Origin of the sequence: Neobacillus sp. PS2-9, from assembly GCF_030915525.1 — a bacterium.
GTDB lineage: Bacteria > Bacillota > Bacilli > Bacillales > Cytobacillaceae > Neobacillus.
Genome location: NZ_CP133269.1, coordinates 3,819,803 through 3,877,473, shown reverse-complemented (window position 1 = coordinate 3,877,473; position 57,671 = coordinate 3,819,803). Strand labels below are relative to the sequence as shown.

General features: G+C 38.1%; 57 protein-coding genes (2 of these 57 running past the window's edge). 43 read left to right on the top strand and 14 right to left on the bottom strand.

Annotation, left to right across the window (positions count from 1 at the left end; genetic code table 11):
- Positions 1-681 carry the 3' portion of a serine hydrolase domain-containing protein gene (locus RCG25_RS19470; RefSeq protein WP_308080472.1) on the top strand. 411 nt of this gene lie to the left of the window's left edge, so 681 of the gene's 1,092 nt are visible here — the last part of the coding sequence; the start codon falls outside the window, past its left edge; it ends in the stop codon at positions 679-681.
- Between the two features lie 102 nt (positions 682-783).
- Complete coding sequence (gene pyk / locus RCG25_RS19465; RefSeq protein ID WP_308080471.1) at positions 784-1,848, top strand: pyruvate kinase; 1,065 nt, start codon at positions 784-786, stop codon at positions 1,846-1,848.
- Between the two features lie 65 nt (positions 1,849-1,913).
- On the opposite strand, the gene RCG25_RS19460 is transcribed toward pyk, so the two are convergent.
- A complete protein-coding gene (locus RCG25_RS19460; protein ID WP_308080470.1) occupies positions 1,914-3,578 on the bottom strand; it encodes a M1 family metallopeptidase in 1,665 nt (554 codons plus the stop codon).
- A 171-nt stretch (positions 3,579-3,749) separates the two neighbouring features.
- Between RCG25_RS19460 and RCG25_RS19455 the strand changes: the two genes are divergently transcribed.
- The 4 genes from RCG25_RS19455 to arsC all read left to right on the top strand — a co-directional run bounded on the left by RCG25_RS19455 (position 3,750) and on the right by arsC (position 6,322).
- Positions 3,750-4,244: an arsinothricin resistance N-acetyltransferase ArsN1 family A gene (locus RCG25_RS19455; protein ID WP_308084226.1), complete on the top strand. Its 495-nt coding sequence runs from the start codon at positions 3,750-3,752 to the stop codon at positions 4,242-4,244.
- 207 nt (positions 4,245-4,451) lie between these two features.
- A complete protein-coding gene (locus tag RCG25_RS19450; protein ID WP_308080469.1) occupies positions 4,452-4,799 on the top strand; it encodes an ArsR/SmtB family transcription factor in 348 nt (115 codons plus the stop codon).
- An 18-nt stretch (positions 4,800-4,817) separates the two neighbouring features.
- Entirely contained in the window at positions 4,818-5,873 is a 1,056-nt protein-coding gene (gene arsB / locus RCG25_RS19445) for an ACR3 family arsenite efflux transporter (protein WP_308080468.1), read from the top strand.
- A gap of 26 nt (positions 5,874-5,899) precedes the next feature.
- The gene (gene arsC, locus RCG25_RS19440; RefSeq protein WP_308080467.1) at positions 5,900-6,322 is read left to right on the top strand and encodes an arsenate reductase (thioredoxin); all 423 of its coding nucleotides are present in this window, start codon (positions 5,900-5,902) and stop codon (positions 6,320-6,322) included.
- A 789-nt stretch (positions 6,323-7,111) separates the two neighbouring features.
- On the opposite strand, the gene RCG25_RS19435 is transcribed toward arsC, so the two are convergent.
- From RCG25_RS19435 to RCG25_RS19420, 4 genes are all read right to left on the bottom strand, one after another.
- A complete protein-coding gene (locus RCG25_RS19435) occupies positions 7,112-7,978 on the bottom strand; it encodes a permease (RefSeq protein WP_308080466.1) in 867 nt (288 codons plus the stop codon).
- Between the two features lie 12 nt (positions 7,979-7,990).
- Positions 7,991-8,182 carry a hypothetical protein gene (locus RCG25_RS19430; RefSeq protein ID WP_308080465.1) on the bottom strand — a complete coding sequence of 64 codons (192 nt, stop codon included), beginning with the start codon at positions 8,180-8,182 and terminating at the stop codon, positions 7,991-7,993.
- Between the two features lie 69 nt (positions 8,183-8,251).
- Complete coding sequence (locus RCG25_RS19425; protein WP_308080464.1) at positions 8,252-8,428, bottom strand: hypothetical protein; 177 nt, start codon at positions 8,426-8,428, stop codon at positions 8,252-8,254.
- A gap of 75 nt (positions 8,429-8,503) precedes the next feature.
- Positions 8,504-8,827 carry an ArsR/SmtB family transcription factor gene (locus RCG25_RS19420; RefSeq protein ID WP_308080463.1) on the bottom strand — a complete coding sequence of 108 codons (324 nt, stop codon included), beginning with the start codon at positions 8,825-8,827 and terminating at the stop codon, positions 8,504-8,506.
- Between the two features lie 419 nt (positions 8,828-9,246).
- Here RCG25_RS19420 and RCG25_RS19415 point away from each other — a divergent pair, with 419 nt between their 5' ends.
- The 7 genes from RCG25_RS19415 (at position 9,247) to RCG25_RS19385 (ending at position 16,473) form a co-directional block, all read left to right on the top strand.
- Complete coding sequence (locus tag RCG25_RS19415) at positions 9,247-9,414, top strand: hypothetical protein (protein ID WP_308080462.1); 168 nt, start codon at positions 9,247-9,249, stop codon at positions 9,412-9,414.
- Positions 9,415-9,452: 38 nt separating this feature from the next.
- A complete protein-coding gene (locus tag RCG25_RS19410) occupies positions 9,453-9,872 on the top strand; it encodes an ArsI/CadI family heavy metal resistance metalloenzyme (protein WP_308084225.1) in 420 nt (139 codons plus the stop codon).
- A gap of 220 nt (positions 9,873-10,092) precedes the next feature.
- Complete coding sequence (locus RCG25_RS19405) at positions 10,093-12,162, top strand: bifunctional aldolase/short-chain dehydrogenase (RefSeq protein ID WP_308080461.1); 2,070 nt, start codon at positions 10,093-10,095, stop codon at positions 12,160-12,162.
- Positions 12,163-12,204: 42 nt separating this feature from the next.
- Positions 12,205-12,531, top strand: a complete 327-nt coding sequence (locus RCG25_RS19400) for an L-rhamnose mutarotase (protein WP_308080460.1) — start codon at positions 12,205-12,207, stop codon at positions 12,529-12,531.
- Between the two features lie 333 nt (positions 12,532-12,864).
- Complete coding sequence (rhaB, locus tag RCG25_RS19395; protein ID WP_308080459.1) at positions 12,865-14,283, top strand: rhamnulokinase; 1,419 nt, start codon at positions 12,865-12,867, stop codon at positions 14,281-14,283.
- Positions 14,284-14,304: 21 nt separating this feature from the next.
- Positions 14,305-15,558: an L-rhamnose isomerase gene (rhaA, locus tag RCG25_RS19390; protein ID WP_308080458.1), complete on the top strand. Its 1,254-nt coding sequence runs from the start codon at positions 14,305-14,307 to the stop codon at positions 15,556-15,558.
- Positions 15,559-15,711: 153 nt separating this feature from the next.
- The gene (locus RCG25_RS19385; RefSeq protein WP_308080457.1) at positions 15,712-16,473 is read left to right on the top strand and encodes a DeoR/GlpR family DNA-binding transcription regulator; all 762 of its coding nucleotides are present in this window, start codon (positions 15,712-15,714) and stop codon (positions 16,471-16,473) included.
- A gap of 121 nt (positions 16,474-16,594) precedes the next feature.
- On the opposite strand, the gene RCG25_RS19380 is transcribed toward RCG25_RS19385, so the two are convergent.
- On the bottom strand, positions 16,595-17,479 hold the full coding sequence (locus RCG25_RS19380; RefSeq protein ID WP_308080456.1) for a LysR family transcriptional regulator: 885 nt from the start codon (positions 17,477-17,479) through the stop codon (positions 16,595-16,597).
- 170 nt (positions 17,480-17,649) lie between these two features.
- On the opposite strand from RCG25_RS19380, the gene RCG25_RS19375 reads away from it, so the two are divergent.
- The 12 genes from RCG25_RS19375 to RCG25_RS19320 all read left to right on the top strand — a co-directional run bounded on the left by RCG25_RS19375 (position 17,650) and on the right by RCG25_RS19320 (position 33,616).
- Entirely contained in the window at positions 17,650-20,544 is a 2,895-nt protein-coding gene (locus tag RCG25_RS19375) for a 2-oxoglutarate dehydrogenase E1 component (protein ID WP_308080455.1), read from the top strand.
- Between the two features lie 86 nt (positions 20,545-20,630).
- Positions 20,631-21,887 (top strand): 2-oxoglutarate dehydrogenase complex dihydrolipoyllysine-residue succinyltransferase, encoded by a 1,257-nt coding sequence (gene odhB / locus RCG25_RS19370; protein ID WP_308080454.1) that lies wholly within the window; start codon positions 20,631-20,633, stop codon positions 21,885-21,887.
- Between the two features lie 157 nt (positions 21,888-22,044).
- On the top strand, positions 22,045-22,965 hold the full coding sequence (locus tag RCG25_RS19365; protein ID WP_308080453.1) for an aldo/keto reductase: 921 nt from the start codon (positions 22,045-22,047) through the stop codon (positions 22,963-22,965).
- Positions 22,966-23,317: 352 nt separating this feature from the next.
- The gene (locus tag RCG25_RS19360; protein ID WP_308080452.1) at positions 23,318-23,989 is read left to right on the top strand and encodes a YknW family membrane protein; all 672 of its coding nucleotides are present in this window, start codon (positions 23,318-23,320) and stop codon (positions 23,987-23,989) included.
- 86 nt (positions 23,990-24,075) lie between these two features.
- Positions 24,076-25,203: an efflux RND transporter periplasmic adaptor subunit gene (locus RCG25_RS19355; protein ID WP_308080451.1), complete on the top strand. Its 1,128-nt coding sequence runs from the start codon at positions 24,076-24,078 to the stop codon at positions 25,201-25,203.
- Positions 25,200-25,892: an ABC transporter ATP-binding protein gene (locus RCG25_RS19350; RefSeq protein ID WP_308080450.1), complete on the top strand. Its 693-nt coding sequence runs from the start codon at positions 25,200-25,202 to the stop codon at positions 25,890-25,892. Before RCG25_RS19355 ends, RCG25_RS19350 begins: the two co-directional genes overlap by 4 nt.
- A complete protein-coding gene (locus RCG25_RS19345) occupies positions 25,889-27,082 on the top strand; it encodes an ABC transporter permease (RefSeq protein ID WP_308080449.1) in 1,194 nt (397 codons plus the stop codon). Before RCG25_RS19350 ends, RCG25_RS19345 begins: the two co-directional genes overlap by 4 nt.
- 164 nt (positions 27,083-27,246) lie before the next feature.
- Positions 27,247-28,416 (top strand): tryptophan synthase subunit beta, encoded by a 1,170-nt coding sequence (gene trpB / locus RCG25_RS19340; protein ID WP_308080448.1) that lies wholly within the window; start codon positions 27,247-27,249, stop codon positions 28,414-28,416.
- 53 nt (positions 28,417-28,469) lie between these two features.
- A complete protein-coding gene (locus RCG25_RS19335) occupies positions 28,470-29,348 on the top strand; it encodes a GNAT family N-acetyltransferase (RefSeq protein WP_308080447.1) in 879 nt (292 codons plus the stop codon).
- Positions 29,311-30,279 carry an oxidoreductase gene (locus tag RCG25_RS19330; protein ID WP_374121087.1) on the top strand — a complete coding sequence of 323 codons (969 nt, stop codon included), beginning with the start codon at positions 29,311-29,313 and terminating at the stop codon, positions 30,277-30,279. The genes RCG25_RS19335 and RCG25_RS19330 overlap by 38 nt, the downstream gene beginning before the upstream one ends.
- 559 nt (positions 30,280-30,838) lie before the next feature.
- On the top strand, positions 30,839-31,459 hold the full coding sequence (locus RCG25_RS19325; protein ID WP_308080445.1) for a YitT family protein: 621 nt from the start codon (positions 30,839-30,841) through the stop codon (positions 31,457-31,459).
- Between the two features lie 516 nt (positions 31,460-31,975).
- Entirely contained in the window at positions 31,976-33,616 is a 1,641-nt protein-coding gene (locus RCG25_RS19320; protein WP_308080444.1) for a long-chain-fatty-acid--CoA ligase, read from the top strand.
- Between the two features lie 241 nt (positions 33,617-33,857).
- On the opposite strand, the gene RCG25_RS19315 is transcribed toward RCG25_RS19320, so the two are convergent.
- Both RCG25_RS19315 and RCG25_RS19310 read right to left on the bottom strand, forming a co-directional pair.
- Positions 33,858-34,661: an alpha/beta fold hydrolase gene (locus tag RCG25_RS19315; RefSeq protein WP_308080443.1), complete on the bottom strand. Its 804-nt coding sequence runs from the start codon at positions 34,659-34,661 to the stop codon at positions 33,858-33,860.
- A 93-nt stretch (positions 34,662-34,754) separates the two neighbouring features.
- Positions 34,755-35,534 carry an alpha/beta fold hydrolase gene (locus RCG25_RS19310; RefSeq protein ID WP_308080442.1) on the bottom strand — a complete coding sequence of 260 codons (780 nt, stop codon included), beginning with the start codon at positions 35,532-35,534 and terminating at the stop codon, positions 34,755-34,757.
- Between the two features lie 538 nt (positions 35,535-36,072).
- On the opposite strand from RCG25_RS19310, the gene RCG25_RS19305 reads away from it, so the two are divergent.
- From RCG25_RS19305 to RCG25_RS19280, 6 genes are all read left to right on the top strand, one after another.
- Positions 36,073-37,707 carry a long-chain-fatty-acid--CoA ligase gene (locus RCG25_RS19305; RefSeq protein ID WP_308080441.1) on the top strand — a complete coding sequence of 545 codons (1,635 nt, stop codon included), beginning with the start codon at positions 36,073-36,075 and terminating at the stop codon, positions 37,705-37,707.
- 17 nt (positions 37,708-37,724) lie between these two features.
- On the top strand, positions 37,725-38,504 hold the full coding sequence (locus tag RCG25_RS19300; RefSeq protein ID WP_308080440.1) for an SDR family oxidoreductase: 780 nt from the start codon (positions 37,725-37,727) through the stop codon (positions 38,502-38,504).
- A 135-nt stretch (positions 38,505-38,639) separates the two neighbouring features.
- Positions 38,640-39,110, top strand: coding sequence for a hypothetical protein (locus tag RCG25_RS19295; RefSeq protein WP_308080439.1), 471 nt, complete (start codon positions 38,640-38,642; stop codon positions 39,108-39,110).
- Positions 39,103-39,720, top strand: a complete 618-nt coding sequence (locus RCG25_RS19290; protein ID WP_308080438.1) for a hypothetical protein — start codon at positions 39,103-39,105, stop codon at positions 39,718-39,720. The genes RCG25_RS19295 and RCG25_RS19290 overlap by 8 nt, the downstream gene beginning before the upstream one ends.
- Positions 39,721-39,734: 14 nt before the next feature.
- Positions 39,735-40,301, top strand: a complete 567-nt coding sequence (locus RCG25_RS19285) for a polyhydroxyalkanoate biosynthesis repressor PhaR (protein ID WP_308080437.1) — start codon at positions 39,735-39,737, stop codon at positions 40,299-40,301.
- Positions 40,302-40,320: 19 nt separating this feature from the next.
- Positions 40,321-41,388: an alpha/beta fold hydrolase gene (locus RCG25_RS19280; protein WP_308080436.1), complete on the top strand. Its 1,068-nt coding sequence runs from the start codon at positions 40,321-40,323 to the stop codon at positions 41,386-41,388.
- 82 nt (positions 41,389-41,470) lie between these two features.
- Here the strand turns inward: RCG25_RS19280 and RCG25_RS19275 are convergent, their stop codons facing one another.
- Entirely contained in the window at positions 41,471-42,250 is a 780-nt protein-coding gene (locus RCG25_RS19275) for an alpha/beta fold hydrolase (RefSeq protein WP_308080435.1), read from the bottom strand.
- 208 nt (positions 42,251-42,458) lie between these two features.
- On the opposite strand from RCG25_RS19275, the gene RCG25_RS19270 reads away from it, so the two are divergent.
- Together RCG25_RS19270 and RCG25_RS19265 are read left to right on the top strand one after the other, a co-directional pair.
- Positions 42,459-43,598, top strand: a complete 1,140-nt coding sequence (locus RCG25_RS19270; protein WP_308080434.1) for a sensor histidine kinase — start codon at positions 42,459-42,461, stop codon at positions 43,596-43,598.
- Positions 43,595-44,194: a response regulator gene (locus RCG25_RS19265; protein ID WP_308080433.1), complete on the top strand. Its 600-nt coding sequence runs from the start codon at positions 43,595-43,597 to the stop codon at positions 44,192-44,194. The genes RCG25_RS19270 and RCG25_RS19265 overlap by 4 nt, the downstream gene beginning before the upstream one ends.
- A 50-nt stretch (positions 44,195-44,244) precedes the next feature.
- On the opposite strand, the gene RCG25_RS19260 is transcribed toward RCG25_RS19265, so the two are convergent.
- On the bottom strand, positions 44,245-45,093 hold the full coding sequence (locus RCG25_RS19260) for an alpha/beta fold hydrolase (RefSeq protein ID WP_308080432.1): 849 nt from the start codon (positions 45,091-45,093) through the stop codon (positions 44,245-44,247).
- Between the two features lie 208 nt (positions 45,094-45,301).
- Here RCG25_RS19260 and RCG25_RS19255 point away from each other — a divergent pair, with 208 nt between their 5' ends.
- A complete protein-coding gene (locus RCG25_RS19255) occupies positions 45,302-45,496 on the top strand; it encodes an IDEAL domain-containing protein (protein WP_308080431.1) in 195 nt (64 codons plus the stop codon).
- Between the two features lie 107 nt (positions 45,497-45,603).
- Here the strand turns inward: RCG25_RS19255 and RCG25_RS19250 are convergent, their stop codons facing one another.
- The 4 genes from RCG25_RS19250 to RCG25_RS19235 all read right to left on the bottom strand — a co-directional run bounded on the left by RCG25_RS19250 (position 45,604) and on the right by RCG25_RS19235 (position 48,816).
- Entirely contained in the window at positions 45,604-45,987 is a 384-nt protein-coding gene (locus RCG25_RS19250) for a hypothetical protein (protein ID WP_308080430.1), read from the bottom strand.
- 124 nt (positions 45,988-46,111) lie between these two features.
- A complete protein-coding gene (locus RCG25_RS19245; RefSeq protein ID WP_308080429.1) occupies positions 46,112-46,687 on the bottom strand; it encodes a PepSY domain-containing protein in 576 nt (191 codons plus the stop codon).
- A 72-nt stretch (positions 46,688-46,759) separates the two neighbouring features.
- On the bottom strand, positions 46,760-48,121 hold the full coding sequence (locus tag RCG25_RS19240; RefSeq protein WP_308080428.1) for a sensor histidine kinase: 1,362 nt from the start codon (positions 48,119-48,121) through the stop codon (positions 46,760-46,762).
- Positions 48,118-48,816: a response regulator transcription factor gene (locus RCG25_RS19235; protein WP_308080427.1), complete on the bottom strand. Its 699-nt coding sequence runs from the start codon at positions 48,814-48,816 to the stop codon at positions 48,118-48,120. The genes RCG25_RS19240 and RCG25_RS19235 overlap by 4 nt, the downstream gene beginning before the upstream one ends.
- A 272-nt stretch (positions 48,817-49,088) precedes the next feature.
- Here RCG25_RS19235 and pabB point away from each other — a divergent pair, with 272 nt between their 5' ends.
- The 9 genes from pabB to RCG25_RS19190 form a co-directional block, all read left to right on the top strand.
- A complete protein-coding gene (gene pabB / locus RCG25_RS19230; RefSeq protein ID WP_308080426.1) occupies positions 49,089-50,480 on the top strand; it encodes an aminodeoxychorismate synthase, component I in 1,392 nt (463 codons plus the stop codon).
- A 6-nt stretch (positions 50,481-50,486) separates the two neighbouring features.
- Positions 50,487-51,080 (top strand): aminodeoxychorismate/anthranilate synthase component II, encoded by a 594-nt coding sequence (gene pabA / locus RCG25_RS19225; protein ID WP_308080425.1) that lies wholly within the window; start codon positions 50,487-50,489, stop codon positions 51,078-51,080.
- Position 51,081: 1 nt separating this feature from the next.
- Positions 51,082-51,948 carry an aminodeoxychorismate lyase gene (gene pabC / locus RCG25_RS19220; RefSeq protein ID WP_308080424.1) on the top strand — a complete coding sequence of 289 codons (867 nt, stop codon included), beginning with the start codon at positions 51,082-51,084 and terminating at the stop codon, positions 51,946-51,948.
- A gap of 1 nt (position 51,949) precedes the next feature.
- Positions 51,950-52,720, top strand: coding sequence for a nucleotidyltransferase domain-containing protein (locus RCG25_RS19215; protein ID WP_308080423.1), 771 nt, complete (start codon positions 51,950-51,952; stop codon positions 52,718-52,720).
- 276 nt (positions 52,721-52,996) lie between these two features.
- Entirely contained in the window at positions 52,997-53,851 is an 855-nt protein-coding gene (locus RCG25_RS19210) for a carbohydrate ABC transporter permease (RefSeq protein WP_374121086.1), read from the top strand.
- 19 nt (positions 53,852-53,870) lie between these two features.
- The gene (locus RCG25_RS19205) at positions 53,871-54,701 is read left to right on the top strand and encodes a carbohydrate ABC transporter permease (RefSeq protein ID WP_308080422.1); all 831 of its coding nucleotides are present in this window, start codon (positions 53,871-53,873) and stop codon (positions 54,699-54,701) included.
- Positions 54,702-54,716: 15 nt separating this feature from the next.
- On the top strand, positions 54,717-56,018 hold the full coding sequence (locus RCG25_RS19200; protein WP_308080421.1) for an ABC transporter substrate-binding protein: 1,302 nt from the start codon (positions 54,717-54,719) through the stop codon (positions 56,016-56,018).
- Between the two features lie 15 nt (positions 56,019-56,033).
- Complete coding sequence (locus RCG25_RS19195) at positions 56,034-57,503, top strand: CehA/McbA family metallohydrolase (protein ID WP_308080420.1); 1,470 nt, start codon at positions 56,034-56,036, stop codon at positions 57,501-57,503.
- Between the two features lie 137 nt (positions 57,504-57,640).
- A protein-coding gene (locus RCG25_RS19190; protein WP_308080419.1) for an MFS transporter crosses the window boundary here: on the top strand, positions 57,641-57,671 show its 5' end (the start). 1,154 nt of this gene lie beyond the right edge of the window; the window shows 31 of its 1,185 coding nt (coding positions 1-31); it begins with the start codon at positions 57,641-57,643; the stop codon falls past the right edge of the window.

Below are 57,671 nucleotides of genomic sequence, written 5' to 3'. Positions count from 1 at the left end.
CTTCCGGAAAATATAAAAATCGTCCATTTGTTAAATCATACTTCGGGAATCCGTCCACCGATTGGGCACGTAGGGGAGAAGGAGCCTAAGGATCTTATCAAGCTGGCTGGAAATAGAGGAAGTAAATTCCCTGCAGGTACAAAATGGGATTATAACGATATTAATTACATCGTCCTTGGCCATATCGTGGAACAAGTGTCAGGGCTACCTTTGCATGAATATATCAAGAAAAATATTTTTAATAAGGCATCCATGGTCAACGCAGGTTTTATTACCTTCGAAAAACCTGCTCCATTTTCCTCTAAAGGATATATCAAAATTGCAGGACGGTTTATCCATTCAAGTAAACTGAATACGCATTTACTTTTTGGATGTGGAGATATTTACGCTACCGCACTTGATTTAAGTCTGTTTGATGAAGCTTTAATGAACGGTAAGCTCATTTCAAACAAAAGTATAAAGGAAATGGTGGCACCAGGGCCAAAATCGAGTTATGGCTTAGGCCTTTATCATGCAGATGACAGAGTTTACAGCAGAGGGGTTGTTGGAGGCTGGGAGTCGCTCCATGTGTATTATGATGATAAAACTTCAATCGTGGTCCTTCTGAATGTGAGAGATATACAGTGTGATATCAAAAAAGTTGCAGCCGGCATTTATAGCATTATGAAAGAACAGGTTTAAAAGATCCATTCATCCAGCTGATACCAAAAGAGATCAATAACAGTTTTGTAACTTTGATCTATCTGGACATACTATAACTGGTTTTTGAAAAGGAGGTTGAATATGATAGATCGTATATGTACTATTGGACCAGCTAGTAATAGTCGAGAGGTCATTTCTGAACTCATCGATCATGGCATGACAATGATCCGTTTAAACCTTTCTCATGGAAATCACCAAAGCCACGATGATGTAATCCAACTCGTACGTTCAATAAGTGAAGAAAAAGGCAAGGAAATAAAAATTCTAGGTGATCTTCAAGGTCCTAAAATTAGGTTAGGTCAGTTTTCTGATGACAGCATCCACCTTCAAGAAGGTGATCAATTTATATTAACAAAAGATGAGGTAGTTGGTAATAATAAAGTAGGGAGTATTGACTACAAGGGACTAGTTCATGACGTTAAAAAAGGGAGTAAAATTCTAATCAATGATGGTGAGGTTGAATTAACGGTATCTGAGATCGGTGCAGATTCTATTAAGTGTGTCGTAAAAGTAGGAGGAACGATTTCATCTAGAAAAGGAATTAATGTTCCCGGCACAGCTCTATCATTGCCGGCCATTACAGAAAAGGACAAGCAAGATATACAATTTCTTATTAATAATCAAGTAGACTTTATTGCTTGTTCCTTTATTAGGAAACCTACACATATTGAAAATATTCGCGAGTTTTTGAAACAGAGAACACCGAATCCTCCTAAAGTTATGGCGAAGATTGAAACCCTTGAAGCCTTACAAAACTTTAAAGAAATAAGTGGAAAAGCAGATGCCATAATGATTGCACGAGGTGACTTAGGAGTCGAATTGCCTTTTCAATGGATTCCTCTAATTCAAAAAGCAATATTAGATGAATGTAACAAAGTAGGGAAGTATGTGGTTACTGCAACCCAAATGTTGCAATCCATGACTGAAAATGCTGTTCCAACTAGAGCAGAGGTAACCGATATCTTTCAAGCTGTGTTAGATGGAACAAATGCTGTGATGCTTTCCGCAGAAAGTGCAGCTGGTTCTCACCCTATTGAAAGTATTGATACATTAAAAAGGGTATCTCATTTTTCTGAGATCGTTAAAAAGTATAATCCTTATGATATTAATGACCTGTTAAAGCTAATCAATAACGAGCTAATATAATATAATAAAATATTAAAAGGTCATTGAGAATTTCTAAACTCAATAACCTTTTTCCTTGTTTGTAGTTAAGAGCTAACCTCCACAACCTCTTGGTCTGCAGGGAAAATTCGGTGGGCTTCGAAAAATTTAGTTAAATCACGTTTACTTGTTTCCTGCATAATTCGAATAAAATCAGCCGTAGTAGAAACACCAAACTTCATTGCTTTGAAATAGGCTTTTATTGAAGCATAGAATTGATCGTCCCCTAGCTCCTTTCGAAGGTCATCCACCGTCTGGGCTCCGTACGAATATATCGTGTAATAATAGTTTCGGTTACTTTCTGTTCCATTTTCATAGAATTGATCAATGGAATGAGTTAGGTGAGCGTCTGCTAATCGCGCTTCTTCCACTGGCATACTAGAATCTAAAGATTTGTCGAATAAAGCTGCAGCATAACTTGCAAAGGATTCATCTAACCATGGTTCATCAAATTCATTATTCCCGATTATTCCATAAAACCATTGATGACCAATCTCATGTGCGGTTGTAGAATCAATTCTAGCCGCTTTCCCGTCGGAGGGTATAGATATCATGACAAGCTGTGGATACTCCATCCCACCAAACCAGCCTTCCATTGCACAAATATCCAGATCAGGCCATGGATAGACTCCAAACTTTTCACTGAATAATTCAAGACTCTTACTGCCGTATTCCATTAAATCTACATATTCCGCATGTTCATCTTTATAGTAAACATTCACATTTACATTTCCGACCTTCGTTTGTTTTATCTTATAGGTAGGATCCATTTCCATTGCAAAATCCCGGACATTTTCAGCCTTATATTGATGAGTAGCTAATGCTCCGTTAATCTTCGGAGCTCCGACCTCGGTTCCTGTAGTAGCAATGATTTGCTCTTTTTCAGTAGTCAAGGTTACATCAAATTGTCCTGTTAATGAATAAAAAGATTCTCCGCCGTTGAAATAAGGGTCTGCGTTCCACCCCTCATTATCATAAACGGCAAGAATAGGAAACCAGTTCCCTAACGAGGTGGTCGTTTTATTCCAGCCAAAGCGGTCCAATGCTTCTGGAACAGTCACTGAAAAAGTCATTTCAACCTTAGCTTTTTCTTTCTTTTTCACACTCATTTTAGATATATGTAGAGTGGTGCCTTCAAGGGAATAGGTTGCGGGCTGTCCATTTACCTTTATTTGGTCAAATGTCACATTAGCATCTTTTTTAGTCTTTAATAAATAGGTGTTAGCATTTGCCCATACGTTGAAATACAAGCTTGTTAAATCTACATCTAAGTTATTAAGAAAATCGACACTCAAGCTGCCCTTTATTACATGATTACTAGAATCATATGTGACATCCATTAAATAGTGTGGATTGGCAGGGCCTCTTACTTTACTTCCTGGCCCCTGATCAATGGCAACACGCTTATCAACAGGTTCTTCTTTGGGCTGCTCCTCTGTAGGCTTTTGTTCATTTGCTTTGTTTTGTTCTTCAGCTTTAGGCTTTTCTTCAGACGTTGTTTTGGCCACTGTCGTTACCACTTTGGGTGGTTTTACTTCTTTAGTTGAGTCATTTTGATAAGAGAAAAGTGCCCCAAAGGTTAAGAGAAGAAAGGCACCAGTACCAATCATTTGAACTTTCGTTTTACCTGTTTTTTTCTTTGATGCAACAATGGTCCAACCAAGAAAGATAAGAAAACCCACATATGATAAAATGACTAATATCAATTTCATTAAAATCCCCCTTTTTCTACTTTTGTTAATAATAATTCTGAAAATTCTAACATCCATATTGTTAGACGTCACTTTTACAAGAAAGTTACCTATAAGGAATTGAAATAAATTTTTCATTGTACTAGTGTATTAGTAAATAGAATGTGATTTTTATTAAAGGAGATGTGAATGATGGCAGAAGTAGTTATACGAATAGCAGAAGAATTGGATCTTCCGTCCATACAATCTATTTACAATCAAGGTATCGAAGATAGAGTTGCCACGCTTGAAACGGAAACAAAAGATATCTCCTATATGAAGGAGTGGTTTGAGAAGCATCAGGGTCGATATAAGGTGATTGTAGCAGTATATGAAGATCAAATTGTTGGCTGGGCTTCTTTGAATCAATACAATAACCGATGTGCTTATGACGGGGTTGCCGATCTTTCTGCTTATATTTCCAGAGAATTTAGAGGTAAGGGAATTGGCAAAAAGCTTTTAGCTGAACTTGAATTCCTTGCTAAAGAAAATGGCTTTCATAAAATAGTTTTGTTTACTTTTCCATTTAATCAATTAGGACAGGGATTATATACAAAAATGGGTTTTAGGGAAGTAGGAGTATTTAAAAACCAAGGAATTCTTGATGGTAAATTTGTTGATGTCATGGAGATGGAGAAAATATTGTAGTCTAATTTCAATCTGTTTTTTTACGAAAACTTTACATTTAAGTTCTTGAATTCATTTGTTCGTTGTTTTAATATATAAGCAAATAGTTATATGTTAATTTCTATATAAAATGTATAAGTTGCTAAAGTCTAACAGAAATTTTAAAGCATATTTTACTATTATATAAGTAAATTATTATTTGCTTATGTAACGGAGGAGGGGTTATTGATGCTGAAATCAAAGGTTGATTTGGATCGTGCGGCGAACGTCTTGAAATTATTAGGTGATAAAACACGTTTATCTATTATTGCCATCTTAAAACAACGTGAGTGCTGCGTCTGTGAATTCCTTGAAGTATTTGAGATGAGCCAGCCATCCATCAGTCAGCATCTTCGTAAATTAAAGGATGCGGGAATGGTTAAGGAAGAACGAAGAGGTCAGTGGATTTATTATTCACTGAACCAGCAAACTGACCTTTATGGAATGATTGAAGATATCTTGGAACACGTACCAGACCAGATTGATAAAATTAAACAGATTGAAAAAAACAATCCTACGCTTCGGTGTGGTTGTTAACAAAAGGGAGTGAAAAAATTGAGTAATTTAGAGAAAAAACGCTTATCTTTTCTTGATAGGTACCTTACACTATGGATTTTTCTAGCTATGGCTATAGGGATTGGATTAGGATTTGTCTTTCCAGGCTTTGTAGATAACATGAATAGTTTACAGGTAGGAACTACATCCATTCCACTTGCTATTGGTTTAATTTTAATGATGTACCCTCCGTTAGCAAAAGTTCGTTATGAGGAAATTGGGCGTGTTTTTAAAGATGTTAAGGTCCTCACTTTGTCCCTGGTACAAAACTGGATCATTGGGCCAATCCTTATGTTTTTATTAGCTATTATCTTTCTTCCAGATAAACCAGAGTACATGGTTGGCCTTATTATGATTGGTTTAGCCCGTTGTATTGCTATGGTTATTGTTTGGAATGACCTAGCAAAAGGAGATACCGAGTATGCAGCTGGATTAGTCGCATTCAATTCAATCTTCCAAATGCTTTTCTTTTCCGTGTATGCTTATGTGTTTGTGACTATTATCCCAGAATGGATCGGAATTCAAGGGGCAGTTGTCAATATTACAATGCTTGAAGTAGCGAAATCAGTATTCATTTATTTAGGAATTCCTTTTCTCGCTGGAATGATTACACGCTTTACAATGGTAAAAGCAAAAGGCAGACAGTGGTACGAGAAGGTATTTATTCCAAAAATTAGTCCTATAACTTTGATTGCTTTGCTATTTACAATCATCCTTATGTTCTCATTAAAAGGGGACGCAATCGTTAGCTTGCCATTAGATGTTGTCCGTATCGCTATTCCGTTATTAATTTACTTTGTAATCATGTTCTTTGTTTCCTTTTTTATGGGGAAGAAAATCGGAGCAAACTACCCTGTAACAACAACCCTTGCATTTACTGCTGGTAGTAATAACTTTGAGTTAGCAATAGCTGTTGCTGTTGGTGTATTTGGAATTCATTCGGGTGCGGCCTTTGCAGCTGTAATTGGACCACTAGTAGAAGTACCTGTCATGATTGCGTTAGTCAACGTGGCTTTATGGTTTAAACGAAAATATTTCAAAGAAAATGCAGCCTAAAACTAATAATAAAGGTGGAGTACAACATGGAAAACAAAAAAACAATTTATTTCTTATGTACAGGAAATTCTTGCCGTAGCCAAATGGCAGAGGGGTGGGCTAAGAAACATTTGAGCAGTGAGTGGGAGGTTAAAAGTGCTGGTCTTGAGGCACATGGCTTAAACCCTAACGCAGTTAAAGCAATGAAGGAAGCTGGCATTGACATCTCTAAACAAACATCTGATGTAATTGATCCTACTATATTGAATAACGCTGACTTAGTTGTTACATTGTGCGGGCATGCTGCAGATCACTGTCCTGTCACTCCTCCACATGTAAAACGGGTTCACTGGGGCTTTGATGATCCAGCAAAAGCAGAAGGAACAGAGGAAGAAAAATGGGCATTCTTTCAACGTGTCCGTGATGAAATTGGTGATCGAATTAAGCGTTTTGCTGAAACAGGAGAATAAAAGCATTACGCGTATTTCATATATAAAAGAAAACTAGTAAAATAAGAAAGTGAATTTTTTGAAAGGTGAGGAAAATATGATTATCACAGATCAAGCTCGTGATATATTGAAGCAACTGTTCGAAGATCACGATGCCGATAACATCCGTGTCTATTTTGCAGGCTTTGGCTGAGGCGGACCACAAGTAGGACTGGCTCTGGATGAGCCGGAAAAAAATGATACAATCGTAACTATAAATGAAATTGCAGTAGCTATCGAACCTGAGATTGAGCCCTATACAGGTGACCTAAAGCTTGATTTTAGCCAAGAAGCGAATGCTATTGTTCTGTTAGGAAATGAAAGTGATTGTTAAATGGGGAATTTAAAGGGTTCCGTTTAGAGGTGCTAGATGTCTTGTACTTAATAGAGTAAGCAGCAAAAGTAAATAAAATAAGGGGAGATTTTCCTGTTAAATATAGAATGGAGCTAATTTCGGGGAAAATAAGGGGAGATTTTCCGGTTATGCAAAGAAAAAGCCCCCATTTTCGCATTTTTTGAATCAATAGGCGGAATTTCTCCCTCTATTTCAGCTCTTTTTATTAATAATTTTTAAATAAGCGGAATTTCTCCGTCTATTATCAGCTCGGCTGCTTAGCCTAATTCCCCAACCAATAAGTGTGGACTCTTTTGATCATAAGATGCGGGAATCGGCAGCTTTTTATCGACCAGCTTATAAAGGTCAATAAAATTGGTGCTCAAAACAGCACTGCAAATGACAGAAGCTTTGACATCCTTTTTTAAAGAGCATATTTAGATTAGGTAGAAAATAAAACCTGAAATAGTGGACATGACCACCACTGATAAAACAAATGTAACGACTAATTGCTTTTTAAAGATTGATTTTAAAAGAATCACTTCTGGCAAACTAGCACCTGCTGAACTGATAATCATGGCCATCACTGGTCCTAACGCCATTCCTTTTGCAATAAGCATTTGTGAAATTGGAATCATACTGGAAAGACGAATATATAAAGGAATTCCTATAATGGCTGCGATAGGTATTAGCCACCAATGGTCTCGGCCAAACACACTTGAAATCCATTCTGTTGGAACTAACCCGTGGATCACAGCTCCAATTGCAGCACCGATTAATAAATAGGGATAAACACTTTTCATTAAATTAAGGGTTTCCAATAAAGCCAATTTAACATTAAATTTTTGATGCTGTTCTTGATAACCGGTCATTACAACATTTTTTACTGACTTTTCGAATCCTAATTTCTCAAGAGTAAAGCCAATGATGATTGAAAAAACTGTGGTTAAAAGCGTATAGATAGCTGTCACCTTCCATCCAAGAGCTACACCCATAATGGTCAAAATTGTAGGGTCAAGGACAGGGGAGGCAAATAGAAAAATCATTACTATCCCAAATGGCATTTTCTTTTTTAACATATTTACAACGACTGGAATTGTGGAACAGGAACAAAAGGGTGTTATAAAGGCAAAGATAATGGCAGCAAAGGCGGCGATCAGTTTGTTTTTTCCAGCTAACTTCTTTTCAATCTTCTCGTAAGGGATATATCCTTGAAGAAGACTAATGAAAAATGATATAACAATAAACAGGACCGTTAACTCAAGTGCAATAGATAGAAAACTTTTAAGCGTGTCTAACCACATGATCAATTCCCCCTAGCATTCGCTGCAAACACAATAGTTTTTAGTGGTTTGTTCTGTTTTGTTATTTTTGGTAAAAAATTTACTAGCTATCTTTTGAAAAAAGGATTCATGTTTAATGCCAACAAACTTCCAAGCTCCCATTGATTTCTTTTCCAATTCTATTTGTTTTTCCTTAATTAATACTCCGTAGTTATAATGATACATAATTAATTCCTCCTAAAACAAATTGTTAATCAAATAAATTTGATGTTATGTCCGAACAAATCCTATTTTTTAAGCACAGGCACACGGGCAGCACTGGTTAACCGATGGTTTAACTAGAAAGGTTCCTTCTTTAGCATTGTTCTCCCCTTCCATTTCAACATATTTGTTCCATGTATCTCTTGCATTTCTTTCTGTTTCTTCCTGGCGTAATTTCATCATTTTAAATACTGTATACTCATTAAACATGTGAGTTCCTCCTATTAATCAAATTATATTGATATATTAATCAAAAAAAATTGATGAATAATTTAAAAAAATTTATCAGCAGGTTGGTTTGAATAGACAACAAAGTTCATGGGATAACAAATGATTGAGTTCTTCTTGGTTCAGTTCGTAGTAGCTCCATGTACCGCGTGTTTCTTTTGTTATAATATTGGCATCTAATAAAATCTTTAAATGATAAGACAATTTAGATTGAGCCATATCAATCAATGGAGCTAAATCGCAAACACACATAGCGCCTTTTTGAGTTAAAATATTCATGATCTGAAGTCTCTTTTTATCAGCAATCGCTTTAAATTTTAACTCATATTCTTCAAATACTCTTTCCAATGAAATGTCTTGTAATTGAAATTCTTCTGCCATTGTTTTCTCACCTACTCCTTAAATCAAATATTCTTGATGTCATTATATTATATCCAATATTTTCTTGTGTCAACAAATTTATCAAAAAAAATTGATTTATTTAATGATTAAATTAACTGAAAGAATATGATGTAATAAATCAACCTACAGGAATAGAATTCTCACAAGCCCCACGTACATAATATATAGATGGAACCAGTTGAAAGGACATATTGAATTGTTGTTGATTTAATCAATCACATCGTTAAAAATCCAAAATTATTTACTTGAATAAAATATCAATTTTTTTTGATAAAGGGGTTGCAATTAGCAAAAATTACTAATATACTGAGGTTATAAAATCAAAAAAAGTTGATTTATAGTTATTTAATCAAAAAAAATTGATGTAGTTGAAATTAAACATTAAGGAGATGAGTAAAATGAATTTTATTAAAAAGCTAACTGGTAAAGCTTCTAAGTCATCAGACTGTTGTGGTGTAGAAATTAAAGAGGTGGAGGACACTCAAGAGGAATCATGTTGCGGGATTTCTGAGGCTAGCATAACTTGCTGTGGAACAACCGATGAACAACAATCTTCTTGCTGCTAAATGATAAATAAAAATAACTGGAATCAAATGGAGGGCTACTGATGAAAATGCATGTTGGAATAAACGTAACGGATCTAAATAGTTCGATTGAATTTTATATTAAAGTGTTTAATGCAGAGCCATTGAAAGTAAAGCCAGACTATGCAAAGTTTTTACTTGAAGATCCAGGCCTCAATTTCACACTAAATTTAAAAGACGAAGTCTCAGGAAATCAGGTGGGACACTTCGGTTTTCAAGTGGAAAATAAAGAAGAAGTCATGAAACACAAAGAACGTTTAGAAGGATTAGGATTTTTTGCAAGGGAAGAGATGGATGTTACATGTTGTTACGCCACTCAAGACAAATTTTGGGTTACAGACCCAGACGGAAACGAATGGGAGTTCTTCTATACAAAAGGTGATGTCGAATCAATGTCCACTTCATCCGCGTGTTGTTCAGTTCAACCGGTTTCTAAATAGTCGGTGTACATGGCACTGTGAAAGCTGCATAAATTGTTATAGATGATTTATAAAATAAAGGTCTGCCTTATTGGTAGGCCTTTATTTTTATGGAAATTTAAAAAAACCACAAAAACAAACATAAAACAAAGTTAATTGTTTATATATTCAAATATAAACAAATATATAATATAATAAAACGGAAGATAACAAACACAAAGAACGGAGAGGATCGGATCTGATGGTACAGAATTTATGGAATCAAGAGAAAGCTTCAAAGGTAACAAAAGGAGTAAACGAATTAGTTTATCGTTCTAATTTAATTGGTTCAGATCGTGCCGTATGTAACTGGTGTGGCGGCAATACATCGATGAAGACAATTGAAAAGGATTTCCGTGGCCGTGAAATTGAGGTGATGTGGGTAAAAGGCAGTGGATCGGATCTAGCGACAATGAAGGCACATAATTTTACAGCTCTTAATTTAGAAGATATTCGTCCATTATTCGAACGGGAAGAAATGTCTGATGAAGATATGGTTGCCTATCTTTCACATTGTATGATTGACAGCACGCATCCAAGAGCATCAATCGAAACCTTATTACATGCGTTCTTACCATTTAAACATGTGGACCATACTCATCCAGATGCCATAATCAGCCTTTGCTGTGCAGATAATGGCAAAGATCTTGCTGAAGAGATTTTTGGAAGTCGTTTTGTTTGGGTTCCATATGTACGCCCAGGTTTTACCCTTTCTAAAATGATTGCCCAGGGAGTAGTAAGTAACCCAAATGCTGAGCTAGTATTAATGGAAAAACACGGTCTAGTCACATGGGGAGAAACGTCTGAAGATTCGTATGCTAAAACAATTGAGATTATTAATGAAGCTGAACAATATATAAAAACTAGAATTGATACAGATAATGTATTTGGCGGAGAAAAATATGAATCTCTTTCTAATGAATATGCCACAAGTATACTAGCAAAAGTAATGCCTGTAATTCGCGGAGCCGTAAGCGGTGAAAAGAAAATGCTGCTAACCTATGACCGAGGGGAAGACGTTCTTCAATTTGTTAACAGCTATCAAGCACCTGAGCTTTCCCAAATCGGTGCTGCCTGCCCTGATCATCTAGTTCATACAAAAATGGTCCCACTTTATATTAATTGGAATCCACAAACAAAGGATGTAGATTCCTTAATAGCTAGTGTTAAAGAAGGAATTTCTAGCTTCAAAGCAGCGTACAAAGAATACTTCGAACGCAACAAAAATGAAGGCGATAAAATGATTGAACCAGCTCCACGTGTTATTCTCATTCCTGGCGTTGGGATGGTGAACTCAGGTAAGGATGTCAACAATTCAAGAGTGAGCGGTGCCTTATACCATCGTGCGATTGCAGTTATGAAAGGTTCTACTGCACTAGGAAACTTTGTTTCTTTAAGTGAAAATGAATCTTATAACGTAGAATATTGGCCGTTAGAATTATATAAATTGACACTCACCCCGGCTGAAGCAGAATTCTCAAGAAAAGTAGCATTTGTCACTGGTGGTGCGGGTGGAATTGGAAGCGAAACATGCCGTCGCTTTGTTTCTGAAGGGGCACATTTAGTGGTAGCAGATTTAAATCTTGAAGGGGCAGAAAAAGTTGCCGCTGAAATTAATGAAAAATACGGTGCTAACCGTGCCCTTGCAGTGAAGATGGATGTAACCAAAGAAGAGCAGGTTCAAGCAGCATTTGACCAAACGGCCCTCACATTTGGGGGAGTAGACATTATCGTAAACAACGCTGGTCTTGCAACATCAAGTCCAATCGATGAAACGACTTTACAAGAGTGGAATTTAAATATGAATGTATTAGGAACGGGTTACTTCTTAGTTGCGCGTGAAGCATTCAAGCAAATGAAGCAACAAGATATTGGTGGAAACATGGTGTTTATCGGCTCGAAAAACTCCTTGTATGCAGGAAAAAATGCAGCCGCCTACAGTTCTGTTAAAGCACTTGAAACCCATTTGGCAAGATGTATTGCATCGGAAGGCGGCGAGTATGGAATTCGTGTAAACTCCGTCCTTCCTGATGCAGTGCTTCAAGGCTCTGCTATTTGGGGATCAAGATGGCGGGAGGAGCGTGCCGAAGCTTACGGAATTCACCCCGATCAATTAGAAGAGCACTATCGTAAACGGACTACTTTACTAGTGAACATCTATCCAAAGGATATTGCAGAGTCGATTGCCTTCTTCGCATCATCAAAATCTGATAGAACGACTGGATGTATGTTGACGGTTGACGGCGGTGTACCAGCTGCGTTTACGAGATAAACTGTAAAACGGTTACTTTATAACATAAGGAGGAAAAGAAAAATGGAAAAAAGTAATAAATACGCTTGGACCTGGGAGATAAAAGAAGAGTTTTTAGAGGAATATATTGACCTGCATCTGAATCCATGGGCGGAAATCCTTGAAGAACATAGCAAAGCAGGGATAAAAAATTACTCTATCTTTCAAAATGGCAATCAGTTTTTCTATTGTTTTGAATGTGATGATGTGGAAGCCGCCTTCGACTACATTGCTAAAAGTGAAGCCTGCAGCCGTTGGAATGCCATTACTTCAAAGATGGTTAAAGGTTCCTTTGATTTTAATGAACCAGATCCAATTAAACCACTAGAGGAAGTTTTTTACCTCAAATAATTTCAACTCGGATTAATAAAGACATCAGCTGATGGCGTCTTTTAACTGTGTATCTATTAATTGTGAAACAAACCTATGTTATGATAGGAAACACGATGTTTTCTGAATTTTCAAATATAAGTGCATCATTTACTCTAGATTTTGTTTTAAAAATAGAAGTAATTATTAAAGAACATTGGCGGAAACAGAAGATGCTTAGAACCAGCTATATATTCATTTCATTATTTATTTTTGCAAGCGTTTTCGATAAACAGATCAATATGAGGGTTATCTATTCAAAGGGAAAAGTATCATAGAAATTAGAGTATGGGCTTATAACTGAAAGGTGATGTTATGACAAAATATTGTATAGCTGTTGATATTGGTGCCTCAAGCGGCAGACTGATTCAAGGGTACCTTGAAGCAGGATTATTAAAATTATACGGAATTCATCGTTTTGAAAACAAAATAGTTCAAAATGGAGATTCCTTCTGCTGGGAAGTGAATAACCTTTTTCAAGAAATTAAAAAGGGCCTAAAAAAATGCAAGGAAATGGGGATTAAGCCAGACAGTATTGGAATTGATACGTGGGCAGTTGACTTTGTTCTATTGGATGTGAACGACCAACTGCTTACCGAGGCCGTTTCCTACCGTGACCCAAGAACAGATGGAATGATGGAAAAGGTTTTTGAAAAAGTCATGAAGGAACGTCTTTATCTTGAAACAGGGATCCAATTCCAGAAGTTTAATACGATCTATCAATTGTATGCTATTAAACAAAAAACACCGGATATTTTAGAAAAAGCAAAATCGTTTTTAATGATTCCTGACTACTACAATTACCTGTTAACAGGTAAAAAAGTAAACGAATACACCAATGCTACCTCCACACAGTTGTTGAATGCTTTTACAAAAAAGTGGGATCAAGAGCTACTAGATGTATTAGGTATTAATAAAGAAATGTTCCAAGAAATTAAGGCACCGAAAACTATCCTAGGAAGCCTAAAGGAAGAACTAGTTTCAGAGTTTGGATTCGATTTGCAGGTCATTCTTCCGGCCACACACGATACAGGTTCTGCGGTGATCGCTGTTCCAGAGCAGGATGATACCATCTATATAAGTTCAGGTACCTGGTCATTAATAGGAACAGAAAATTACTTCCCAATTTGTGTGACAAAGGCAATGGACTGCAATTTTACGAATGAAGGCGGTATCGATTATCAATTCCGTTTCTTGAAAAATATTATGGGCCTTTGGATGATTCAAGAGGTAAAACAAAACTACGTCGATGAATATACCTTTGCCGAGCTTGTCAATTTAGCTAGAGATGTAAAGGATTTTAAGGCAATTGTGAATGTAAATGACGACCGCTTCTTAAAACCGGATAACATGGTGCAGGAAATCATGAATTATTGTGTGGAAACTGCTCAAGACATTCCTGCTACGCCTGGTGAAGTTGCCAAATGTGTATTTGACAGTTTAGCAGTAAGTTATCAGGAAGCTGTTAGCGAGATTGAGGAAATTCTTGAAAAGCGATTTGAAAAAATTAATGTCATCGGTGGGGGCTGTCAAAATGAAATGCTGAATCAACTTATTGCCAATGTAACCAACAAAGTGGTATATGCAGGACCTGTAGAAGCAACTGCAATTGGTAATATTGCTGCCCAGTTAATGGCCCTTGGAGAGATTGAAGATATTAAGGACGTTAGAGCAATTATCAAAAACTCCTTTGAAGTAAAAAAATATGTACCTAGCCAGCAGGTCGTAAGCTGAAAATAGGAAGGAAGATTGAACATGACTGTTAAAGAAAACTTTGAACTTGCCAAAAAATCTTATGCAAAATGGGGAGTAAGGGTCGATGATGTAATCGAAACCTTAAAAAATGTACCTATTTCCATTCATTGCTGGCAAGGTGACGATGTAGGCGGATTTGAAGTAAACAAACAAGAATTATCAGGCGGTATTGATGTAACAGGAAACTATCCTGGTAAAGCAACAACTCCAGAAGAATTAAGAAGTGACTTAGAAAAGGCACTATCCCTTATTCCTGGTAAGCACCGTGTGAACTTACATGCGATTTATGCTGAAACCAATGGAGAAGTAGTAGAAAGGGATCAATTGGAGCCAAAGCACTTTGAAAACTGGGTAAAATGGGCAAAGGAAAACGGACTTGGTTTAGACTACAATCCTACTCTTTTCTCTCATCCAAAAGCAGCGGATGGGCTGACACTCTCACATCCAAACGAAGAAATTCGAGAATTTTGGATTAATCATTGTATTGGCAGCAGGAAAATCTCGGAGTACTTTGGGAAAGTACTTGGTACTCCAGCCTTAACAAACATTTGGATTCCAGATGGATATAAGGATACTCCAAGTGACCGGCTGACTCCGAGAAAAAGATTAAAAGAATCATTGGATAAGATTTTTGCAGTAAAAACAGACGAGAAGTATAACATGGATGCGGTTGAAAGCAAGTTGTTTGGTATCGGTTCTGAAGCGTATGTGGTTGGGTCACACGAATTCTATTTAAACTATGCGATGAAAAATAACAAATTGTGCTTACTAGATACAGGTCACTATCATCCAACCGAAACGGTCTCAAATAAGATTTCTTCTATGCTTCTATTCAGTGAGAAGGTTGCATTACATGTATCAAGACCTGTTCGTTGGGACAGTGACCATGTCGTTATCCTTGATGATGAATTAAAAGAAATCGCATTAGAAATTGTACGTAATGATGCCTTAAATCGGGTCATCATCGGACTTGATTTTTTCGATGCGAGTATCAACCGTGTTGCAGCGTGGACAATAGGAACACGCAATATGATTAAAGCGTTACTTTATGCAATGCTTGTTCCTAATGAATATTTGAAACAACTGCAGGAAGGTGGAAACTTTACAGAGAGATTAGCATTAATGGAAGAATTCAAAACCTATCCATTTGGTGCCGTGTGGGATTACTACTGTGAGAAAATGGGTGTACCAGTAAGAGAATCCTGGTTAGAAGAAGTAATAGCGTATGAGCATGAGGTTTTATTAAAGAGATAAGAACAAAAGGCTCAATAAGGTTTAATGCCTTATTGAGTCTTTTGTTTGAAGTTGGGATGTTTGTTTTCAAAAAATATGTTATATTATTTAGAAAATACATAAGTAAACAAATATAAACAAACATAAAACAAAAAACAGGAAGAGGTATTATTTGTGCTTGTAGCAGAAAGACAAAAAAAGATTGTGGAATTAGTCAATGAGCGATTGAGTATACGAGTTACCGAACTTAGCAAGATTTTTTCAGTAACAGAGGAAACCATTCGGCGTGACCTAGAAAAGCTTGAAAAAGAGAATCTATTAATGAGAAGCCATGGCGGTGCGGTAAGTATAGAAAAAGATCAATCGGAAACCTCCTACTTAGAAAGAGAAATTACTAACGCAACAGAGAAGAAGGCGATTGCTGAAGCAGCGGTTCGTATTATTGAATCTGGAGACCAAATTGTTCTAGATGCCAGTACAACTGCTTGGTATGTAGCAAAGGAATTACCTGATATGCCTTTAACGGTACTTACAAACTCTATAAAAGTAGCCATCGAACTTAGTAAAAAAGAACAAATTAAAGTGATATCCACTGGAGGCACTTTATTATCACAATCCCTTTCCTTTGTTGGACCGCTTGCAGAACGTTCACTTGGCATGTATCACGTCCATAAGGCATTTCTATCCTGTAAAGGCGTTCATTTGGAAAAAGGACTAAGTGACTTTAATGAATCGCAGGCATTGTTAAAGAAGCAAATGATGGAAATAGCAGATGAAAAAATCCTAATGGTTGATTCCAGTAAGTTTGGAACACGGGCCTTCTCTCAAATTGGACCACTGTCCACTATCGATTGTATGATTGTCGATTCAAAAATTAACGAACAAGTAAAACAACAATTAGAAGAAAAAAATATTAGAGTGACGATTGTAGACTAGAATATTAAAACTAGCAGTCCATTAATTACGTAGAAGGAACCAATGTAACCGCAAATCAGCCTAGGCAGAGAAATGGGTCACGTAGAAGTAGTCTGCGTGACCCGATCAATTTCAGTTCCATTCAATTATCTTTCCAATCAAAATTCTTAATAAAATGAACGAACGCCTTCACCACATTCCATTCCAGCGATTCTTCATGGTAATACATCCACGTTCTTCGCAAAATTGGATTTCCTTCTTGATCTGTTAAGTGGATTTTGAATAAGTCTTCTTTTCCAGTAAGTACTCTACTGGACAAAATGCCGTAGCCTAAACCATTGATAACCATTTCCTTACATGGATCTACTTGGTCCACTTCTATACTGATAAAGGGGGCTTGCGCAAAATTTTCTGCCCACCAATGGTCAATGACTGATCTTAATAAGTAATCACCTTTATATTCGATTCTAGGAAGACGAGGGAGGTCCTCCATTTCAAACTCTTTTTTTGAAGCAATGCAGATGGTTTCCTCAAATAATTGATGTTTCGATAAACCACGCCAGCCATAATCTCCACGGACAAAGCTGATATGTACATCCTTATTATGTATAAGTTGTGTTACGTCTCTGCTCCATCCCGTTGTTACTTTAAATTCCACATGAGGATATTGCTTTTTAAATAGTTTCAAAACATATGGAAGTTCATAATTTGCGAAAAAATTAGATACCCCCAATTTCAACGTACCTACTACTTCATCACTTTCATTGTTACTCATATTTTGGACATTTTCTTTTATCTTTTCGTAATGAGCAAGAGCCTCTTCCGCACAATGGACAAGATATTCTCCTTGTGGGGTAAAATGTACTCCCCTGCTTTCACGGGTTACGATTTTAACACCTAATTCTTCCTGCATATGCTTTAAGCGAGTTGTTAATGCAGGCTGAGTAAGAAATAAAAGGCGGGCTGTTTTTGTAAGATTTTTTTGTTGATATAGTACCTTTAGTATTTCCCAGTCACGGTAATCCATTGTTCCACCTAACTATCTGATATAAAAATTTTTTATAGATTAATATAATAATTTAGCATTTTATTTATTTCAATTATTACATTATCCTTAACCATAAGCAATTAATTATAAGTTCACTAAATAATCCGAAACGAGACATATAAAGCAACACAACAATGGGGGAATTGTGAATGGAAGTACAAAAGAATCAACAAAATCCGTGGAGAAAATTCAATGGCCCAAACCTTGGCTATGTAATCGAACAATATGAACGATATACGAACGGAGAAGACTCCATTGATCCAAAATTAAAAGAACTATTTATTAAATGTGGTTCACCTTTGTCTTTTGAGTTACGAGACAACGAAGAGCCCCTTAATAAAGAATCTATCGAATCTAATCAATCCGTAAATATACAAAAAATACTAAAAGTGGTAAAACTCCTTGATGAAATACGTTTCAATGGTCATTTAGCTGCAAACCTGAATCCATTAGAGGTAAATCTACAAAATCAAGAGTTGTTTAAACCAGCAAAACATGGGGTAAGTGAAAATGATTTGAAAGCGATACCAGCTAAGCTAGTTTGGGAAGAGGCACCGGAAGGCATTCAAACCGCATGGGATGCTATGAACCATCTAAAAAGTGTTTATACTTCCACACTAGCTTATGAATTTAATCATGTTCAACTGATGGATGAACGAGTATGGCTCAATCAAATGGTAGAGACTGGTTCATTGCATCGCTCCTTATCTAAAGAAGAACAAACGAATTTGTTGCAGTCTTTAACAGAGGTTGAAGGATTCGAACAATTTTTGCATAAAACCTTCGTGGGTCAAAAGCGATTTTCCATTGAAGGTGTTGACATGCTTGTTCCAATGTTGAATGAAGCGGTACACGAAGGTGTCGGGAATGGGGCACGGAATGTCGTAATTGGAATGGCGCATCGCGGCCGTTTAAGTGTCCTTGCACATGTATTGAACAAACCATACAGCAAGATGTTCTCTGAATTTCAACATTCATCAGCCAAACAACAGGGACCGTCAGAAGATTTAGTTGACATTAGTGAGGGCTGGACTGGAGATGTGAAATACCATTTAGGACGCAATCGATTCATGGATGGCTCCGGTAAGATGCGCACACGAATTACCTTAGCCAATAATCCGAGTCATCTGGAATTTGTCGATCCAGTCGTCGAAGGGTTTGCAAGAGCCGCCCAAGAAGAACGAAAGAATGCTGGTTACCCTAAGCAGGATGTAAATAGGGCGTTTGCGATTTTAGTTCATGGCGATGCAGCCTTTCCAGGTCAGGGAATTGTAGCGGAGACCTTAAATTTAAGTGGGTTAAAAGGATATCGAACAGGCGGAACGATTCATATCATTGCCAACAATATGGTCGGCTTTACGACCGATAGCCACGATTCTCGTTCGACGAGATATTCAAGTGACTTGGCGAAAGGATTTGAGATTCCGATTATTCATGTTAATGCGGACGATCCTGAAGCCTGTCTAGCAGCAGTTCGACTTGCCTATCAATATCGGAATAGGTTCCAAAAAGACTTCTTGATTGATTTAGTTGGATACCGTCGATTTGGCCACAATGAAATGGACGATCCAGCGGTCACCCAGCCGCAGGTATACAGAAAAATTGTGAAGCATCCAACTGTAAGAGCCTTGTATTCTAATCAATTACAAAATAAAGGCATTATTAATCAAGAAGAAGTGGAGGAAATCAATCGCCGCGTTCAAGAAAAGTTGCAGGCTGAGTATGAAAACGTGGAAGAGAAGAAGCAGAGTGAACCCTTTGTAGAAATAGAGGTTCCGAGGGTAATTTCCAAAGGAATTCCACCGCTTGGAACAAGCGTGCCACTTGATACGCTTCGTAAATTAAACCAGGATTTACTCAAATGGCCGGATGGTTTTCATGTTTATCCAAAATTAAAGCGAATCCTTGAGCGCCGTGATAACGCACTAGAAGAGAACGGAAAGGTAGAATGGGCAGTAGCGGAAGTGCTGGCATTTGCTTCGATGTTAAAAGACGGTACGCCAATTCGTCTCACTGGTCAAGATTCTGAGCGCGGAACCTTTGCCCAACGTCACATAGTGCTCCACGATTCAGAAACAAATGAAACCTACTCACCACTGCATCATCTTCCCGATGCTCGAGCATCGTTTGCGGTTCATAATAGCCCGCTTTCGGAAGCGGCTGTTGTAGGTTTTGAATATGGATACAATGTATTTGCTCCTGAAACCCTTGTCATGTGGGAAGCACAATATGGAGACTTCGCCAACACAGCACAGCCTCTCTATGATCAATTTATTTCATCTGCAAGAGCAAAATGGGGGCAAAAATCAGGGATGATACTCCTGTTGCCTCACGGCTATGAAGGGCAAGGTCCGGAGCATTCCAGTGCCCGACCTGAACGTTTTTTACAGTTAGCAGCTGAAAATAACTGGACGGTTGCCAATCTGACAAGTGCGGCGCAATATTTTCATATTTTACGTCGTCAAGCATCCATCTTAGGAACAGAGTTTGTTCGTCCATTGGTGATTATGACGCCAAAGAGTCTTCTGCGTCATCCGTTAGTCGCTTCTTCTGGGACTGATCTAAGCGAAGGCCATTTTCAAACAGTAGTGGAACAGTCGAAGCTTGGAAAAGAGATTGATAAGGTAAAGCGTTTAGTGTTAACAACCGGTAAGATGGCGATTGATTTAGCTGTGGAAATCGACTCAAGGAAACAAAATCAAAGCTTAGAAGAGATACACATCGTTCGAATCGAACAATTGTATCCATTTCCAATAGAAAAAGTAGAAGCGATCATTAAGCGTTACCCGAACCTGAAGGAAATCATGTGGGTACAGGAAGAACCGAAAAATATGGGCGTGTGGCATTATATTGCCCCAACTCTTTTTGAACTTGCATCTTCTGACAGCCTGACAGTTGGTTACATCGGTCGTCAAAAACGTTCAAGTACAGCAGGCGGCGATTCAACCGTTCATAAGCAGGAACAAGAACGTATTATTCAACAGGCTTTGAATTTCAGAAGTCTAGTAGATAGTAAAGAAACAAACATACGATTTAATTTTTAATGATCCATCATCAACCCGCAAAATACTAGAGTTGAATAGACTAACATAATCGAAGATTTAACATCATTTCTAGGAGGATACGACACATGATTGAAATCAAAGTACCAGAACTGGCAGAATCCATTACAGAAGGAACAATTGCACAATGGCTCATTAATATTGGTGATAAAGTAACTAAAGGTGATAGTGTTGTTGAGCTAGAAACTGACAAAGTTAATATTGAAATAAATGCCGAATACTCAGGTGTAGTCACAAAGGTTCTAAAAGAACCTGGCGATATTGTTGAGGTAGGGGATGTAATTGCTATTATCGAAGAGAATACTAGTGCAGGAGCAACTCCATCTGCTCCAACCTCTACACCGGAAAAAACGGCAGAAGTAGAAACCTTTAATCAACAGGGTGTACAACCTGAGCCTGAACTTCCGAAAGCCGCAAGTCCAATTGCTTCACCAGCGGCAAGAAAATTGGCAAGAGAAATGGGGATCGATTTATCCCAAGTATGCAGCCGTGATCCACTTGGCAGAATTAGACCTGAAGATGTAAAAGCACATACCTCGGCACCTCCTGTTGTAAAAGAAGAAACAAAAGTGGAAAAATCAAGCCCAAAGCCGGCAGTACAACAAATAGATGAAGAGTTTGACAAACCAGTGGAACGAGTGAAAATGTCCCGCCGTCGCCAAACTATCGCTAAACGCTTAGTAGAAGTTCAACACACAGCGGCGATGTTGACCACATTTAACGAAGTCGATATGTCGGCTATTATGGACCTACGCAATCAACGAAAAGATGCTTTTTATGAAAAACATGGTGTTCGTCTTGGGTTCATGTCGTTCTTTACTAAAGCAGTTGTTTCAGCTTTAAAGCAATTTCCTTTGTTAAATGCGGAAATTCAAGGCGATGAATTGATTATTAAGAAATTTTATGACATCGGAATTGCTGTTGCAGCACCTGAAGGGTTGGTCGTACCTGTTGTACGCGGTGCAAACCAGAAGAATTTTGCGGAAATCGAACAAGATATCAGTAATCTTGGTAAAAAAGCTCGTGATAATGCCCTTACTCTTAATGATTTGCAAGGCGGAACATTTACAATTACTAACGGCGGGGTTTTTGGATCGTTGATGTCAACCCCGATTTTGAATAGTCCTCAAGTAGGGATTCTTGGTATGCATAAAATCCAAACAAGACCAATTGCGATTGATCGTGAACGAATGGAAAACCGTCCAATGATGTATATTGCACTTTCATATGATCATCGTATTGTGGACGGAAAAGAGGCAGTTAGCTTCCTGGCGACTGTAAAAGAATTGTTAGAAGATCCACACTCATTATTATTAGAAGGATAAGAGGTTCATAGAATTTCAATAAACTTCACTAATCAAACAGACCCTTTAGGTCTGTTTGATTTTTTCGCTTCCTTTTTTGTTTATTGATCCTCGCTTTTGGGATTATGGAGAAAGTTAGAGTATAATGTGAATGATTAGGAAAAAGGAGGGCTTTTACATGAAATACATAAACATTGCCAATACAGATTTAAAAGCATCCAATATCATAATGGGAAATATGCGCTTGCCTCAACTTTCCTTGGTTGAAGCAGAAGAGCTGATACGTACGGCCATGGACGAAGGGATTAATTTCTTTGACCATGCAGATATTTATGGCAAAGGAAAAAGCGAAGAGATCTTTTCAGAAGCTATTCAGATGAATGCAAGCATCCGTGAAAAAATGATTATCCAAAGTAAATGCGGGATTCGTTCCGGTTTTTTTGATTTCTCAAAAGAGTATATTATTTCATCCGTTGACGGGATTTTAAAAAGGTTAAACACCGAATACCTCGATATTTTACTACTTCATCGTCCAGATCCATTAATGGATCCTGCTGAGGTTGCGGAGGCCTTTGAAGAACTTTATACGAATGGAAAAGTAAAGTACTTTGGTGTATCGAACCATAATCCAGCCCAAATAGAACTGTTGCAGAAGTATATCCCTTATAAATTGGTGGTAAACCAGCTGCAGTTTAGTATTGCGCACACACCAATGATTGATTCTGGAATTGCGTTAAACATGAATATCGACCAGTCCATCAATCGCGATAGCAGTGTGTTAGAATATTGCCGACTACACGACATCACCATGCAAGCATGGTCCCCATACCAACACGGCTTCTTCGAAGGATCATTTTTAGGTGATGTTGAAAAATATCCTGAGTTAAATCAGGTAATTGATACGATTGCTGAAAAATACGGATTGACCAATACAGCTATCGCAACAGCATGGATTACACGTCATCCAGCTAATATCCAAGTCGTGCTTGGAACAACCAAAGTAGAACGGATGAAGGACGCATGTAAAGGCTCCGATATCCGCTTAACACGAGAAGAATGGTATTCCATCTACAAGGCAGCAGGGAATATCGTACCTTAATAAAAAAACATACCTTATTAAAAGGCTGTGTTAAAGAACAGTGTTGATTTTTTACACCATGTTGATTGGAGCGGAAGGCACGAAGACTCCTGTGGGAGTATGGTTCAGGGGAGACCCGCAGGCGCATGCGCCGAGGAGGCTCGCCGAAACACCCACGGAAAGCGAAGTGCCTGGAGCGGAAATCAACAGGCAAGTTTAACAGAGCCTAATAAAAAAATAAAACGTAGGGCGAAGAAATCTTCGTCCTATTTTTTGTGCCATCAATTTGTTGAAAAAAAAGTGAAACTTTTTAACTAGGGTGTCGTATACCTACTAGGAATATTTTACATAAGTGGAAATAGGGGGTTAGAAAATGGAATTACAAAATGAGGTTAAGGTACAGAAAGAGAAACCGAGTTTATTTGGAATGTTTACGAATCCGGTGCAACAGTTTGAGAGGATTAGAGAAAATCCAAAAATATGGGTACCATTAGTGATTGTTAGTATTCTATACGCAATAGGAACCGTCTTTATGGCTTTTAGCATTGATGCTTCAACGTTAATTGATCAGGGGCTCCCAGAAGATCAGGTAGAAATAGTATTAACCATTACTAAAATTACAGTAGCAATAACAGGTATCATTTCGCCTATTTTGGGTGTGTTGATTAGCAGTGCCATCCAATTGGCGATAGCTAAGATTGCGAGTTCATCAGTAACCTTTAAACAGTTATTTTCCATGAATACTTTTATTATGGTCATCGGAGCTGTTGGTCTTATTTTAAATATGGGAATTAGGTATGCGATAGGTGGGGACGTTGAAATATATGTTACTAGTTTAGCAGGATTATTAAATCAAGATAAGGCCGGGTTCCTAGGCTCAATCGAAGTATTCGGTATTTGGACATTAATTTTAACAGCTTTGGGACTTCACAAAACAGGTCAATTCTCAAAGGGGCTTGCTTGGACCATTGCAATTATTTTCTTCTTAATCGGGATTGGTTTTGGTTTAATCGGAACCTTGTTACAAGACGTGCCAAAACTTTAAACTACAAAACTTGAAAAATTGAAGGGAGAACAGGAGAAGGGAAGTTCCCCTCTTGAAGAGCGGGACTCTTCTTTTGTCCGCATAAAATGAAAAAGAAAATATGGATTACCATAGGTGTTGTCAGCTTAATCATTATAATGATTGGAGTAAGCGTCTACCGTCAGGTTTTTGCAAAAGGATCTTCTGTAAAAATCGTACAAATAACACAGGAGGAAATTTCCTCTTTATTAATGATTCCCGGCACAGTTAAATTGCACGAGGAACAAGTGGTTTATACTTCACCAGAAAAAGGCGAATTGAAGGATTTACTTGTTAAAGAAGGGCAGACGGTTAAAAAAGGTACAGTGTTGGCCACACTTCAAAATCCTCAACTCGACCTGGAAAGGGAGCAAAATAAATTAGCCATTGAATCAGCTAATCTGAAAATTACCCAACTAGATAAAAAAATAAAACAGCTTAAGGAAAAAGAAACAACATTAGCTGAACAGGTTGGAAAAGAGGAAGCTAAAAAACAGCTTGCCCCTGAACGTGAGCAGCTTGAAATGGAAAAAAAGTTAGCCAATATTGATCTTAAGCAAGCCTCCCTTCAAAAGGATTTGCTTAGTAAGCGTCAAAGCGAATTAGAGATAAGAAGTACAATTGATGGTGTTGTTTTAACGGTGAAAAAACAAGGTACATCCACTGCAGAAGCATCGAATCTTGAGCCCCTTATACATATCGGAAAGCTTGAAGGATTAACCGCTACAGGACTCTTATCTGAATACGATTCTATAAAGGTAAGCAGTGGACAAAAAGTTACTTTGCGTTCGGACGCAGTACCAGAACAAAAATGGCAGGGAGAAGTCACCACGATTAGTGTCCTTCCACAGCAAAATCAAGCTGGTCTTCAAAACGGCAGTCAGGCAGTGCAATATCCTGTAACGGTAAACATCTCGGGTGATACAAAAGCTTTAAAACCAGGGTTTCAGGTCATTATGGAAATTGAAACAGACAAAAAGATGGCCATGGTTCTTCCAGTAGCTTCCTTACATGATGATGGAGATCAGCCATATGTGTATGTTGTAAAGGATGGAAAGGCGCGTAAACAAAAGGTGAAAACAGGTATCACGTCTGGAGATAAGATTGAAATCCTTGAAGGTGTTTCAAAGGATGACAAAGTCATCATAAATGGACCTGAACAACTTAAGGATGGGCTGGAAGTGAAGGTCAAATGATTCGTTTAGAAAAAATCACACGATCGTTTATGCTAGGGAAAGAGAATGTACATGTATTAAACGGAATCAGTCTGATGATTGAATCAGGTGAATTTGTTGCGATTATGGGTCCATCCGGTTCGGGAAAATCCACATTAATGAATATTATTGGCTGTTTGGATAAGCCCACAGAGGGTGAGTACTTTCTTGCTGGTGAAAATGTATCACACTATAACGATAAGGAATTAGCTAGAGTAAGAAATCAGTCCATCGGCTTCGTCTTTCAACAGTTCCATCTCTTGCCTCGATTGTCCGCTTTAAAAAATGTCGAACTCCCTATGATCTATGCCGGAATTTCAAAAAAAGAACGGCAAGCTCGTGCGGAAGAGGCATTGATTAAAGTAGGCTTGTCAGACCGAATGAACCACCTTCCAAATGCACTATCTGGGGGACAAAAGCAACGCGTGGCCATTGCGAGAGCGATTGTTAACCAGCCAAAGCTAATTTTAGCAGATGAACCGACAGGGGCACTTGATTCAAAAACAAGCATAGACATCATGGATCAGTTTAGTAAGCTAAATGAGGAAGGCGTAACGGTAGTTGTGGTCACACATGAATCTGAAGTTGCTCAATATGCAAACAGGACTATCATGGTAAGGGATGGACTAATCCAGTCCCCTACACTAATTGATAGGGGGATGTTGCAATGAGTTTTATGGAAAATCTAATCATGGCATTGAGCTCTCTTAAGGCCCATAAGATGCGAAGTATTCTTACTATGCTAGGAATTATTATCGGTGTAGCAGCTGTCATCATTGTAGTAGCAATTGGGCAGGGTGGGGAAGCCATGCTGAAAACACAGATTACTGGCTCAGGAAATACAATCGAAATGTTCTATCAACCGTCTGATGAAGAAATGAGGGCAAACCCTAATGTGTTCCTTCAAGCACCATTTAAACAAGAAGATATTCGTGCGCTGGAACAAATCCCAGAGATTAAGAGAGTGGTAGCATCAAGCACAAAATTGTCGCTAGCAAGATTTCAAAAGGATACGGCCGATGTTTCTACAACTGGAATCAATCAGTCCTTTTTAAAGTTAAATAAATTAAAAGTAACAAAGGGGCGAAACTTCTCTGCTTCTGATTTTCTCGGTGGAAGGAGAGCCGGAGTGATTAGCTCCAAAATGCAGGAGGAACTCTTTAAAGGGGACAATCCTGTTGGAAAAATCATTATGGTCGCCAATCAGCCAATTGAAATCATCGGTGTACTAGAAAAGCCGACTGGACTTCTTTCTTTTGGATCAATGGAGGTTTACCTTCCCTTCCAAACGTGGAGAAATATGTATGGCAGCAGTGATTATACCCAAGTAACACTCCAGGCGGCATCTGCTGAACAGCTGCAGGTTGCTGGTAAAAAGGCTTCAAGACTATTAAATAAGATGCATAATACCGAAAAATCATATCAGGTCATCAATATGGAAGAAATTGCTCAAGGAATTGGGCAAGTGACAAAAATCATGACCTTAATTATTGGTAGTATTGCCGGTATATCCTTATTTGTCGGTGGAATTGGGGTAATGAATATTATGCTAGTATCTGTAACGGAAAGAACAAGAGAGATTGGTATTCGAATGGCTCTAGGTGCGACTCGAGGTCAGGTGTTAACACAGTTTTTAATAGAATCCATGACACTAACTTTTATTGGGGGGATTCTTGGAATCTTTCTTGGTTGGGGAACTGCCACAATCGTAAGCTTCTTTGCAGGCTGGCCATCCTTAGTTTCCTGGCAGGTAGTATTAGGTGGAGTACTGTTTTCGATGGTAATAGGTATCATTTTTGGACTGCTTCCAGCAAACAAGGCCTCAAAGCTTGATCCGATTGAATCATTAAGATATGAATAATGTTATCGTCATCAAAGAAAGTCTGCACTTTTGTGTGCGGGCTTTTTTTAAAAGCTATAGATTTGCAGATTTATAGCTGTGTGTTAAAATGATTTTATGGAATATTCAGTAAATATTTCGGTGTTCTTTCCCAAATTACTAGTTTAGAAGGAGTCGAGTTGAGAATGAAAAGTACGAGCGTAGAAAATAAAGGATACTTTGGAGAATTTGGTGGAAGTTTTGTACCTGAGGATTTACAGCAGGTCATGAACGAATTAGAGGAGCAATTTTTACGGTATAAGGATGATCCTGAATTCATCGAGGAGTTCAACTATTACCTAAAAGAGTATATTGGAAGAGAAAACCCGTTAACCTTTGCGGAAAATCTAACGAAACAAATCGGTGGAGCGAAGATCTATCTCAAAAGAGAGGATTTAAACCACACAGGTGCTCATAAAATTAATAATGCCATCGGACAAATTCTATTAGCCAAACGGATGGGTGCCAAGCGTATTATCGCGGAGACAGGTGCTGGACAGCACGGCGTAGCTACAGCTACTGCCTGTGCGATGTTTGGGATGGAATGTATCATATATATGGGGAAACTGGACACGGAGCGGCAGGCTCTTAATGTGTTTCGCATGGAATTACTAGGAGCAAAAGTGGTTGCAGTTGAAAAAGGCCAGGGCCGTTTGAAGGATGCTGTCGATGAAGCATTAGGTGACTTAGTCCAAAATTATCAACATACCTTTTATTTATTAGGTTCGGCTGTTGGCCCACACCCTTATCCATCAATGGTGAAACACTTCCAATCTATTATTAGCGAAGAATCCAAACGTCAGATACTTGAAAAAGAAGGAAAACTGCCAACAGCGGTTGTTGCCTGTGCAGGTGGTGGCAGTAATGCGATTGGTGCATTTGCTCATTATATTGAGGAACCATCTGTTCGATTAATTGGAGTGGAACCAGCGGAAGCACCTACCCTAACTGAAGGAGTTCCGGCTGTCATTCATGGCTTTAAATGTTTAACACTATTGGATGAAAAGGGAGAGCCGAAACCAACGTATTCAATCGCTGCTGGACTGGATTATCCTGGGGTCGGACCTGAACATAGCCATTTAAAAACTAGCGGAAGAGCAGAATATGTAACGGTTAGGGGGCAAGAAGCGTTAGAAGCGTTTCAACTGCTTAGTAAAACGGAAGGGATTATACCAGCATTAGAAAGCTCCCATGCAGTGGCCTATGCCATCAAACTGGCAAAAAATTTATCTCCTGAAGATGTGTTGATTGTAAACTTATCTGGTCGCGGCGATAAAGATGTGGAACAGGTATTTAAAATGTTAAAAGATAAATAAACTGGGAAGGGCGAGGAGTAAAATGCCTCGTCCTTTTCTTTTGGGGGTATCATATGGAAGGCTTAAAATTTGAAAAGGGATATAAAGAGAATGAAGCGTTAAGGGGAAGCTTTAATGAGCTGGCCTTACATACATTTGGAATTGAATTTGAAAGTTGGTATCAACATGGATACTGGACAGATAAATATCAGCCATACTCCTTTATTCACCAAGGGAAAGTGGTTGCGAATGTCTCGGTTAATCTCCTAACCTTGGTGATTGAAGGTGAGAGCAAGAGAGCCATTCAAATCGGAACGGTTATGACACATCCGGATTATCGTAATCAAGGGTTATCTAGAAAACTTATGGAGATCGTGTTAGAAGATTTTAAAAATGTCGACCTTGTCTATTTGTTTGCCAATCAAACGGTGTTGGATTTCTATCCTAAGTTTGGGTTCAAAGCAATGGATGAAATTCAGTTTTCAACGAACTATGATTTTGAACCTACGAACCCATCGAGAATAAAGAAATTAGATGGGACCAACACAGAAGACTTATCTTTTATCTACACCTTAGCTGCAAATAGAAATTCAGTTTCAAAGATTTTTGGAACTGCAAGCAGTGAGGAACTACTAATTTTTTATTGCATAATGGTGTTTAGTCAGGACATCTATTATCTTGAGGATGAAAAGGTACTGGTTATTTTTCAGAAAGAAGATGATACCATTCATCTTTATGATATAGTTTCAACTGAGGAAGTAGATATTCAATTAATCCTAAACACGATTGCCTCACCAGGGATTAGAAAAATCATTTTTCATTTTCATCTAGATAATTGTGAGTTCCTTATTACGAAGGAGATTCACCAATCTAGTAATGTTCTTTTTATAAAAAATCTTACAAATGTTACATTGCCTGAAAAATTCAAGCATCCGATTACATCTCAGGCGTAACTTTGTAAATTTTAATAGGTGGTGTTGGGTGTTGGTGAAAAATTTAGAAGGCCATAAAATTATCATTACAGGAGCAAATAGCGGTATTGGCTATGAAGCCGCAAAATCTTTAAGTAAGAGTGGTGCTGAAGTTATATTAGCTGTAAGGAATGAAGAAAAAGGCAAGGTTGCGGCAGAGTCTATAGTGAAGGAAGTAGCTCAAGCAAAGGTTGCTGTTATTCGACTCGATTTAGCTGATTTAACTAGTGTTAGGGATTTTGTGGAAAATTATAAAAAACGATATGATTCCCTACATATTTTGATTAACAATGCAGGGGTGATGCTGCCTCCATATGGTTTAACAAAAGACGGATTTGAATTGCAATTTGGAAGTAATCATTTAGGACACTTTGCATTAACAGGCCTATTACTACAGTTACTAAAGAACACTCCACAATCACGGGTAGTGTCACTTAGCAGTATTGCACATAGAGGGGCTTCCATTGATTTTAATAATCTTGATGGATCAAAAGGCTATAAGGGTATGAAGTTTTACGGGCAGAGCAAGCTTGCTAATTTACTATTTTCTAAGGAATTAGACAATAGGTTAAAAGAGCATGAGCTTCCAACAATTAGTCTTGCTTGCCATCCTGGTATTTCTTCAACGAATTTATTTAAATTAGGAAAAAGAGACGCGCCGGGGTATCTCAAAGCTCTCATGAAAGTATTTTTTCAACCAGCGGATATGGGGGCACTGCCAGCTATATATTCAGCAACAGAATCCAGCTTGAACGGCGGAGAATACATAGGGCCTGATGGAAGAGGAAATAGAAAAGGAAACCCAACGATAGAAACTCCCGCTCCTGGTGTGTACAATACGGAAATCATGAAGAAGCTTTGGGAAGTATCGGAAAAATTAACTGGAGTAACGTACGATTTTTCTAAAATATAGAATCCAAAGTAAAAAATTACCCCCTGTCCGAAAAAGGTCGTGTTTTGGACAATCTTAGGTAAAAATCGGTTCACTTTGTCCAAATAAGGCTGTGATTTGGACAATCCAGGAAAAAAATCTGGTCGCCTTGTCCAAATAAGGCAGTGATTTGGACAATCATAGGTAAAAATCGGTTCACCCTGTCCGAATAAGGCGGTGATTTGGACAATCCAGGAAAAAAATCGGGTCGCCTTGTCCAAATAAGGCTGTGATTTGGACAATCTTAGATAGAAATCGGTTCATCTTGTCCGAATAAGGCAGTGATTTGGACAATTTTAGGTAAAAATCCGTTCACCCTGTCCGAATAAGCCTCTGATTTGGAAATCCTAGAAAAAATTCCTAACACCCAGATTAGGTCAGGTATTCGACCTGCACCTATGAAAAATTTAACCATTTAGGATGATTAGTCCCCTATTAATGCTAATGGGGGGCTTTTTTTCATGCAACAAAGAATTGAATCACATTGCAAAGAATATATTTAATCAAGCATGTACGCTATTTTATATAAAAGGGGAGCACTATGTTCAGAAAAAGAGTGAACTATTACATAGATAATAATCGTTCGAGTAGCATTTCCTTTTATAAACGAGGCTGTTCTATTTTTTGCGGGGCATCCCTAGTTGCCGTATCCTTGCAGCTATTTCTAGTGAAAAATTATGTAATTGATGGAGGCGTAATAGGTATCAGCATCATCCTTTCTCATATTACCCGTCAAGAGGTGGGATTGTTTCTACTATTATTGAATACTCCTTTTTTCATAATCGGCTATTCATATTTGGGTAAAAGGTTTCTGGCTTTAAGCCTATTCGCTATTCTCACTTTGTCAGTGGGAACCTATGTGCTAGAGCCTTATCCAGCGCTAACCCATCATCCTCTATTGGTGATCATTCTAGGTGGAATTATCTTAGGTTTAGGAGTTGGAATCACTATACGATTTGGTGGATGCTTAGATGGGACCGAGGTACTCGCCATTCTATTCAGCAAACGTTCCCGCTTTTCAATAGGACAATATATTCTATTTCTAAATTTTTTTATTTTCAGTAGTTCAATTTTTATTTTTGGATTAAAGGAGGCTATTTACTCATTAGCAACTTTTTTTGTCGCCTATAAAACGATTGATTTTTCGATTCAGAATCAATAATTAGTAGTTTTTTAGGAATTCTGTAAATTTTACAGGAATTCACTGATCCCATTGTTCTTATAAACTGATAAATCTTCTTGATTATTTCCAAACTTAAAGGAATCTTCTATTTTTTCTTTTACACTGTCCGAAGCTGCCGTGACTTCTGACAGTGTTTCTATTTTTTTTGCTAACACTGTCCGAAGCTGCCGTGACTTCTGACAGTGTTTCTGTTTTTTCGCTTACATTGTCCGAAGTACCTAGGGGACTTTTTTGAGGCAGTAAGTTTAAATTCATCACAAAAATTTCACACTTTCATGTTAAGTTTTTGTGAACAACAGGGACGATTCTGACATGATTCGACGGAATTCTAGTTTGCTTCTATGGAAACCAGCGCAAAAATGAAATATTAATCTAAGTTACATGATATATCAACAAGTGCATATGAGGAAAGGTGTCGAGATTCGTGCGTTTACAAATTTTCCATTCCTTACAATAATTTAGGTGTATTAATAAATAAGAAGGAGGCATGTATGTATGATGTACCAGGAAAAGCCTTGGTTGAAGCTTTATGACCCGAGAGTGGATGAGCATGTAAGTGTAAAGTACGAATCACTTTACGATTTCTTAGAAAGTGCTGTCAATCGTTTTGGGGACAAACCTGCATTCACCTTTTATGGAAAGGTATTCAGTTTCAATGAAACAAAAATGATGGTTGATCGGCTAGCTGCTGCATTACATAAAGAAGGTTTAAAGAAAGGTGACAGGGTGGCCATTATGCTGCCGAACTGTCCGCAATACGTTTTCACATTATTTGCTATTTTCCGCTTAGGTGGAATTGCGGTCCAAGTCAATCCAATGTACGTAGAAAGGGAAATCGCCTACGTATTGGATGACTCAGGTGCCAAGTTTATGGTTGCGCTGGATGCCTTTTATTCAAAAGTGAAGAAGGTTCAATCCGACACCTTCTTGAAAAAGGTGATAGTGGTCAGCTTTGGTGGGGAACGGAAGGAACTCGCTGAAGGGGATTACTATTTTGAAGAATGCCTTCAAGCTGGTGAAGAGATTCCATTAATTGAGATTGACCCACATGAGGATGTTGCCGTTTTACAGTACACAGGTGGAACAACAGGTGTGCCTAAAGGTGTCATGCTGACACATTATAATCTGCTTGCAAACTTTAATCAGGTCTGTGATTTTATTTATAACACATGTGAACAGATTCCTGAATCATTTAAAATGATTACGGTTCTTCCGATGTTTCATGTCTACGGCCTTTCTAGTGTGGCGCTATGTGGCATTAGAGAGGGAGCCAATCAAATCATCCTTCCTCGCTTTGACGTGAAGGAGATAATAGAAACCATTAAGCGGGAGAAACCATTTCTCTTTGCAGGAGTCCCGACCATGTATTTTGCATTAAACAGTCAGCCAGAATTACTAAAGGATTGTGATTTAAAAGAATTGTGGTATGTAGGCAGCGGTGGCGCACCACTACCGGTTGAACAAGCAAAAACCTTTGAAAAAATAACTGGAGCTACACTAAGGGATGGATATGGCCTCTCTGAAGCAGCTCCAACCATCGCTTTTAATCCGCCATTTGTACCTAGGAAATATGGCAGTATTGGTATTCCGGTTCAAAGTACTGTAGTGAGAATTGTTCGGGAGACGGAAGACGGGGAAATTGTAGATGTTCCTGTTGGTGAAGCGGGAGAATTAATCGTTATGGGTCCGCAGGTTATGAAGGGGTATTGGAACCGTCCAAAAGATACAGAAGATGTGTTGAAGGATGGCTGGCTGTTTACCGGAGATATTGCGAAAATGGATGAAGAAGGGTATCTTTATATCCTTGATCGAATGAAGGATATGATAATTGCGAGCGGTTATAATGTCTATCCACGAGAAATTGAAGAAGTTCTTTACCAAATGGAGGGCGTGGAGGAAGCGATTGTCATTGGTGTCCCTGATGATTATCGCGGGGAAACGGTAAAGGCGTTCATTAAGCCGATTGAAGGATATACTCTATCAACGGAGGAAATTCTCCAGTATGCTAAGGATAACCTTGCACCATATAAGGCACCAAAAGAAGTGGAAATCCTTTCCGAGCTGCCAAAATCATCTGTTGGTAAATTACTCAGACGGGTCCTTCGAGACCAAGAGCTTGCGAAAGTGAAAGCTTAATAGAAGGAAGGTTCACAGAAATGCCCGATCACTTTGCGAGTTCGGGCATTTTTTTCCACCGTATAAGAAATTATAAAAAGTTATAAGAGTAGATAATTGGAAAAGATATCTGAATCTAGCTCCAGCGCCTAGCCCCTCGGGTCAAATAACCTTCGGCAAGAAAAGTCAAAAGGCGTACTTTTCCCGCCGAAGAACATTTGCCTGTCGGGGCTGAACGAGGCGCTTCCGCCTTTTGTTCTCATTATTTATTCTTTAAAAATTCTAGCACTCTATCATTTACAAAATCATTCGCTTCGGTAACATAAATGTGACCTGCACCTTGAATCGTTAAGAATTCTGCATTTGGGATTTTTTCGGCTAATGTGACACCATTTTCATATGGTACCAGTTTATCTTCATCACCATGGATGACTAGGGTAGGAACTTGTATCTGGTCTATTTCATTGTAGGTATCATGGGTGAGACAGGCCTGGAGCTGTAGCATGTAAGCATATGGCAGGATTGGGATCTCAATGCGTTTTTGGATATCTTCAGCAACCAACTCACGTTGATCTTCCAAGAAGGATTGGCTATAGAGAATCGGAGCGGTAGCCCAAGCCATTTCTTCTGGTGTTGCAATGGAAGAGCCTCTCGAAAGCATGAGCATGCTGACATCTGCACCTGGTTGTACATGATTAACACCGCCCGATGTGGTACAGCCAAGAATCAGTGACCGAATCCTATCAGGGTACTTAATAGCCAATTTTTGGGCAATCATACCACCCATGGAAATGCCATATACATGGGATGTTTCTACCCCAGCCGCATCTAAGACAGCTCTAGCATCCTCTGCCATAAGCTCAATTGAATAAGGAGTATTTGGTTTATCACTTAATCCTACCCCGCGATTATCAAAAATAATCACTTTGTAGTGCTCACTTAGAGCAGGCAGTGTCCTAAACCAGGACTTAGAATTAAGTGATAACCCCATAATTAAAAGTAAAGGTTCACCTTGACCATGAACCTCATAATAAAGATTGATTCCATTTGATTTTGTAGTAGGCATAGTTTACTACTCCTTCCTGTTAGATAATGGTAAATTATATGAGAGATTATGCCAGCAAAGAACTAGAGTAAAGGAGGAAAAAATTCCTCCCACTTAACTTACTATTCTATGTTTTTTCAAAAAGTTGCGAACGATTCTGTTAAATGCCTCTTTTGACTCTAACTTGGCAATATGTCCTGTGTTTTTGAAGATCACAAACTCCGAGTTGCGTATTTTTTTATGCATGAATAACTGCATCCAAACAGGGATTACTGAATCGTACTGTCCTCCAATGATGAGTGTTGGAATTTCTATTTTTGGAAGTAGTTTTTGATTGTTTACTTGAAGACAGGCCTGAACGGATTTTAGAAAGACATCATGATTAGGTTTATAGAATTGATGAAATTCTTCGAAGGTCTTGTTGTTCCAAGAGCTAAAAGAAATGCGAGCAGCGGTATCTTTTGACATGCTGGGGCGAGTAGATAGTGATCGAGCCTTACGGTAGGTGATTAATAGTTTCGCGAGACGTTTTGGCATATAATGATACGTGCTGACAAGCAATAAGGAACGGCACATTTGAGGGGCCAGACTATATATTTCTTGTGCAACCATTCCACCCATAGACAAACCACATATGTGAGCGTTTTCAATTCTAAGCTCTTTCAGTAAGGAAATAATATCACGGGCAAAGTGTGGGATAGAAATATCTTTATTAGTAGTATGGTCACCGTGACCTCTTAAGTCAGGAATAATCAATTCATACTGATCTGCAAACACAAACTGATTGTTCCAGCCTTCTTTTACTTCACCAAGCCCATGAATCAATACTAATGGTTCACCAACACCTAAGCGCAAGTATGGAATACCAGAGCAACTAGTAAATACTTGATCCAATTTTCAATCCCTCCTATTGCTATTATCATAAATCTCCTTCCCACTATTTGTAAAGTGTGAAAATTCATAAAATTTAGAAAAGATAATTACCCTGTGAGAGCAAATGTCCTTTTTGGTACCTGATATCATAGATAGTCTTATATAAGAATATCATTTTTAGTGAATAGACGGGAACCAGGGGTGGTTTGGTGGTTTAGTTTGTAAGTGGAATGGAAGAGGGGGACCATGGCAATTTGGCATAAATCGAGAAATATTACGACAAATTTCGATATTTTTTCTTTTTTTCTTGTAAAAACCTAGCTTTGGCGAAAGGGATAAATATCGAGAGGAAAGGAACTCGATTGTAAACGAGTCACCCGAGGTACTAGATGATTGTGGAAAAATGTCGAGAAGGAAGGGTTTACAAATCTAAATTTTAATACAATAATCATAATTATATTAATATTCTAATTAATAGAGTAGTCAACTATGTTCGAAGATATGCACCAGATTTAGTAGGGATATTGATAAGAAAATTCCTGAGGAGGCATCTGATTTTATGGTTTATCAGCAAAAGCCATGGCTGAACATTTATGACCCAAGAATTAATGAACATGTTAGTATTGACCACCAATCACTTTACGATTTTTTACAAGACGCAGTAAACCGTTATAATACCAAGCCTGCATTCACCTTTTTAGGAAGAGTGTGGAGTTATCATGAAACAAAAATACTAACCGATCGGCTTGCGGCAGCCCTCCATGAGGACGGCTTTCAAAAAGGCGACCGTTTAGCTATTATGCTTCCTAATTCCCCGCATTACATATTCACCTTATTCGGTACTTTTCGCCTAGGTGGAATCGCTGTTCAAGTGAATCCAATGTATGTAGAGAGAGAAATAGAACATGTATTACATGATTCCGGCTCAGAATACATAGTTGTACTCGATACACTTTATCCAAAAGTAAAAAAAGCTCAACCACAAACATCTATTAAAAAAGTTCTTGTCGTTAGCTTTGGCGGCACTAAAATGGAACTTGATGACGGTGATTTTTATTTTGATGATTTCATAGATAGTGAGGGAACCATTCCTCAAATTGAAATTAATCGGAATGAAGATGTTGCCCTTCTGCAATACACAGGTGGAACAACAGGGTTCTCCAAAGGAGTCATGCTTACTCATTCGAACCTACTAGCAAACTTTAATCAAGTTTGCGATTTCTCCTATAAGGCATGTCTTAAGAGGCCTGAGAATTTTAAAATGATTACGGTTTTACCAATGTTTCATGTTTACGGACTTTCCAGTGTTGCACTTTGTGGAATCAGAGAGGGTGCGAATCAAATCCTGTTGCCGCGCTTTGATCCGAGAGAAGTAATGGAAACCGTAAAACGGGAAAAGCCGTTCCAAATGTCTGGTGTGCCAACGATGTTCATAGCACTGAATAGTCAACCAGACCTAGAAGATTATGGGTTTAATGAACTTTATTATATTAGTTGTGGCGGAGCCCCACTCCCAGTAGAGACTGCAAAAACCTTCGAAGTCAGAACTGGTGCCAAGCTCTTAGATGGATATGGGCTTTCTGAAGCAGCACCAACAGTTATTTTTAACCCGCCATTTGTGCCAAGGAAATATGGAAGTATTGGTATTCCAGTTCAAAGTACTATTGCTAGAATTGTTCAAGAAACAGATGAGGGATTTGTCGATGCGCCTGTTGGAGAGGCTGGGGAGTTAATCATTCAGGGTCCACAGGTAATGAAAGGCTATTGGAATCTTCCTGAAGAAACAGCTGCAGTCATCAAGGATGGGTGGTTATTCACAGGTGATGTTGCGAAAATGGATGAAGATGGGTACTTTTATATCCTTGATCGTAAAAAGGACATGATTATTGCTAGCGGTTACAACGTGTATCCACGTGAAATTGAGGAAGTGCTTTATCAGCTTGAGGAGATTGAGGAAGCACTCGTAGTGGGTGTACCTGACCCTTACCGAGGGGAAACCGTAAAAGCATATGTCAAATTGAAAGCGAGTGCAATCATTTCGGAGGAAGAAATTAAACAGTTTGGCAGAGAAAACCTTGCTCCATATAAGGCGCCAAAAGAAGTAGAAATCCTTTCGGAACTACCAAAATCAACTGTTGGTAAATTACTAAGAAGAGTTTTAAGAGATCAAGAGAAAGCCAAAGTAAAAGCTTAATAAATGAGGTGGAGAAGATGAATATTCAAGAATTGTTTAGTTTAAAAGGAAAAACAGCCATTGTAACCGGTGGAGGAAGAGGTCTGGGTCAGCAAATTGCTGTAGCGTACGCAGAAGCTGGTGCTAACGTGGTGATTTGTTCAAGGAACCTCGATGCCTGCCAACAGTTTACGGATGCTTTAAAAGAAAAGGGTGTTCTTGCCCTAGCATTTAAATGTGATGTGTCCAATCCTGAAGATATTCAGCATGTGGTCGATGAAACAGTGAAGGAATTTGGTCGAATTGATATCCTAGTGAATAACAGCGGGACAAGCTGGGGAGCACCAGCATTAGAAATGCCTGCCGATAAATGGGATAAAGTCATGGATATTAACTTAAAAGCTGTTTTCTTATTTTCACAGGCTGTTGGGAAAATTATGGTTGAACAACGTTCGGGGAAAATTATTAATATAGCTTCTATCGCTGGAATGGGTGGACAGGATCCATTGGTAATGGATGCGATTGGTTATTCTGCAAGTAAGGGTGCTGTCATTACCTTCACCAAGGACCTTGCAGTAAAATTAGCGCCATATAATGTTCATGTTAACGCGATTGCACCAGGTTTCTTCCGAACCAAAATGGCAAAGGCGATTTTGGACTATTCTGGTGAAAAGATTCTTGAACGAACACCCGCGGGACGTTTTGGATCTGATGACGATATGAAAGGGCCGGCTTTATTTTTAGCCTCTGACGCTTCTGACTATGTATTTGGTCATGTGTTAGTTGTAGATGGTGGAACGACGGCAGGCGTTCAATAAACTCGTTACTTTGGAAACAATCCGAACTGTACACTAAATTTCTAAAAGTTTTGTGAATTACAAAGGAAACCACTTGAACACTTGGTAATTGTATGTTTTATTTAACATACCAACCGGTTAGTAAGAGGGAATGATATGGATTCTATGCAACGTGATAGGGAAGCGTATTATAAAAAAATAGAAGCACAAATGAATAAAAGAATCCATGCCACTACCAATAACCGAGCTTATACACTGGCAGCTGGCAGAGCGCTTGAGGCACATCTGAAACGAGTAAAGATTCACAGAAGGTTAACAACTAAATGGCTAAATCATATAGGCCTGGTGAATAAAGATGAACTAACGGCACTTTCTGTCAGAATCGTTGATTATGAGGGAAAAATAGATGGTCTTGATGACCAAATGTATACGCTTAACAAAAGCCAGCATAAGAATCAGCTCCAATTAAACTCCATTCATCGTTCGTTGGAGGAATGGGTAACCTTTTTAAGAAATGAAATGAAAGATCTACATAGCAGTAAAATAAACAACTTAGAAAAAGAATTACTAGAATTAAAGCAATTATTTAAGGAAGAATTTGATTTGGAGGAGATCGACAATGACTGAAAAAAATGAACAAGTGTTGGATCAAAAATCTGAGGATGCGGTGGAAAAGGACTTAACTAGTTTAGATATGCTTTGGAGGCTTGGTTTTGATGAATTGGATGCATGGAAGGATCGCTTTAACAAGCGGGATGAGCGCTTCCTTGAGTCTGTAAGAAACTATGTGGAGAAGATAAAAAAAGATCAAGAGAATGTTGTCACGATTGCTGCTCAATTTAGCATGGAACTGAAGGATTGGGAAAAAGTAGCCCGTGAAGAGGTATTAGCAACCACCACTACTTTACAGTATTTTTTCCCAGTTAAGTCATATGAAGAAATTAATAGGGTAGTAGATGATATTCAAAATAAAACCGCTCATCTATTATTAACCCCTGCACAAGCGATAACCACAGGTCAATTGCAAGCGCTTGACAAATATGTGGAAACAGCCGAACAATACGTTGCTTTTAGAAAAAGTGCGCGAGAAAAATATATTGATAGCGTAAAGAAAACAACAAATGTGTTATATGAAAATCAAAAGATGTTTGTGAATCTATTTGCTAAGCAAGTTAAAAACACGATGTTACCATTTCAAAAGTATATGAAAAATATGACAGAATATAGCAAATCATAATGAGGTGAATAAACATGACAGGCCAAAAACCTTACGATCCATATGAATATCTACACAAGTTCAGCCAAGCTTGGGAAAAGCAAATGAATGATTTTATCTACCTTTGGACAGATAACAAGGAATTTGTGAAAATGTCGCATCTAGGCACTGAAATTCATTCCCGGTACCTAGAAGCGTTTAAAAAGAATCAAGAGGCGTTGGCAGGTGCATTAAATTTACCAACAAAAAACGATGTATCCAATGTAGCTGCATTAACGTTACAAACGGAAGAAAAAATAGAAGCACTAGAAGAGCAAATATGGGATTTACAAGATAGTATGAAATCGCAGAGCAAGGAAATTGGAAGTGTCGTTGAGATCTCCAAGGAGATTATTAAACTTACAAAACAACTAAAAACAGAACTGGTAAAAACGAAAAAAGAACTGGCAGATACAAAGGATTTACATGAAGAAATTCAGGAAATGAAATTTGAGTTGATGAAATTAAATCATTTTAAGGAAGAGTTTGAAACGCTTAAAAACCTTATTGAAAAAGACAAAAAAACTGAGCCAGTGTTAACAGGAGCTGGTACAACAATTTAATAGGAGGGGGTGAAGTACAATGGGGACTGAGGCACCATTCAAAGAAGTACTCCCAACTTTTGATTTTGAAAAAGAATTGAAGCGCTGGGAGCATTTGTTCAAGGTATTTAGTCAACCTGAACCCAAAGTCGGTCATACTCCAAGAAACGAAGTATGGAGGAAAAATAAATCCGTATTATGGCATTACCCTGCCAAACAGAGAAAATATGAAATACCCTTGTTTTTTGTGTATTCTCTTTTTAACAAACCATATATTTTAGATATTGCTCCAAAAGCAAGTGTGATAGAAGGTTTAACGAACAAAGGTTATGAAGTGTATCTTTTAGATTGGGGCTCACCAGGATATGAAGATAAGAAAATGGGGCTCGATACTTATATTGATAAGTATTTAAGAACAGCCGTTAAGCGGGCGATTCGTCATTCCGAAGCAGAAGAAATCACTCTTATTGGATACTGCTTAGGTGGAACAATTGCCTCCATTTATGCAGCAATCGCAGAAGAACCTATTAAAAATTTAATTGTTGCTACTGTTCCAATTGACTTCAAGCCATTTATTGGTCCTGAAAAATGGGCTGAAGGTATGCGAGACGGTGATATCAATATCGACCGCTTTATCGATGTGTACGGGCTTGTATCACCTGATTTAGTAACGGGGATGTTCCGAGCGATTGGGGCACCTGTTTATTTTACTAACTATACGATGCTTTTAAGTCGAGCATACGACAGCCGATATGTTGAAAAATGGCGTCGGATGAACAAATGGACACTTGATCAGGTTCCATTTGCCGGTGAAGCATACAGACAATTAGCCAATGATCTCTTTAAGGAGAACAAGCTGGTTAAAGGGGAATTAGTTTTAGGAAATAAAAAGGTTGATCTAAAAAATATTAAGGCGAATTTATACGTGGTGTCAGGTTCTCGAGACAATTTAATTCTAGAAGAGCAAAGTAAACCGATTATGGATTTAGTTTCCAGTGAAGACAAGACTTATATTAGTGTAGAGGCAGGACATGTTAGCCTTGCACTTTCTGGTTTGTTTGCTGGGATTGTGGACCAATGGGCTTCTAAGAGATCAAATACCTTGTAAAAAGAGTTAGTCATAAAATTAGGTACAAGAACATATAAACTATGTATGGGCAACGGGAGTGGGAAAGGAATTTTCCTTCCCACTAGCTTGCCTTTTTATGTTTAATTAAAAAGTTACGTAGCACTTGATTAAATTCATCCTTGGCCTCAAGTTTGGCAATATGACCCGTATTTCTGAAAATGACAAACTCTGAATGAGGAATTTGTTTATGCATGAATAATTGGACCCACACGGGGATGACCGAATCATACTGTCCGCCAATAATTAAGGTTGGAACCTTGATGGTTGGCAGCAGGCTTAAATTGTTCACATGAAGGCATGCTTCCATCGATTTGAAGTAGAATTCTTTATTAGGCTGATAAAATTGAAAAAAGGAATCAAAGTTTTCTTTTGTCCACGAATAGAGGCAGACCTTTGCGGCAGTTTCTCTAAGGACATCGGGAGATTTATTTTCAACTCGAGCCTGACGGAACTTTAAAAATAACTTTCCCAAACGTCTAGGAGCATAATGAAATGTACTTACAAGCATTAATGAGCGGCACATCTCAGGGGCCTGACGATATATTTCCTGAGCTACCATGCCACCCATCGATAACCCACATATGTGTGCGCTTTCAATTCCGAGTTCTTTTAGCAAAGAGATAATATCTTGAGCAAAGTTTGGAATGGTTATCTCACCTGGTGCTTGATATTCACCGTGTCCCCGTAAATCTGGAATAATTAACTCATACTGATCGGCAAATTCAAATTGGTTAGACCACCCCTCCTTTACCTCTCCAAGTCCATGAATAAATACTAAAGGCTCACCCATACCAAATCGCAAATAAGGAATTTTGGAACAATCGTTATTTACTTCTCCCAATTTTGATTCCTCCTAATGTTTTTATAAACATATGTTGCCAAGATTTGCTAGGTGTAAACATTTACAAAATTCTGACTAATTAAATATATAAAAGTAGTAGTTATATTATTACATATATATGTAAAATACATATATTAAACAAGCTGTTGAGATGTATACTTTTGAGTTATAATAAATGGAAAGTACATGTGAAAATGAGGTTTTATTTATGATTAAAAGGTATATGACATTTCAAAAAAATAATGGGATTGCTCCGTATATCTGGACCGTTCTTGGCATATTACCTTTTTATTTTATATTTCAAGCACCATCCACTATTGAAATCGTTGTAGGAATTTTACTAACTCTGATATTTTTTATCCTTTACCGAATTGCCTTTATTTCAAAAGGTTGGCCCGTTTATCTTTGGACACTAATTCTAATCGCCATTTCGATTACTGCGACTAACCTGTTCAGCTACGTTTACTTTGCCTTTTTTCTGGCCTATTTTATTGGCAATATTAAAGACAGAGTTGCTTTCCTCACGTTATACTTTATTCATTTAATCAGTACATCGGCATCAATCAACTACAGTATTGTCATGCAAGAGAAGCTATTTCTACAGCAGTTGCCTTTCGTTATCATCATTTGGATCAGTGTCATTCTACTCCCTTTTAGCATTTACAATCGGAAGGAGAGGGGGCAGCTTGAGGTAAAACTGGAAGATGCGAACAAAAGGATTTCTGAACTGGTTAAGCTGGAGGAGCGTCAACGCATTGCCCGGGACCTCCATGACACCCTTGGACAAAAACTGTCACTAATTGGTTTGAAGACGGACTTGGCAAGGAAACTAATTTCAAAAGATCCGGAACAGGCGAAATCTGAATTAAAGGATGTTCAGCAAACGGCTAGAACAGCTTTAAGTGAGGTAAGGAAGATGGTTTCTTCCATGCGGGGAATTCGTCTAAAGGATGAGATTCAACGAGTGAAACAAATCATTAAGGCTGCTCAAATCCATTTTATCAGCGAAGGTGAATTTTCTTTATCGAATGTTTCCCTGTTAACCGAAAATATATTAAGTATGTGCTTGAAAGAGGCCGTGAACAATGTGGTCAAACACAGTGGTGCTAAAAACTGTATTATTTCCATCGAGCAATCCTCGAAAGAAACGGTTCTAACGATCCGCGATGACGGTAAATTTAAAGGAGACACTGACAAATTGGCTGAAGGACATGGTCTAATTGGCATGAAAGAACGATTGGAATTTATAAATGGCGGCCTAGAGCTTGTTACAAAGGAAGGTACAACATTAATTATCAGAGTACCTAATGATGTGAAACAAGCTATAGAGAAGGAGGACCGGAAATGATTAATATTGTTATCGCTGAAGATCAGCAAATGTTATTAGGAGCATTTGGTTCACTGCTTAATTTAGAGGATGATATGGAAGTAGTCGGGAAGGCGTCAAATGGGGAAGAAGCTGTCACGCTTGTAAAAAAATTAAAGCCTGACATCTGTATTATGGACATTGAAATGCCTGGAAAGAGCGGACTGGAAGCAGCAGAAGAATTAAAAGGCTCTGGCTGTAAAGTAATCATTTTAACCACTTTTGCCCGAACAGGTTATTTCCAACGTGCATTGAAGGCAGGGGTAAGCGGTTATTTATTGAAGGATAGTCCAAGTGAGGAGCTGGCAAACTCTATCCGCAGTGTGATGGCAGGAAGACGAATTTATGCGCCAGAATTAATGGATGATGTATATGGAGAGGAAAATCCTTTAACGGACCGAGAAAGAGAAGTGTTAGAGCTAGTTGCTGATGGAAAGAATACAAAAGAGATTGCAGAGGAACTCAGTATTAAAACGGGAACTGTTCGCAACTACATTTCAATTATCTTAGATAAGTTAGAAGTGAAAAATCGTATCGAAGCGATTACTCAATCGAAAGAAAAGGGTTGGTTTAAATAAGGTGTGATGACCGGTGCAGCCACCGGTTCATTACACCTTTTTTCTTTTATTTAATAATCGGCTGCTGTTTGAAATTTTTCTAAAAAGCCTTTGATATATTCGAATACTTCAAAAGGGCGTTCCTCTGGAAGGGCATGGCCTGTTTCTTTTAATACAACTAGCTCAGAGTTTTCTAAATCCTTGTTTAGCTTTTCACCAACTTTAAGTGGCATGGAATTGTCATGATCCCCCCAAAGTAATAAGCAGGGGGTTTTTATTTGCTTAAGAGCCTCAGGTGGAAGATCTCCTTCACGATCCCGAATCATCCTTGTAAGTGCAATGAAGATTTCATCTTGTAAAAAGGGCTGCAGGTAGCCATTAATCATTTCATCATTAATGATGGAGTGATTATAGAGAGCATCCTGTAGGTTTTTCCTCACACCAGTTCTTGCAAACCAGTACTTTACAAAAAGGTGGAAATAGGGAATGTAGCTTGTCAGGATTAATGGTAATTTAGAGCGTTTGAGATAAGCTGAACTGCAAAGAAGAATCGCCTTATCGGCAAGTTCAGGCATCATATGAAGAATATTCAACACAATTTGACCACCCATGGAATGGCCAATAAAGGTCATTTTTTTTAAACCTAATGACTCAGTTAGTTTAATAACGGTTTGGGCAAGGTTTTTATAAGAATATACATATCGATTGCATTTTGCACTTTTTCCGAAGGGGGGAAGATCAATTGACAACACTTGATATTCCTTTTTCATTAGTGTTATGAGATGGCGAAAGGTAAAGGTGGAAGAAAGAAAACCATGCAATAAAACAAATGTCTTATCTGATTTTGGATTCGGATAAAACTCATAATAAACTTCAATGTTATTTACGGGGTGATAGCCAGTTAATGCAGCTTGTTCCATACATATTTTCCTCCTGTTCCTTCAAAATGATAGTTGAAGTTAATGTTCCCTAAATATTTACCCTTCACACCAAAAATTCGAGATAAAATCAAAATGAAATTTGAAAGCTAATATCCCAAAAAAACTTTTTTACAATTTCTAAAATAAAGTGTTTGAATTTTTAGAAAACTCAATGTATAATGAAAAAAAGCTCAAGGAGTTGATTTCCATGGAAAAGAAATTATTAAATTCACCACAACATTCGGATGAGAACGCAGATGCTGTAGTTGCTGAGATGTTTCTAAACAATGTCCTGCTTGAATTCAAGAGGGAGAAAATCCGAAAGGAAATCGACCAAACATTACAAGACGGAAACAAGGACCTATTCTTGAAGCTAACTGACGAATTAAAGAAAATTTCTTAGGACATTTACTAATGAACGTACACATTTAAAGGAAGCCCTATCCGAAATGGATAGGGCTTCTTGTCCTCTTAAGATCTTTTTAGTTTTTCAATTTTATATAAATTTGATTATTTGCCATGACCGTCGGAATCATCGTCATTGCCACTATGCCTGTTCTGGTGTGAGTCATCACCTGTCTTAGTATCATCATCGCCACTATGCCTATTATGGTGTTGCCCATCGTCCACGCTGTCGTGAATTCGTTTATCATGATCATCAGAGTTTATTTTAATAAATGTTTTTCCATGCTCCGACTCTACTTCCACTTCTCTCCCAGCTATGTCCGATTGTACTTTGGTTTGTTTAGTTGAGCTAGTGCTGATACTAGTCTTTTGATTCTCCTGGTGGACGGAGTCATCTGTTCTAGTATTGTTTTTTGAAGCACCAACTGCAGCCGCTCCTCCTAAAATTAACATAGTGGATAATGCACCAATAATAAACTTCTTTCTCATTATTAATTCCTCCTTTTGAATAGTCTTTACACTTTCATACTATCCAGCAAAGATTAGAGGAAAGGGGGAAGAAACATTAGAAATTACTGAGAACATGTGTTAATATCGTGACTCCACATCTGTTTTAATCATCATCGGATTTTTTCTGGTCTTTAGTATCATCATCTGTAGTATCATCCTTATTATGATGATCGTCCCATGCCAAAGACATCACGTTACCTGTAAATGCATGAATTTGGACAACAGCCTCTTGGTCATCCTGCGTTCTTATTTCTATTAGGTAAAAGGATATTCCACCCTTAGTTTCAAGCAGTATCTGGTTAACTACCCCATTCACTTGCTTTTCAGCAATCTGTTTTGCTTCTGCTTCAGTTAGCATTTTCGTGACAGGAGCTTGAGAGTGATTAGGGGAAGCTGCGCCGGTTTTTGTTTTAGTAACTGATAGCACCTTACCATCTTTAGCATCCAGCAAAATTGAATAAATATTTTTCTGCTTTTCAAATTTTATAGAATATTGTTCATTTGATAATTCAATTTGTGTAACTGTTCCTTGATAGCGCTCTTGAATCAGCGCTTTTGCTTCGAATTCAGAAAGAATACCAGCAGAAGCCTTAGTATTAACAAACTTCACCCAGCTAAAATAAACAATAACAACAATGATAATGCTTAAAAATAGCCATGACCAAATTTTTTTCTTCATGATATTCCACCTCACCATTGTCCACTTACATTTATTGTCTGATATGAAAATTAGAAAATGCTGAGAAATGGATTAATTTTTATCTTCTTTGAAATAAAGAGTAGCTGTGGTGCCGAAATCTTCTTCGCTGTCGATCTGAATCTCCACACCAATTGCATCTGCTATTTCTTTCGCTATCGCTAGACCAAGCCCAGAACCGCCTTTTTTTCTATTCCTAGCTTTATCGACGCGGTAAAAGCGGTCAAAAACCTTCTGAAGTTCATCATAAGGTATACCCATTCCTTTATCTGACACTTTGATATAGACCATTTCGTTTTCGACTCCCGTAATGACAGAAATAACTTCATCACTATATTTTCTGGCATTATCAAGAAGAATGAACAGCAGTTGTTTTATCTTTTGTTCATCGGTTACAACAAGTAATTGAGATACTTCTATTTGTTCATACTCGACCTTTCTGTCATACGCACTTTCAAAGGTATGAATAACTTGGCTGATAAAAACTGTAAGATCAATCGACTTTTTATTAATTTTCCAATGTTCATGATGCATTGCCAGTAACAAAAGCTGCTCTGTTAATTCTTTCATTCGGACAGCCTCAGAGTGAATGGCTTCGATCGATTCTGAAAAAAGTTTCGGTTCGGTCAATCCTCTACGTTTTAAAAGACTCGCGTAGCTTTCAATTATGGTTATAGGTGTTTTAAACTCATGAGATGCATTGGATACAAACTGCTGCTGCTTTTCATAATTGGTTTCAAGCAGGTCAATCATATGATTAAAAGTTACGCCCATTTGATAAAGCTCATCTTTTGATTTTTCCTCGAGAGTTAGTCTTTTAAATTGGCCGCTCTCTCTAATTTCTCTCATAGTCTCAATCAATGAAGATACAGGGCTAATAATCAGCTTACTTAATACTCGACTGGAAATAATTACAGGAATTAAAGCTAGCACCGTCATCATAACTAAAACAAACCGGAGAATGCTTAAATTTTCTTTAGCAGTTTCTAGACTTTTTGTTACCTGAAGATTTCCAACACTACCATCTAATAGTACGATTGGCATTGAATCAAATGCATATGTTTTTTTTTCAAAAACAATAAATTTAGTAATTTCTCCTTTATAATATATAGGTTTTTGTTTTACTAAAATTTGCCCAGTTGGACTCGTTACAGAAGCTAGTTTTTTATGATTAGCTGTAACAATTTGAATCATTCCATTAATTGGTACATAGCTGCGTAGAAGTTCATCTTCACGTGCTGTACCGAGTGTCCTAGCGATGTCATTTGTCGTTTTTCTTAATTCTTTCGCGGCTATATCTAGTTCACTGTCAAAAGTTAATTTGCTAAAAGTTAAATATACAGAAATATTCATGATCATTATAAGGGAAGCAAACAACACTGCCGTATACAAATTGATCTTATTCCTAAGCTTCATTTTGCTTCCTTTAACACATAACCGACTCCACGAACCGTATGAATTAATAGGGGTTTAGCAGGTAGGTCCATCTTTTTCCTTACATAACGAATGTATACATCTACCACATTTGTATCCCCCATAAAATCATAGCCCCAGACGGCCTCTAGTATTTGATCCCGGTTCAGTACCTGTCGTTTATTCATCATTAAGTAAACAAGTAAATCAAACTCTCTTGGAGTTAAGTCAATTTCTGTTTCTCCTCTAAAAACCTCTCTGGTTTTTTTATTAATTTTTAAATCTGAAAAAGTTAATACAGAATTGTCTTCAGGTTTTTTTTGTTGCGTTTGTTTAATTCTTAATGCGGCTCGAATTCTTGCGAGAACCTCTTCAATTTTAAAAGGCTTGGTAATGTAATCATTGGCTCCAAAATCCAATCCAGATACTTTGTCCTCAACAGAACCTTTTGCGGTTAGTAATATGATCGGAGTTTGCTTGTCAATTTGTCTTATCCGCCGAAGTAATTCAATTCCACTAATACCTGGGAGCATGACATCAAGTAAAATTAAGTCCCATTTATGATTCTTATAAGTTTCCAAAGCATCATGACCATTTAGTACCTTCGTTACTTGGTATCCTTCATATTCAAGCTCTAATTCGAGTAGGCGTGCTATTTTTTCCTCATCCTCAACTACTAATATGGATTCTTCTTTCATAATGCCCCCTTATGAAATTTGACTTTAATACTAATTTATTACCATTTTCCACAGTCCGTTTATAAAATCCTTCAATATTTATTCCTTAAAAGAAATAAAAATTGAATTATTAAACAAGGCCCAGGTCCTGAATCAGAACCAGAACCAGATCCAACCATACTGACACCTTGAAAGGATTGAAGGGATTTAAACCAGTTTTAAAAAATGTAGAGTGGTGCCTGACACCCTTTTCAAGTATGATGAAAAAAGAGTAAAGATTAGGAGTGAATGGATTGAAGAAACTTCATTTATATAGTAAAAAAGTTCCCTATACCTATTCTAGTTTTTTTAGACAATACCGTTTAATAGCGGCAAATCAGACCCATCATGTGCTATTAGAAAGTGGGCGCGGCGGGAGATACAGCATTGCTGCATTTCAACCTGAAACGATTATGAAAGGGAAAAATTATGAATTGGAAATCCAAAATGAAAGCGGTACCCAAAAGTTGGAAGGGAATCCACTTCACCTACTCAAAGAATGGATGAATCGTTTTTATGTTGATAAAATGGAAGGCTTGCCGAGCTTCCTTGGTGGAGCGATTGGGTACATAAGCTATGATTATGCTCGTTACATAGAAGAACTCCCTAACCTAGCCAAAGACGACATTGGCATACCGGAAATCTACTTTTTTATTGTAAAGGAATGGTTTGTATTTGATCATAAAGAGGACCTTCTTTGGATCTTCATTTTGGCGGAAAATGATGAAGGTATAGATCAGCGATTAGAGAATTGGGAAAAACGCTGGCTTGAGGAATTGCCATCCGTCCCACCTGTTAAAACAAGTCTAAACGATATGAATCAATTGCAGGTTTCGATGACAGAAGAAGAGTTCCAACAGGCTGTAAGGAAAGTTCAACACTATATTTCACAAGGTGATGTATTCCAAGTAAATCTAGCGGTGCGTCAATCAAAACCAATTGGGGTTCAGGCGATTGAGGTGTATGAACAATTAAGAGCCTTGAATCCATCCCCATATATGGGTTACCTACATACTCCAGAATTTCAGCTGGTAAGTGGATCACCAGAGCTACTTGTGAAAAAGGATAGAACTGAAGTAAGCACAAGGCCAATTGCAGGGACGAGATCAAGAGGAAAGGACCTCGAAGAAGATCTAGCCCTCGCTAATGAATTAATTGAAAACGAAAAGGAACGAGCAGAACATGTCATGCTCGTGGATTTAGAACGAAATGATCTTGGTAGAGTGTGTAAGTACGGATCGGTTGAGGTCAATGAATTTATGACGATTGAAAAATACTCTCATGTCATGCACATCGTTTCCAATGTTAGAGGGGAATTGGACGAAGAGAATTCTTGCTTTGAGATTATTGACGCAGTATTCCCTGGTGGAACGATAACAGGTGCTCCGAAAATTCGAACGATGGAAATCATAGAAGAACTAGAGCCGGTTCAACGGGGAGTGTATACGGGATCACTTGGTTGGATAGATTTTAGCGGTGACTTAGAATTAAATATTATTATCCGAACCATGCTTGTAAAGGATGGCATGGCACATGTCCAGGCAGGTGCAGGTATTGTCATCGATTCTAATCCTAAACATGAATACAAAGAATCTATGAAAAAAGCCGCGGCTTTATGGAAAGCAAAAGAAATGGCAGAGGAGTAAAATGCGATGATTTTTATGATTGATAATTATGATTCCTTTACCTTTAACTTAGTACAATACCTAGGCGAGCTTGGAGAAGAATTAGTTGTAAAACGAAACAACCAAACCACAATTGAGGAGATCGGAAATCTAAGTCCAGAATTCTTAATGGTCTCACCTGGTCCATGCAGTCCAAATGAGGCGGGAATTAGTTTAGATGCAATCAAATTTTTTGGTGGAAAAATTCCAATTTTCGGTGTTTGTCTCGGCCAACAAGCCATTGCTCAGGCTTTTGGAGGACAAGTAGTTCAGGCAGAAAGACTTATGCACGGAAAAACCTCAGATATGTACCATGATGGGAAAACAATTTTTCAAGGGCTTCCGAACCCTTTTCCAGCCACACGCTATCATTCGTTAATTGTTAAAAGAGAAACGTTGCCAGATTGCTTTGAGATATCCTCTTGGACGAAAGAAGGGGAAATCATGGCGATTCGCCATAAGGACCTTCCAATCGAGGGAGTACAGTTTCATCCAGAATCCATTATGACGACCTGCGGGAAAGAGTTGTTGCAGAACTTCGTTAATTATTATAAACACGCTGCAATCCTAAAAGGAAATTAACATGTTGATTTACTTAAACGGTCAATTTATTAGTAAAGAAGACGCTCGAATTTCCCCGTTTGATCATGGATTCTTATATGGCATAGGTTTATTTGAAACATTCCGAGTGTATGACGGACATCCATTTTTATTAGATGACCATTTAGAGCGGCTTAATCAGGGATTAGCAGAACTGTCGATACAGCAGCAATATACAAGGAAAGAAATCAAAAATATTTTGCAGGAATTATTAGAAAGAAACCAGCTGACAAATGCTTACATTCGCTTAAATGTTTCTGCCGGATTAGGTGAAGTGGGATTACAGGTAGAACCTTACCTCCAGCCGAATTTGATTATTTTTCCTAAGCCATTACCACCTGCAGGGGAATTAATTGAAAAAAAGGCAGTACTGTTGAAGGTAAAGCGGAACAGCCCTGAAGGGAATCAACGTTTAAAGTCCCATCATTATTTAAATAATGTATTGGCAAAAAGAGAAATTGGAGATTTTCCAGACATAGAAGGAATTTTTCTAAATGAGCAAGGATATCTAGCGGAGGGCATTGTTTCTAATCTTTTTTGGATTAAAGGAAATGTCTTATATTCACCTTCTTTACATACCGGTATCTTAAATGGAATTACCCGCCAGTTTGTTATTCAATTAGGCTGGGAAAATAATTTGCAGATTCAAGAGGGACTTTACTCCTTTGAAGAAGCACTAGAAGCTGATGAAATGTTTGTCACTAATTCCATTCAAGAAATTGTGCCAATTACATCTTTTGAAGGACGCAACTTTCCTGGTAAAGAGGGTCCGTGGGTTCAGAAGTTCCATCAGGATTATCGCCAATATTGTAAGAATCTTTGGTCAAGAAACTCTGTAAGGAGGGAGTAGTATGAAAGAGCGAATTCTTGAAGAAATAAGAAGGCTGGAAGAACTGCATGATATAAAGATCTGTTTTGTAGTTGAGTCAGGCAGTAGGGCCTGGGGATTTCCATCCAAGGATAGTGATTATGATGTCCGTTTTATCTATGTTCATAGAAAAGAGTGGTATTTGAGCATTGATCAAAAACGGGATGTGATTGAACTGCCAATCAATGACTTTCTCGATATGAATGGTTGGGAATTGCGAAAAGCCCTCCAACTTTTTAGAAAATCAAATCCGCCGTTAATGGAGTGGCTTCATTCTGGAATAGTCTATTATCAAGCTTTTTCCCTCGTAGACAAAATGAAGGCGATTCAAGAGAAGGTATTTCAGCCCCATTCTGCGCTTTATCATTATTTAAACATGGCGAGGGGCAATTATCGTGATTATCTTCAAGGTGATCAGGTGAAAATAAAAAAATATTTTTATGTCCTTCGGCCCATATTGGCCTGTATGTGGATTGAAAAATATTATACTGTTCCCCCAATTTTGTTTCAAGATTTGATCATGGATTTACTTGGAGAGGGTGAGCTTAAAAAAGAAATTTTTACCTTACTAGAAAGGAAAATAAGAGGGGATGAGCTGAAACTTGAGCCCAAGGTTACTGTGATAAACGAATTTCTAGAAAATGAATTGATACGACTAGAGGGATACACAAAGTCATTAAAGATAACAAAGGAGAATTTCACCCCATTACTCGATGAGTTATTTAGAGAAGTTCTCGAGGAAGTGTGGTTATAATTTCAGTCATTTTACCGCTTGGAATCCAAGCGGTTTTTTTGTGTTGAAAAGTATTTCCCGGGACAAAAAAACAGGAAATGTGACAATTTTTTTACTTTTATTGTTTACATATAAGGAAACCACTGGTAATATTAAAACGTATTCAAAAATTGAATGTATAAAATGTGAATGAATTCATAAATTGAAGAAAGGGGTGATCGTGTGAGTACACCAGTAGCAAAACTAAATCAGAGTAAGAGATTCATAGCAAAAAAGGAGAAGAGAAAAAGCCTCTCCATAGCTCCCTTGTTGTTTATCCTACCAGCTATTATTCCACTTCTAATCTTCTGGATTTATCCAATGGGAAAATCCTTCCTTATTAGTTTTACAAATTGGGACTATGTCAGCCCTGATTACGAATTTGTGGGTTTTAGCAATTATACCGATTTATTAACAGATCCTACCTTTTACTCCGTCCTCTTAAATACATTCGTATTTTCAATGGGCGTAGTCCTTCCTTGTGTAGTAGGAGGTTTGTTGCTTGCTTTGTTAGTAAGTGGGAAGAGTAAGGGAATGGGAATCTATCGGACTTTGATATTTTCACCGTGGGTTACTCCCACTGTCGCCATTTCCATTGTCTGGTCCTGGATTTATGAACCGAAAGTAGGATTTGCGAATTGGATTCTTAACTTACTTCACCTTCCTGGTCTTGAATGGACTTCTAGCTCTACTTGGGCGATGCCTGCCGTCATTATCGTTAGTGTTTGGAAGGGTGTAGGTTGGGCAATGATTTTTTACTTAAACGCTTTGAAAAAGGTTCCTGTCAGTCTTTACGAAGCAGCTTCATTAGACGGGGCAAGCAAATGGCGCCAATTTGTACATATTACAATTCCAATTATTTCACCAACAACCCTATTCTTGGTAGTCATCACCTCGATTGACGCACTCCAGGCCTATGATCAGATTCAAGTGTTAACTCAGGGGGGGCCTGCAGGAAGTACCCGAACCATGCTTTATTTTTATTACCAAACAGCATTTGAGGAATTTAACATGGGAAAGGCAACTGCAACGGCCATCATATTGGTGTTGATTACTGGAGTATTCTCGTTCCTCCAGTTTCTATTATCCAAACGATGGGTGCATTACCAATAAAAGAAAGGGGGCTGGTGAGTTGAAAAAAGTACCTATTTTACTAGCAAGGCATGTAGTTTTGATCTTCATTAGCATCATGATGGTATTTCCTTTCTTATGGATGGTGGTAAGTGCGCTTAAAACAAAGGATGAAATTTGGCAGTTTCCACCCACCCTTTGGCCAGAAAAACCCATGTGGAACCATTTTACCGAAGCATGGTCCATGGCGCCATTTGACCAATATATCTTTAATAGTGTCTTTACCGCAACGGGCATTGTTCTTATTCAAATCGTTAACTCAGCACTGATTGCTTATGCTTTTACCCAATTGCGTTTTAAAGGAAGAAATCTATTATTTGGAATCATTTTGATTTCCTATATGCTACCTGTTGCGGCTACATATGTACCAAGCTACGTCATCCTAGCCGATTTTCATTTACTAGATACGTATAAAGGGCTTATTTTATCAAATGCTTGCAGTGTCTTTGGGATATTTCTGTTTAGGCAAGCATTCCTTCAGGTGCCAAAAGAATTGATTGAGGCTGGAAGAGTAGATGGAGCAACACACTGGACCATCATTTGGAGGATTATTTTTCCTACGACGAAAGCTACCTTCATCACTTTTGCATTAATTAGCTTTGTCCAAAACTATAATAGTTATCTCTGGCCAACATTAATAACCACTAGTGAAAGCAAAATGTTAATCACTACTGGGTTAAGGCAATTCTTTATTCAAGAAGGCGCATATGGAATTCAATGGCCACTTATCATGGTTGCAAGCACATTCGCTGTCTTGCCATTATTGATATTATTCATATTTGTACAAAAGTGGATTATCTCTGGCATTAGTGACCAGGGGTTAAAAGGATAAAAAGGGGAGAAAAAGATGTTTACAAGAAAAATAGGTATATTTAGTTTGATTGTTTTATTACTAGTCTCAATGATTTCAGGTTGTTCTTCAGAGAAGTCATCTGCAAATGGACCAGTAGAAATTGAGTTTTGGTATGGTTTAGGCGGAAAGCTTGGTGAGAATGTTGAAAAAAGAATTAAAGAATTTAACGCTAGCCAAAATGAAGTTAAGGTTAAGGGTGTAGCTCAAGGTTCATATGATGAAACATTACAAAAGCTGCAAGCAGCGATAGCAGCAAAAAAAGTTCCAGCTGCAGTTCTTTTGAAAAATGACCCGATGGATGCTTTCGCAAAAAAAGGAACTTTAGCGTCTCTAACAAAATACATAAAAGAGGATGCTGACTTCCATCCAGAAGATTTTGTTGATGCTTTTTATCAACAAGGAACAATTAATGGAGAGCAGTATGCATTACCACTTTATGGAACAACACAAGTTCTTTATTATCGTAAGGATATGTTTGAAAAGGCTGGTATTGCTCCTGAACAATTAAAGACATGGGAATCATTTGCAGAAGTAACAAAACAATTAACAAAGAAAAGTGGAGATAAGACAGAGGTTTATGGTTGGGCACCAATGTGGGGACCAGATAACATGATCGATGCAGCACTTAGTAATGGTGCAAAATATTTAAGTGAAGATGGTAAAAAGGTGTTAGTCGATTCTCCAGAATGGGTAAAAGCATGGGAGTTTTTCAGAAAAGGAATCCAAGAGGATAAGACGATGACAATCCATCACGATGGTCAGGGCTGGGAATATTGGTATAAGACAATCGATGATGCAATGCAAGGGCGTGCCGCAGGTTACACGGGTTCAAGTGGTGACCAGGGAGATTTAGATTTCTCTATTTTAGCAGCATATCCACAGCCGGGCTGGGAAGGTCATGAAGCAGCTCCACATGCAGGGGCACAGATGGGTGCCATTCCTGCTCTAGCATCTGAGAAAGAAAAGAAAGCAGCATTTAAATGGTTGAAATTCTTCACAAATGCTGAAAACACAGCTGATTGGTCAATTAATTCTGGTTATATTCCAGTTAGAAAATCGGCACAGGATGTTCCAGCATACAAGGAGTTTGCTGAGAAGAATCCACAAATTAATGTCCCGTTACAGCAGGCGCAAATTGCTACACCACCATTTGTCGATCCTACTGGTGGCAAAATTTACGATGCACTAGTAAAAGCTGCAGATAAAGTAGAAATTGAAGGGGTATCTGCTGAGAAAGCATTGAAGGATGCCCAAAAAGAGGCACAAAGGGCACTAGATAAAGTAGTGAAAAAATAAAGAGGAGGATGGACGTTGACTGCTTCGTACTCAACAAAGATTGACGGTGTGTTACAGGCACCGTCTTTCTCTTTACCGTTTGATGTAGATACTGAATTTGACTGGCTTGAATTGACCATCTCTTTTTCGGTTAAAGGATGGTACTCGATTTTAATATGGGATCCTAATCAGACTCTAAGGGCTCAATCCCTTGCCATTAATGAGCCCAAGACGATTATGATTTCTACTTCTTGGAAGGATACAAGCTTTGGTGCTGTTACTGGAAAACTAGCTTCAGGAACCTGGTCGATTGAAATTTTGAGTAACCCTACATCTGAAAATCGTCACTATACGATAGAATATATGGGTGGTTTTGGGCGAAAAAATGAAAATAGCGTGGAAGGTATAACCTGGTCAAAGGACGGAATGGCAAAGGGCTTTCTTTTAAACGATTATCAAAAAGATCAGGTGTTTAATTCTGAGACACGATGGTATAAAGGGGATTTTCATACACATACAACGGAATCGGATGGTAAGATGACACCTTTTTATGGAATGGCACAGGCCAGAAAAATGAATCTGGATTTCTTTGTAGCTACTGACCATAATATACTTCCAACAAAATGGCTAGAAGATGAAATTATGGTGATTCCTGGTGTGGAAATTACTTCTTCAAAAGGGCACTTTAATGCACTCGGCCTAACCAAATGGATTGATTGGCGTCCGTCTTGTGCAGATGGTGGTATGGAGACTGAAGAAGGCATGAATCGAATTATACGTGAGGTCAAAACAGCTGATGCCATAGTCAGCATAAATCACCCTATGCTAAAACCTTGGGAGTGGCAGTATCGAACAACTCTGTTAGCTGATATCGATGTGATTGAAATTTGGAATGATCCAACCTACAAGGATAACCCGGAAGCAACTGAACAGGCATTGCTATTATGGAATACGTTGTGGAATGATGGGTATCGGATGTATGGTATTGGGGGTTCCGATTCACATTTATTGCCTACAGAGTCATATGAGGAAGATGGGCCTCCATCTGTCATTGGGGATCCTGCAACATTTGTCTATTGTGAAGGATTGACAGCTAGTTCTCTATTAAATGGGGTAAGAAGGGGCCGAGCGTATGTATCAAGAGGGCCTGAATTTATTATTAATATTTTTGTAGATGGAGTGTCCTATTTGGCGGGCAGTAATTTAACCGATTGTTTTGATGAAAAGGATGAGGTCGAGGTATGGTATGAGATTATGCCAATGAAAACCCCAGCGAATGCGACTCTTCATTGGATTCAAGACGGTCAAATCGTAAAAGATATCCCAATGATTGAGGGGAATATTATTCAAAACCAATTTATTTTAAAGAAGGCAGAGGTAAGCTGGATTCGTTTTGAAATTCGCTCTGAGGACGGGAAGTTACTTAGTTTTGTAAATCCCATATTCAGCGGTGAAAAAATACCTACCCTTACCACATGGGGAGACCTGTTAGATACGGTGAAATGATTTAAAAGCAGTTATCTATGTAGATAACTGCTTTTTGATTTAATAAGTTTTCTTTATGCTAAGTAATAAAATAATTGTAATTTTACTTATTAAGAATTGAATTTACAATAAGGGAGGTAGAAAAAGGGGGATTACAAATGACGAATAATAAATTACCGTATTTACTAG

Coding starts and splice junctions, on each gene's coding strand:
- RCG25_RS19260 (WP_308080432.1), bottom strand. CDS start 45,093: ATGGAACAAGCTGCATTAACTGGCTATCACCCCGTAAATAACATTGAA.
- RCG25_RS19380 (WP_308080456.1), bottom strand. CDS start 17,479: ATGGATTACCGTGACTGGGAAATACTAAAGGTACTATATCAACAAAAA.
- RCG25_RS19235 (WP_308080427.1), bottom strand. CDS start 48,816: ATGAAAGAAGAATCCATATTAGTAGTTGAGGATGAGGAAAAAATAGCA.
- RCG25_RS19335 (WP_308080447.1), top strand. CDS start 28,470: ATGGAAGGCTTAAAATTTGAAAAGGGATATAAAGAGAATGAAGCGTTA.
- RCG25_RS19430 (WP_308080465.1), bottom strand. CDS start 8,182: ATGTATCATTATAACTACGGAGTATTAATTAAGGAAAAACAAATAGAA.
- RCG25_RS19200 (WP_308080421.1), top strand. CDS start 54,717: ATGTTTACAAGAAAAATAGGTATATTTAGTTTGATTGTTTTATTACTA.
- RCG25_RS19325 (WP_308080445.1), top strand. CDS start 30,839: ATGTTCAGAAAAAGAGTGAACTATTACATAGATAATAATCGTTCGAGT.
- RCG25_RS19460 (WP_308080470.1), bottom strand. CDS start 3,578: ATGAAATTGATATTAGTCATTTTATCATATGTGGGTTTTCTTATCTTT.
- pabC (WP_308080424.1), top strand. CDS start 51,082: ATGTTGATTTACTTAAACGGTCAATTTATTAGTAAAGAAGACGCTCGA.
- odhB (WP_308080454.1), top strand. CDS start 20,631: ATGATTGAAATCAAAGTACCAGAACTGGCAGAATCCATTACAGAAGGA.
- RCG25_RS19240 (WP_308080428.1), bottom strand. CDS start 48,121: ATGAAGCTTAGGAATAAGATCAATTTGTATACGGCAGTGTTGTTTGCT.
- RCG25_RS19345 (WP_308080449.1), top strand. CDS start 25,889: ATGAGTTTTATGGAAAATCTAATCATGGCATTGAGCTCTCTTAAGGCC.
- RCG25_RS19365 (WP_308080453.1), top strand. CDS start 22,045: ATGAAATACATAAACATTGCCAATACAGATTTAAAAGCATCCAATATC.
- RCG25_RS19455 (WP_308084226.1), top strand. CDS start 3,750: ATGGCAGAAGTAGTTATACGAATAGCAGAAGAATTGGATCTTCCGTCC.
- RCG25_RS19250 (WP_308080430.1), bottom strand. CDS start 45,987: ATGAGAAAGAAGTTTATTATTGGTGCATTATCCACTATGTTAATTTTA.
- rhaA (WP_308080458.1), top strand. CDS start 14,305: ATGACTGTTAAAGAAAACTTTGAACTTGCCAAAAAATCTTATGCAAAA.
- RCG25_RS19435 (WP_308080466.1), bottom strand. CDS start 7,978: ATGTGGTTAGACACGCTTAAAAGTTTTCTATCTATTGCACTTGAGTTA.
- RCG25_RS19415 (WP_308080462.1), top strand. CDS start 9,247: ATGAATTTTATTAAAAAGCTAACTGGTAAAGCTTCTAAGTCATCAGAC.
- RCG25_RS19295 (WP_308080439.1), top strand. CDS start 38,640: ATGGATTCTATGCAACGTGATAGGGAAGCGTATTATAAAAAAATAGAA.
- RCG25_RS19305 (WP_308080441.1), top strand. CDS start 36,073: ATGGTTTATCAGCAAAAGCCATGGCTGAACATTTATGACCCAAGAATT.
- RCG25_RS19375 (WP_308080455.1), top strand. CDS start 17,650: ATGGAAGTACAAAAGAATCAACAAAATCCGTGGAGAAAATTCAATGGC.
- RCG25_RS19450 (WP_308080469.1), top strand. CDS start 4,452: ATGCTGAAATCAAAGGTTGATTTGGATCGTGCGGCGAACGTCTTGAAA.
- RCG25_RS19350 (WP_308080450.1), top strand. CDS start 25,200: ATGATTCGTTTAGAAAAAATCACACGATCGTTTATGCTAGGGAAAGAG.
- arsC (WP_308080467.1), top strand. CDS start 5,900: ATGGAAAACAAAAAAACAATTTATTTCTTATGTACAGGAAATTCTTGC.
- RCG25_RS19285 (WP_308080437.1), top strand. CDS start 39,735: ATGACAGGCCAAAAACCTTACGATCCATATGAATATCTACACAAGTTC.
- RCG25_RS19425 (WP_308080464.1), bottom strand. CDS start 8,428: ATGTTTAATGAGTATACAGTATTTAAAATGATGAAATTACGCCAGGAA.
- pyk (WP_308080471.1), top strand. CDS start 784: ATGATAGATCGTATATGTACTATTGGACCAGCTAGTAATAGTCGAGAG.
- RCG25_RS19290 (WP_308080438.1), top strand. CDS start 39,103: ATGACTGAAAAAAATGAACAAGTGTTGGATCAAAAATCTGAGGATGCG.
- RCG25_RS19405 (WP_308080461.1), top strand. CDS start 10,093: ATGGTACAGAATTTATGGAATCAAGAGAAAGCTTCAAAGGTAACAAAA.
- RCG25_RS19300 (WP_308080440.1), top strand. CDS start 37,725: ATGAATATTCAAGAATTGTTTAGTTTAAAAGGAAAAACAGCCATTGTA.
- pabA (WP_308080425.1), top strand. CDS start 50,487: ATGATTTTTATGATTGATAATTATGATTCCTTTACCTTTAACTTAGTA.
- RCG25_RS19320 (WP_308080444.1), top strand. CDS start 31,976: ATGATGTACCAGGAAAAGCCTTGGTTGAAGCTTTATGACCCGAGAGTG.
- RCG25_RS19360 (WP_308080452.1), top strand. CDS start 23,318: ATGGAATTACAAAATGAGGTTAAGGTACAGAAAGAGAAACCGAGTTTA.
- RCG25_RS19255 (WP_308080431.1), top strand. CDS start 45,302: ATGGAAAAGAAATTATTAAATTCACCACAACATTCGGATGAGAACGCA.
- RCG25_RS19355 (WP_308080451.1), top strand. CDS start 24,076: ATGAAAAAGAAAATATGGATTACCATAGGTGTTGTCAGCTTAATCATT.
- RCG25_RS19420 (WP_308080463.1), bottom strand. CDS start 8,827: ATGGCAGAAGAATTTCAATTACAAGACATTTCATTGGAAAGAGTATTT.
- rhaB (WP_308080459.1), top strand. CDS start 12,865: ATGACAAAATATTGTATAGCTGTTGATATTGGTGCCTCAAGCGGCAGA.
- RCG25_RS19265 (WP_308080433.1), top strand. CDS start 43,595: ATGATTAATATTGTTATCGCTGAAGATCAGCAAATGTTATTAGGAGCA.
- RCG25_RS19315 (WP_308080443.1), bottom strand. CDS start 34,661: ATGCCTACTACAAAATCAAATGGAATCAATCTTTATTATGAGGTTCAT.
- RCG25_RS19215 (WP_308080423.1), top strand. CDS start 51,950: ATGAAAGAGCGAATTCTTGAAGAAATAAGAAGGCTGGAAGAACTGCAT.
- trpB (WP_308080448.1), top strand. CDS start 27,247: ATGAAAAGTACGAGCGTAGAAAATAAAGGATACTTTGGAGAATTTGGT.
- RCG25_RS19270 (WP_308080434.1), top strand. CDS start 42,459: ATGATTAAAAGGTATATGACATTTCAAAAAAATAATGGGATTGCTCCG.
- RCG25_RS19245 (WP_308080429.1), bottom strand. CDS start 46,687: ATGAAGAAAAAAATTTGGTCATGGCTATTTTTAAGCATTATCATTGTT.
- RCG25_RS19280 (WP_308080436.1), top strand. CDS start 40,321: ATGGGGACTGAGGCACCATTCAAAGAAGTACTCCCAACTTTTGATTTT.
- RCG25_RS19400 (WP_308080460.1), top strand. CDS start 12,205: ATGGAAAAAAGTAATAAATACGCTTGGACCTGGGAGATAAAAGAAGAG.